The following is a 57,671-nucleotide window of genomic DNA, read 5'->3' on the forward strand; positions in this document are numbered from 1 at the left end:
GCCCGCCGAGCCCGCGCCGCCCGCGGAGCCGAAACCGCCCGCCGAGCCCGCCGCGCCGGTCATCGAGGAGATCGCCCCGCCCGAAGGCCGGCTGGAGCGGCTGCGCGGACGGTTGGCCAAGTCGCAGAGCACGCTCGGTCGCAGCATGCTCGGCCTGCTCGGCGGCGGTGACCTCGACGAGGACTCCTGGGAGGCGATCGAGGACACCCTGCTGATCGCGGACCTCGGTCCCGTGGTCACCGAATCGATCGTGACCGCCCTGCGGTCGCGGATGGCCGCCGCGCGTGTGCGCACCGAAGCCGACGCCCGCGCGGTGCTGCGCGAGGTGCTCATCGAGCAACTGCAACCCGACCTGGACCGCTCGATCAAGGCGCTGCCGCACGCAGACAAGCCGTCGGTGCTGCTGGTCGTCGGGGTGAACGGCACCGGAAAGACCACGACGGTCGGCAAGCTCGCGCGGGTTCTGGTCGCCGATGGCCGCCGGGTCGTGCTCGGCGCGGCGGACACCTTCCGCGCCGCCGCGGCCGATCAGCTGCAGACGTGGGCGTCGCGGGTCGGTGCGCAGGTGGTGCGCGGGCCCGAGGGCGCCGATCCCGCGTCGGTGGCGTTCGACGCCGTCGACGTGGGCATCGAGTCCGGCGCCGACGTCGTGGTCATCGACACCGCGGGACGGCTGCACACCAAGACCGGTCTGATGGACGAACTCGGCAAGGTCAAACGGGTGGTGAGCCGCCGCGCCCAGGTCGACGAGGTGCTCCTGGTGCTCGACGCCACAGTCGGGCAGAACGGGCTGCCGCAGGCCCGGGTGTTCGCCGAAGTCGTCGACATCACCGGGGTGGTGCTGACCAAGCTCGACGGCACCGCCAAGGGCGGGATCGTGTTCCGCGTCCAGCAGGAACTGGGTGTCCCGGTCAAGCTCGTCGGCCTGGGCGAGGGCCCCGACGACCTCGCGCCGTTCGAGCCCGCCGCCTTCGTCGACGCGCTGCTGGGCTGAGCCGCCGGACCGCACCGGTCCACCGCAACGCCCGCCGCCCACGGCGAAACATGAGCGTAACGATGTCCGCGGACGCGTTCACATCGACGAAACGCACACGCATCACCGGTGAAACGCCGGGCGCAGAGTCTCTTCGGGAGGACCGATCTCTATCGGCCCACGTCCCAAGGAGGTTCACACAAAGTGCTTCTAGCCTTACCAGACGACGCGTTCGCGCCTTTCGGCCCCGGGGGCTTGAGTTCCGGCGATACCGCATGGGTGCTCACGGCCGCTGCGCTGGTGTTGTTCATGACACCGGGCCTGGCGTTCTTCTACGGCGGCCTGTCCCGCCAGAAGTCCGTTCTCAACATGATGATGATGTCGTTCGGCTCCATCGGCGTCGTCAGCGTCATCTACGTGCTGTGGGGCTACTCGATGTCGTTCGCCTCCGCGCACACCGGCCAATCCGACATCCTGGGCATCTTCGACAATCCGTTCGCGCTGTTCGGGCTGAGCCCCCTCCTGGAGACCAAAGAGGTCGGCGCCGACACCCTTTTCGTGCTCGGCGGCTTCGGCACGGTGCCCGCGATCGTCTGGGCGGGCTTCCAGCTGACGTTCGCGGTGATCACCGTCGCCCTGATCAGCGGCGCGATGGCCGAACGGATGAAGTTCGCGACCTGGCTGGTGTTCGGTGCGATCTGGGTGACGGTGGTGTACTTCCCCCTGTCCCACATGGTTTGGGGCGGTGGGCTGCTGTCGGGCGCCGAAAACAGCATTGCGTCATGGATGTTCGGCTACGACGCGGAAGCCGGCGCGGCCACCGTGGCGCCCATCGACTTCGCCGGCGGCACCGTCGTCCACATCAACGCCGGTATGGCCGCGCTGGTGCTGGCCATCCTGGTGGGCAAACGAAACGGCTTCGGCAGGATGGCCTACCGGCCGCACAACATCCCGTTCGTGATGCTCGGCGCGGCGATCCTGTGGTTCGGGTGGTTCGGCTTCAACGTGGGATCCGAGGGCGCGGCCGACATGATCGCCGGCCAGGTCTGGGTCAACACCACCGCTGCGACGGCGGCGGCGATGCTGGGCTGGTTGGTGGTCGAACGCATCCGCGACGGTAAACCGACCAGCGTGGGTGCGGCATCGGGGATCGTCGCCGGCCTGGTCGCGATCACCCCGGCCTGCGGTGCGTTGTCTCCGATCGGCTCGCTGATCCTCGGCGCGATCGCCGGTGCGCTTTCATCGCTGGCCGTGAGCCTGAAGTACAAGTTCGGTTACGACGACTCGCTCGACGTCGTCGGAGTTCACCTCGTCGCCGGCCTCTGGGGCACCATCGGCATCGGCCTCCTGGCCACCGAAACGGGCCTGTTCTACGGCGGCGGTATCAAACAACTGGTGGTGCAGGCTGTTATCGCATCGGCCGCAGTGGTGTTCACTGGGATCATGACCGCGATCATCGCGTTCATCGTCAAGCCGATGGGGTGGCGGGTGAGCCTCGAGAACGAGGAAACTGGTATCGATGAGACCGAACACGCTGAAACGGCTTACGAGCTCGCCTGAGCGGCGACAATTTCATCGGAAGGGAACAACTACATGAAGCTGATCACGGCGATCGTCAAGCCGTTCACGCTCGAAGACGTCAAGACGGGGCTCGAACAGACGGGAATTCTCGGAATGACCGTCAGCGAGGTCCAGGGCTATGGGCGCCAGAAGGGTCACACCGAGGTGTACCGCGGCGCCGAGTACTCCGTCGATTTCGTACCGAAGGTGCGGGTGGAGGTCGTGGTCGAGGACTCGGCAGTCGACAAGGTGGTCGACGTCATCGTGCAGGCCGCCCGCACCGGAAAGATCGGGGACGGCAAGGTGTGGGTCAGCCCCGTGGACACCGTGGTGCGGGTGCGCACCGGCGAGCGGGGAGCCGACGCCCTTTGAGCCGCATCTGAACTCGAGAGGTCGTCGTCCGGCCCCGCACCGTGAGCATCGATTTGGTTGAGGCCGGGAGAGGACACCGATGACAGAGCAGACACCCGATCCCGTCTCCGGCGCCCCCCGATGGGCAGCGCCGGAGGCGGGATCTGCTCGTCCGGCCACCGATCTCGCCGCCGCGAGTGAACAGCTGCTCTCCGGAGCGACGCACCAACTGGACTCGGCCGCGCTGCGTGAGGCGCTGCTGGAGCTGCACGAATTCTGGTTCACCACAAAGGCCAACGAGATCGGCATCACACCAGACAGCGGCTTCGCGATCGTCGCGACAGGCGGGCTGGGCCGCGGTGAGCTGGTGCCCTACTCCGACCTGGACCTGACACTGCTGCATGACGACCTACCCGCCGACGTCGTCGGCAAGGTCGCCGAACTGCTGTGGTATCCGTTGTGGGACGCCAACATTCGTATCGACCACAGCGTGCGCACGGTGCCCGAGGCCTTGCGGGTCGCAGGCACGGACATCTCGGCAGGCCTGGCGATGCTGGAAGCACGCCCTATCGCAGGCAACGCCGATCTGGCGTCGGCACTGATCAGCGGCGCCCGCCGCCAGTGGCGTACCGGCATCGCCTCGCGGTTCGACGAACTCGTCGAGCACAGCAAGGCGCGGTGGCAGCGCAGCGGTGAGATCGCGCACCGCGCCGAACCGGATCTCAAGTGCGGTCGCGGCGGCCTTCGCGATGTGCAACTGCTCAACGCGCTGGCCATCGCGCAACTGGCTGACGTCTATCCCAGCCGGTCGTCGGCGTCGCCGAGCACGACGCTGGGCGAGGCGCACCTGGCGCTGCTCAACGTCCGCACCGAACTGCACCGGGCGGCCGGACGCGGACGCCAGGTGCTGCTGGCCCAGCATGCCGACGAGATCGGCGCCGCACTGCAGATCGGTGACCGATTCGACTTGGCGCGCATGCTTTGCGATGCCGCACGCACCATCAGTTTCTACGTCGAGGCCGGGTTGCGCACCGCGGCCAACGCGTTGCCGCGCCGCGGTCTGGCCGCGTTCCGCAGGCCCATGCGCCGTCCCCTCGACGAAGGGGTCGTCGAGTTCGCCGGTGAGGTGATCCTGGCCCGCGACGCCCGGCCGCAGCGCGACCCGGGACTGGTGCTGCGGGTCGCGGCGGCGTCGGCCACCACCGGCCTGCCGATGGCGGCCTCCACGCTCGGCCGGCTGGCCGAGACCGCGCCGGAGTTACGTGCGCCGTGGCCGCGCCAGGCCCTCAAGGACCTGCTGGTGATGCTGGCCGCGGGACCGGCCACCGTGACCACCATCGAGGCGCTGGACCGAACCGGCTTGTGGGGCAGGCTGTTTCCGGAGTGGGGCGCGGTGCGTGATCTTCCGCCGCGCGACGTCGTGCACATCTGGACGGTGGACCGTCACCTCGTCGAGACCGTGGCGCGGGCGAGCGCGTTGACCACCCGGGTGTCCCGTCCCGACCTGCTGGTCCTCGGCGCGCTGTGCCACGACATCGGCAAGGGCCGCGGCGGTGACCACAGCATCATCGGCGCCGAGCTGGCCGTCCAGATCGGCACCCGGCTGGGCCTGTGGCCTTCTGACGTCGAGACCCTGTCGAAGATGGTGCGCTACCACCTGTTGCTCGCGCACACGGCGACGCGGCGAGATCTGCAGGATCCGAAGGTGATCGCCTCGGTGGTCGACGCGCTCGACGGCGACTCCGTGCTGCTGGAACTGTTACATGTGCTCGCCGAGGCGGACTCCCTGGCCACCGGGCCCGGCGTGTGGGGCGACTGGAAGGCCTCGCTGATCGGCGACCTGGTGCGGCGGTGCCGCCTGGTGATGGCCGGACAGCCGCTGCCGCAGCCGGACCCCATTGACCCGCATCATCTTTCGCTGGCCGCAGACGACGGTGTGCATGTCGAGCTGGTGCCGGGGGACAGCCCGCAGATCTACCACGTCACGATGATCGCCCCCGACCGGCGGGGCCTGCTGTCCAAGGCGGCCGGGGTGTTGGCGTTGAACTCGTTGCGGGTGCACTCGGCGTCGGTCAACGGCCTGTCGGGCTCGGCGATCAACACCTTCGTCGTCTCCCCGCATTTCGGTTCGCCGCCGTCGGCGGAGTTGTTGCGCCAGCAGTTCGTGCTCGCGCTCGACGGCGATCTGGACGTCCTGGAATCGCTGGACCGCCGCGAGAGCGATGCCGCGCAACACGGCACCGCCCGCGCCGGGCAGACACCGGCGGGGGTGCCGATCAACCACGTCGTGGCCCCGCCGAGGATCCTGTGGTCCGACGGTGCCGCGCCCGGCGAGCAGGTGGTGCAGGTCCGCAGCATCGACCGCGCGGGCCTGTTGGCACGGCTGACCGCGGTGTTCGAGCGTGACGGTGTCGACATCGCGTGGGCCAAGGTCACCACGCTGGGGTCATCGGTGATCGACGTCTTCGGCATCACCGGCGGCGCCGGGACCCGCGCCGACATCGAGCGTGACCTGTTCGCGGTGCTGCCCGCACCGCCCGCCCGGCCGGCGAAGCAGGTCGCCGACGCCGGCTAATCCGGTGGCCCGCCGACGTCGGGGTGAAGGTAGGCCGGTCCCGGCAACTCCAGGCGGCGCATCGCCAGCCCGGTCAGCGCCTCGAAAATCGCGCGTCGGGCGTTCATCGTCGTGGTGTAGCCGGGATCGAGGTGCGGCGCCACCTCGACGACTTCCATTCCGACGACCGGGGTTTCGTGGCAGATCCGCCGAATCGCCGGCAGCAGTTCGCGCTTGGTCAGGCCGGGCGGCTCAGGGTGCCCGTGCCGGGGGCGAACGCGGGATCCAGCACGTCGATGTCCAGCGACAGGTACAGGTACTCCGGTCCGTCCAAGGCCTCGCTGATGGCCTGCTCGAGCACGGTGTGAAACCCGCGCCGGTCGATCTCGGCCATGAAGTGTGTGCGCAGCCCGTTCTCCCGCATCCACTCGAACAACGCGTCGTCGGGCGCCACCGCACTGCGCAGGCCGATCTGGATGAAGTTGCGGCCCGGGATGTGCTCGTCGTCGATCAGCCGACGGATCGGCTCCATCGAGTTCTCGATGCTCAACGGGTCCACGGGCGCGTCGCCGTAGTCGACGACCGTGAGCACCTCGAACGGGTGCACGCGGGTGCTGTCGTTGACGAGCATCCGCGGCGAGTGGGCCAGCACCCGTTCGTCGGCGCGGATCCTGCGCGGGCCGAACGCGGCGCCGCGATGGCCCATCGACATGTCGACCGGCGCGCCGAGCACGGCCACATCGACGGCCCCGGCGCGCAGATCGTCCTGGTTGAGGCACAGCGGCAGACCGAACAGGGTGGCGATGCCCGCGTAGGCGGGGGTGAACTGGTAGCGCTGGAGGTTGATGGGACCCGGTTCGCGATGCGGGTCGCTTGAGCGGTCGAGGGGCGCCCTCCAGGCCTCTCCCGACAGATCCATGACATTTCTCCCATGCAGGTGCCGGTGGGTCCAGCAGAACCTACGTGACAACGCCCGAAGTGTCTCGTATTCGCCGCCGCCGGCGAGGCGGGCTCCGATGGGGTCCGTGGATGCCAAGTAGTCTTGGCCTCGTGTTTGAATCCTTGTCCGACCGGTTGACCGGCGCCCTGACGGGGCTGCGCGGCAAAGGCCGGCTGACCGAAGCCGATATCGACGCGACGGCCCGCGAGATCCGGCTGGCGCTGCTGGAAGCCGACGTGTCGCTGCCCGTCGTGCGCGACTTCGTGGCCCGCATCAAGGAGCGCGCCAAGGGCGCGGAGGTGTCGGCCGCGCTGAACCCCGCCCAGCAGGTCGTCAAGATCGTCAACGAGGAGCTCATCGCCATCCTCGGCGGCGAGACCCGCCAGCTGGCGTTCGCCAAGACCCCGCCCACCGTGATCATGCTCGCGGGCCTGCAGGGCTCGGGTAAGACCACGTTGGCGGGCAAGCTCGCCAAATGGCTCAGCGACCAGGGGCATACGCCGCTTCTGGTGGCGTGTGACCTGCAGCGTCCCGGCGCGGTCACCCAGCTGCAGATCGTCGGCGAACGCGCGGGCGTGCAGGTGTTCGCGCCGCATCCGGGCGTGGGACCCGACGGCGAGGCGGACGCCGCGCCCGGCGATCCGGTCGCCGTCGCCGCCGCCGGCGTGGAAGAAGCCAAAGCCAAGCACTTCGACGTCGTCATCGTCGACACCGCGGGCCGGCTGGGCGTCGATGACGAGCTGATGAGCCAGGCCGCGGCGATCCGCGACGCCATCGAACCCGACGAAGTGATCTTCGTCCTCGACGCGATGATCGGCCAGGACGCCGTCACCACGGCCGAGGCGTTCCGGGAGGGCGTCGGCTTCACCGGCGTGGTGCTGACCAAGCTCGACGGCGACGCCCGCGGTGGCGCGGCGCTCTCGGTGCGCGAGATCACCGGCGTCCCGATCCTGTTCGCGTCCGCAGGCGAGAAGCTCGAGGACTTCGACGTCTTCCACCCCGACCGGATGGCCAGCCGCATCCTCGGGATGGGCGACGTGCTCACGCTGATCGAGCAGGCCGAGCAGGTCTTCGACGCGCAGAAGGCCGAGGAGGCCGCCCAGAAGATCGGCAGCGGCGAACTGACGCTGGAGGACTTCCTCGAGCAGATGCTGGCGATCCGCAAGATGGGCCCCATCGGCAACCTGCTGGGCATGCTGCCCGGCGCCGGGCAGATGAAGGACGCGCTGGCGGCCGTCGACGACAAGCAACTGGACCGGCTGCAGGCCATCATCCGCGGCATGACCCCCGAGGAGCGCGCGGACCCGAAGATCATCAACGGATCGCGGCGGCTGCGCATCGCCAAGGGGTCCGGCGTGACCGTCGGCGAGGTCAACCAGCTCGTCGAGCGGTTCTTCGAGGCCCGCAAGATGATGTCGCAGATGGCCGGTCAGATGGGTATGCCGTTCGGCCGCAAGAGTTCCCGCAAAGGCAAGAAGGGCAAGAAGGGCAAGAAGGGCGGCAGGGGGCCGACGCCGCCGAAGGCGCGCAATCCGCTCGGCGCGGGAATGCCCGGGCTGCCGGCGGGCTTCCCGGATCTGTCCGACATGCCCAAAGGCCTCGATGAGCTGCCGCCCGGGCTGGCCGACATCGACCTGTCGAAGCTGAAGTTCCCGAAGAATTGACCCGCCTGCATCTGCGCGGGCGCGGGCTGCCCGACGACGAGCCGGTCGAGTGGTGGATCGTCGATGGACTGCTGAGCGCCGAGCCCGTCGCCGATGCCACCACGGTGTTCGACGGCGGCTGGATCCTGCCCGGCCTTGTCGACGCGCACTGCCACGTCGGCCTCGGGGACCACGGCGCGCTCGACAACCTCGACGACTGCATCGCGCAGGCCGCAGTCGAACGTGACGTCGGTGCGCTGTTGTTGCGTGACTGCGGCTCGCCCATCGACACCCGCCCCCTCGCCGAGCACGGCGACCTGCCGGAGATCATCCGCGCAGGCCGTCACCTGGCCCGGCCCAAGCGCTATCAGCGCGGGTTCGCGATCGAACTCGACGACGAGTCCGCGCTGCCCGAGGCGGTGGCCCAGGAAGCCCGGTTCGGCGACGGTTGGGTGAAGCTGGTCGGCGACTGGATCGACCGCGACGTCGGCGACCTGGCGCCGCTGTGGTCCGACGAGGTGCTCAAGGCCGCCATCGACGCCGCCCACGCCAACGGCGCGCGCGTCACCGCGCACGTGTTCAGCGAGGACGCGCTGCCCGGGCTGATCAAGGCCGGCATCGACTGCATCGAACACGGCACCGGGCTGACCGACGACACCATCGAGTTGATGGTCGAGCACGGCACCGCGCTGGTGCCGACGCTGATCAACGTCGAGAACTTCCCCGGCATCGCCCAGGGCGCCGCCAAGTACCCCGCCTATGCCCAGCACATGCGCGACCTCTACGAGCGGTGCCCGCAGCGAATCGCCGCCACGCGCGAGGCGGGCGTGCCGATCTACGCGGGCACCGACGCGGGCAGCATGGTCGCCCACGGCCGCATCGCCGACGAGATCGACGCGCTCAAGGGCATCGGGATGAGCCCGACGCAGGCGCTGGGCGCGGCCTGCTGGGACGCCCGTGAGTGGCTGGGCCGGCCGAGCCTGCAGCACGGCGCCCCGGCGGACCTGGTGTGCTTCCGCGAGGACCCGCGCACCGGCGCGGCCGTCGTCAACAACCCCGATCTGGTGATGCTGCGCGGGGTCACCTTCTAGCGCGAGCAGACGCGAAAACCCCTATTTCCGCGCCGTTTTGGGGGTGTATGCGTCTGCTCGCCGGGGGAGACGCTCACCGGGGCTGGGTGAAGCCCCAGTCCAACAGCTTGATCGCCTGCCCGTAGAGGTCACCGCTGCCGTACAGCTGGGCCACCACCAGCCGGCGCCCGTTGCGTTCTGCCGCACCGACATACGTCTTGCGGGCCAGGTTGGTGTAGCCGGTCTTGCCGACCAGCGTGCCGGGATAGCGCTTGAGCAGCTCGTTCTGGTTGACGATGGTCTTGGGCCCGTTGTCGGTCGGGAACAGCGACGACGGCTGGCGCACGATCGCGGCGAACACCGGATACCGCAACGCGGCACGGTAGATGACGGCCAGATCGTTGGCGGTGGTGACCGATTCCATGCCGGGCCCGTCCAACCCCGACGGCGAGGAGGCGCGGGTGGTGCGCGCGCCCAGCGCCGCGGCCTTGGCGTTCATCCGCGCGACCGCGACACGGTAGCCGCCGAGCCCGTCGGCCAACGTGTTGGCGGCGTCGTTGCCCGACACCAGCATCAGGCCGTCGAGCAGCTGGCGCACGGTGTACGCCCGGCCGGCTTTGACCCCGGCACACGAACATTCCACGTCGGCCGCGGCCTGAGAAGCGCGGATCACCGCGTTGAGCGGAAGGTGGTCGAGCACCACCATCGCCAGCAACGCCTTGATGGTGCTGGCCGGCGGGTGCGGTTCATAGGGGTTGCGGGAGGCCAGAATTCGGCCGCTGTCGAGGTCGGCAAGCAACCACGCCTGCGCCGGCCCGTCAGGCAGGGTGACGGCGCCAGACGGTCCGACACCGGGCTGTGCGAACGCCGGGCCCGCGACACCCACCGCTGCCGACAGCGCAATGGCCAACGCGGCCAGCAGCTTTCGCATGGCCGCCGAGCGTATTCACCGTGGTCGCCAACGCGATCTCGACTGTGTTGCGATTCGGCAACTTTCGCGAGCAGACGCATACACCCCCAAAACACCGCCGAAATGGGGGTGTTCGCGTCTGCTCGCCGGCTGATTTCGTGCCCGCGCCGGGAAGGTCGGGTTACAGGTAGCCGATGCCGGCGTTCGGATCGAGCGCGAAGCCCCAGTCGAACAGGCTGGCCGCCTGGTCCCAGTAGGTGGGCTGCCCGGGCTTGTCCATGCCGAACATCAACGCCACCACCAGCCGGCGGCCGTTGCGTTCGGCGGCGCCGACGAACGTCTTGCGGGCGATGTCGGTGTAGCCGGTCTTGCCGCCGATCGTGCCGGGATAGCGCTCGAGGAGCTCGTCCTGGTTGACCAGCACCTTGTCACCGGCCTTGGTCGGGAACACGGCGGTCGGCTGGCGGGTGATCTGGGCGAACACCGGGTTGGCCATCGCGGCGCGGAAGATGACCGCGAGGTCGTGCGGTGAGGACCACATCGCGATGCCGGGACCGTCCAGCCCCGACGGCGAACCGGCGTTGGTGCCGTACGCGCCCAGCAGCGCGGCCTTGGCGTTCATCTTCGTCACGGCCACGTCGTGGCCGCCGAGCATGGTGGCCAGCGTGTTCGCGGCGTCATTGCCCGACACCAGCAGCAGCGCCTCGAGAAGCTGGCGGGTGGTGTAGACCATGCCCGGGGTCACGCCCGCGCAGTTGCATTCGACCTTGGTGTCGGCCTCGTTGGCGACGACGGTGGCGTCCAGCGGCAGCTCGTCGAGCACCGTCAGAGCCAGCAGCACCTTGATGGTGCTGGCGGGGGCGTACTGACCGAACTCGTCCCTGGCGGCCAGCACGGCACCGCTGTCCATGTCGGCGACGAGCCAGGCTTGGGCCGGGCCCTCGGGGGTGGGCACCGAACCCGCGGGTTGCTCGACGCTCATCGGCGCGGCCGTCGCCGCCGCGGACTGTCCGAGCAGCAGGCACAGGGCGGCCGTCACGACGATCACCAGCCTTCGCATGGGCGGCAGCTTAGTCGTGTTGAATCGACACATGCTGAGCCTGGGCGAGATTTCGGATCGGTTGGAAATTCAGCAGCTGCTGATCGACTACTCGACGGCCATCGACCAACGAAAATTCGACGACCTCGACCGGGTGTTCACCCCCGATGCCTATATCGACTATCGGGCGATGGGCGGTATCGACGGCCACTATCCGCAAGTCAAGGTATGGCTGACCGAGGTGCTGCCGAACTTTCCCGCCTACGCGCACCTGCTGGGCAACTTCGACGTCCGCATCACCGGTGACACCGCGTCGTCGCGGACCCTGTGCTTCAACCCGATGGTGATGGGCGGGGAACAGAACCAGGTGCTGTTCTGCGGGCTCTGGTACGACGACGAGTTCGTCCGCACCCCCGAGGGTTGGCGGATGAGCCGTCGGGTCGAGACCAAGTGCTTCGACAAGCTGGTGTGACGCCATGACCGAGGAGCGGGTCAAGACGATCGAGCGCGCGCTCGGCATCACCGACCTGGCCGAGCTCAAGTCGGCGGTGCGCGCGTTGACACCCGCCGAGGTCGTCGAGGTGCTCGAGCGCCAGGACAGCACCGACCGCGCCGTGCTGTACCGGTTGCTGGGCAAGGACCAGGCGCTTCGGGTGTTCGAGGCGCTGGACCCCAGCCTGCAGAGCGACCTCGTGAGCGCACTGCAGCACGACGACGTCGCCGCCTTGTTCGCCGGCATGGAACCCGACGACCGGGTGGAACTGCTCGACGAGCTGCCCGCGTCGGTGGCCCGGCGGCTGATGCGGGGGCTACCCGCCCGTGAGCGCGAGATCACCGCGGAGATCCTCGGATATCCGCCGGGATCGATCGGCAGGCGGATGAGCCCGGAGTTCGTCGCCCTGCGCGCGAATCTGACCGCGGGCCAAGCACTGTCGGTAGTCACGCAGCGGCTGGCCGACGCCGAGACCGTCTACACGCTGCCGGTCACCGACGACCACCGGGTCGTGGTGGGCGTCGTCAGCCTGCGCGACCTGATGAGCGCCGCACCCGACACCCCGATCCGCGACATGATGCAGGACGCGCACGTGGTGCGGGCCACCGACGACGCCGAGGAGGCCGCGCGCCGGTGCGCCATCCTCAAAGTGCTTGCGCTTCCGGTGGTGGACAGCGAGTCGCGCCTGGTCGGCATCCTCACCGTGGACGACGCGCTGCGCATCCTGGAGACGGCCGAAACCGAGGACCAGGCCCGGATGAGCGGCACCGAGCCACTGCGGCGGCCCTACCTCGCCAGCCCGGTGAGCGCCCTGGTCCGCTCGAGGGTGGTCTGGCTGCTGGTGCTGGCGATCGGCGCGACGCTCACCGTGCAGGTGCTCGAGGTCTTCGAGGCCACCCTGAGCCAGGTGGTGGCGCTTGCCCTGTTCGTGCCGTTGCTCATCGGAACCGGAGGCAACACCGGCAACCAAGCCGCCACCACGGTGACGCGGGCGCTGGCGCTGGGCGACGTCGGGACCCGAGACCTCGCCAAGGTGGCGGCGCGCGAGTTCAAGGTCGGCTTCTCGCTCGGGTTGCTGCTCGGTTCCGTGGCGTTTGTGGCGACCACCGCGGTCTACGACCGCCAGCTGGGCACAGTGATCGGGCTGACGCTGCTGGCCGTGTGCACGATGGCCGCCACCGTCGGCGGCGTCATGCCGTTGCTGGCCCGCGCCGTGCGCGCCGATCCCGCGGTGTTCTCGAACCCCTTCATCACCACGTTCGTCGACGCCACCGGTCTGATGATGTACTTCCTGATCGCGCGGGCCGTTCTGGGCATCTGACCGGATTTCCGCTGGATGGCCCGGTTCTGGCACAATGGTCGGCTGTCCGCCCACGACTACGGCTGTGCGGCGGTCACACACGTAAGGCAAAACCGGACCGGGGCAGTCCCGCCCCGGTCGCTGAATTGCCGGCGTGGCAATCACAGGAGAAGTCGCTCAACCATGGCTGTCAAGATCAAGCTGACCCGGCTTGGCAAGATCCGCACCCCCCAGTACCGCATCGCCGTCGCCGACGCGCGCACCCGCCGTGACGGCCGCGCGATCGAGATCATCGGCCGGTACCACCCGAAAGAAGACCCCAGCCTCATCGAGATCGATTCGGAGCGCGCGCAGTACTGGCTCAGCGTCGGCGCCCAGCCCACCGAACCGGTGCTGGCGCTGCTGAAGATCACCGGTGACTGGCAGAAGTTCAAGGGCCTGCCCGGCGCTGAGGGCACGTTGAAGGTCAAGGAGCCCAAGCCCAGCAAGCTCGACCTGTTCAACGCCGCGCTCGCCGAGGCCGAGGGCGGCTCGCCGGCCGAGGCCACCCAGCCCAAGAAGAAGAAGGCGCCCGCCAAGAAGGCGGCGGAGAAGGCGACCGAGGAGTCGGCCAAGAAGGGCGTCGAAGCCGAGGCCACCGCTGACCCGTCGGGCGCCAAGGACGCATCCGAGGCGGCGGCCGAGGGTGCCGACGCGACCGCGGCCGGCGCCGCGGAGGGTGCCGCCTCGGGCGAGTCCGCGCCGGCTGAGAGCTGAGGACGGCTGTGAGCTCAGTTGTCGTCGACGCCGTCGAGCACCTCGTTCGCGGAATCGTGGACAACCCCGACGATGTCCGGGTCGACATGGTGACCAGCCGCCGGGGCCGCACCGTCGAGGTCCACGTCCATCCTGACGACCTCGGCAAGGTCATCGGCCGCGGCGGTCGCACCGCGACCGCGCTGCGCACCCTGGTCGCCGGGATCGGCGGTCGAGGCATCCGCGTCGACGTGGTGGACACCGACCAGTAGAGACCGGTAGAGGTCGCATGGACCTGGTGGTCGGGCGGGTGGTCAAGGCCCACGGAGTCACCGGCGAACTCGTCGTCGAAGTCCGCACCGACGAACCCGACGAGCGGTTCGCTGCCGGGGCCACGCTGCGCGGGCGGTCCGCCAAAGGCGCATCCGAACGGCAATACGTGATCGAATCCGTGCGCCCGCACGGCAACCGGTTGCTGGTCCGGCTCGCCGGGGTGGTCGACCGCGACGGCGCGGAGGCGTTGCGGGGCACCGTGTTCGTCGTCGACTCGGCCGATCTGCCGCCCATCGAGGACCCCGACGAGTTCTACGACCATCAACTCGAAGGGCTGCAGGTCCGCACGGTCGACGGCGTCGAGGTCGGCACCGTCGCCGAGGTGTTGCACACCGCCGCGGGCGAACTGCTCGCGGTGCGGTCCGGTGACCGGGAGGTGTTGGTGCCGTTCGTGAGCGCCATCGTCACGAACGTGTCGCTGGCCGACGGCGTGGTCGAGATCGACCCGCCGGAGGGTCTGCTGGAGCTGAGCTGATGCGCATAGACGTGGTGACGATCTTTCCCGACTACCTCGACCCGCTGCGGCAGTCCTTGCCGGGCAAGGCGATCGAGGCCGGCATCGTCGAGCTCGTCGTGCACGATCTGCGGCGCTGGACCCACGACGTGCACCGCTCCGTCGACGACGCGCCGTACGGCGGCGGGCCCGGCATGGTGATGAAGGCGCCGGTGTGGGGCGAGGCGCTGGACGAGATCTGTACCGAGGAAACGCTTCTGGTCGTGCCGACCCCCGCAGGCCGGCTGTTCACCCAGCGCGACGCCCAACAGTGGAGCACCGAGAAGCACCTGGTGTTCGCCTGCGGGCGCTACGAGGGCATCGACCAACGCGTCGTCGAGGACGCGGCCCGGCGGATGCGCGTCGAGGAGGTGTCGATCGGCGACTACGTGCTGCCGGGTGGCGAGTCGGCGGCGCTCGTGATGATCGAGAGCATCGTCCGCCTGCTGCCCGAGGTTCTGGGCAATCCCGCGTCCCATCAAGACGATTCGCATTCGCATGGCTTGCTGGAAGGGCCCAGCTACACCCGGCCGCCCAGCTGGCGCGGCCTGGACGTGCCGGAGGTGCTGCTGTCGGGTGATCACGCCAAGATCGCGGCGTGGCGTCGCGAACAGAGCCTGAAACGCACGCGTGAGCGCCGCCCGGACCTGCTGGATTGACCGGCGAGCTGGGGCCCACCGCGCAGCGAGCAGACGCGAAAACCCCCTGAAGAGGCCGAAATTGGGGGTTTTCACGTCTGCTCGGCGGACCCGGCTCGGCGGAGAAGCCGAACTCAGATCCGCCCGCCGGGGAACATCGTCTTGACGACCTGGGTGATGGTGTCGCGCGCGGTGACGTCGTCGGTGGGTTGCATGGAGCCGATCGCCATCACATACCGATGATTGGGCCCGATCACACCGCTCGACAGGTGCACCCAGTTGCCGCCGTTCCAGCAGCAGAACCAGCCCTGCTTGACCGCGACCGGCTCGGCGTAGAGCCCGTCGGGGATGCCGAACCGCTGCGGGTACACCCCGCCGGGCACCGTGCCGTCGGGTGCGGTCGGGGTGCTCGCCGCCAGGTCGGACAGGATGATGTCGGCCTGCTCGGGCGGCAACCCGCCGGCACCGGAAAGCAGCATGTCGTAGTAGCGGACCAGGTCGGACGTCGTGCTCAGCGTGTTGAACCAGCGCCCGTTGTACGGCGCGGTCGTGGCGCCCAGGCCGTAGCGCGCCTTGATGCGCCCGATGATGTCGCTGCCCCCACTGCGGTTCCAGAACACCTCGGCCGCGCTGTCGTCGGAGGCCCGCAGCATGAAGTCGAGTGCCTTGCGGTCGTCGGGGGACAGTTGCGTCTTGCCCTCGGCCACCTGCAGCAGCAGGTCGTCGGCGATGAACACCTTGACCACCGACGCCATCGGCATCGCCATCGCGTTCCCGTTGGACACGACCTGCCCGCTGTTGCGATCCAGCACGGTGACGGTGATCTGGGCGCCGGCGGCCTCGGCGTCCGCGGTGGCCTGCTGGGTCCGGGCCTCCAGGCCCTCGAACGCGGCGGAGGGCGGGGCTTCCGGCAGCGGCGCCATCCTGCCCTGCGGCGCGACGACGACGACGGGCGGTTCCGCGGGCGGCGGCGGTGTGCCGTGCACCTTGGCCTCGCACCCGCCGGTGAGCACCGCAACTGTGGTCACAGCGATGGTCATGACCAGCTTCGACGGCACTGCTCGCATCGCTCTCCCTCGTACCCCGCGGGCGCGGCTCACGCCCTGCACAGCGCCATACCCTGTGTCATACAGCCTAACCTTTCGGCCACCCGGTATCGGGGTCGATACCTCCGCGTCGTGCGTCCCTGGCCACCGCGTTCACCGGATTTCAGAGTTTCGGCGGGTATCTGGCACAATTGAGCAGTTGTCTGCGCAGTTGCAGGAGATCACTGGCTCCGCCCACTGCGAGATGCACCCCATACGTCCGATCCATCGGCTCGGCCACGCGTCGCAACGGCGACGGCGGCGCCGGTAGCCCAACAGCAAGGAAGTGTCACCGATGAACACGCTGGACTTCGTCGATCAGGCGTCGCTTCGCGACGACGTCCCGGACTTCGGCCCCGGCGACACCGTCAATGTCCATGTGAAGGTCATCGAGGGCTCCAAGGAGCGCATCCAGGTCTTCAAGGGTGTCGTGCTGCGCCGCCAGGGCGGCGGCATCCGTGAGACGTTCACCGTGCGCAAGGAGAGCTACGGCGTAGGCGTGGAGCGCACCTTTCCGGTGCACTCGCCGAACATCGACCACATCGACGTCGTCACCCGCGGCGACGTCCGTCGCGCCAAGCTCTACTACCTGCGTGAACTGCGCGGCAAGAAGGCCAAGATCAAAGAGAAGCGCTGACTTCTGCCGGTTACGTCCGCACGGAGCCTGATCCTTGGAACGCTCGCAGCGCGGTGCCGAACAGCGCGCTGGCTACGCTGATGCGGTGACCGGACCGACAGCGCCAGACGATTCGTCGCCCCAGCCCGAACTCGAGGACACCACTTCCGAATCCGAGTCGGATACCGAAAAGCCCGAGAAGAAGCACGGAGCGCTGCGGGAATTCGCGATCCTCGTCTCGATCGCACTGGTGCTCTACTACGTGATGCTGACGTTCGTCGCGCGGCCGTACCTGATCCCGTCGGAGTCGATGGAACCCACGCTGCACGGCTGCGCGGGCTGCACCGGCGACCGCATCATGGTGGACAAACTGACCTACCGGTTCACCCAACCCGAACCCGGCGACGTCGTGGTGTTCAAGGGCCCGCCGAACTGGAACGTCGGCTACAAGTCGATTCGGTCGGACAACACCGCGGTGCGGTGGGTGCAGAATGCGTTGTCCGTCATCGGGTTCGTTCCGCCGGACGAGAACGACCTCGTCAAGCGCATCATCGCCGTGGGCGGGCAGACCGTGCAGTGCCGCGAGAGCACCGGACTCACCGTCGACGACAAACCGCTCGACGAACCGTATCTGGACCGGGAGACGATGAACGTGCCCGATCCGAACTTCTACAAGTGCCTCGGCCCTGAGTTCGGCCCGGTGACGGTGCCCGAGGGCCGGGTGTGGGTGATGGGCGACAACCGCACGCATTCGGCCGACTCGCGGGCCCACTGCACCAACACGCCCGCCGACGCGCAGCGTGGAATCCTGTGCACCGGAGATCCGATGGCGGGCACCGTGCCGGTGGACAATGTGATCGGGAAGGCGCGTTTCATCGCCTGGCCGCCATCGCGTTGGGGTGGCGTGGGCAGCGTGAACCCCCAGACCTGAACCCAGACGCAGTAGGAGAGTTACTGTTGCCGCCGACATGGCCTCCGCGAACGGTGATCCGGAAGTCCTCGGGCCTGCGTACGTTGGAATCCGCCCTGTACCGCAGCGGCCTGGGGCCGGTGGCCGGTGTCGACGAGGTCGGGCGCGGCGCCTGCGCGGGACCGCTCGTCGTCGCCGCATGCGTGCTCGGCCCGAACCGCCGGGAGAGCCTGGCGGCCCTCGATGACTCCAAGAAGCTCAACGCGAGGGAACGCGAACGGCTCTTTCCGTTGATCTGCCGGTACGCGCTGGCTTACCACGTGGTGTTCATCCCGTCGGTCGAGGTCGATCGTCGCGGCGTGCATGTCGCCAACATCGAGGGCATGCGCCGCGCGGTGGCGGGACTGTCGATGCGACCCGGCTATGTGCTTTCCGACGGGTTCCGGGTGCCCGGCCTGCCGATGCCGTCGCTGCCGGTGGTGGGCGGGGACGCGGCCGCGGCCTGCATCGCCGCGGCCAGTGTGCTGGCCAAGGTCAGCCGCGACCGGCTGATGGTCGAGATGGAAGCCGAGCATCCCGGCTACGGCTTCGCCGAGCACAAGGGCTACAGCACCCCGGCGCACAGCGCCGCGCTGACCGAACTCGGGCCGTGCGCCCAGCACCGCCACTCGTTCATCAACGTGCGCCGGGTGGCCACCAAGACGGGGATCAAGGTGGTCACGGAGCTGATCACCGGCGCGCCGGCCGGGAACGGCGAGGATATCGACGACGGGGATGAACCGGAGCAGAGCGCCGAAGTCGGGTAATGGGAGAATTGAGCAGATACCGGTTGTGCGACGAGCGGACATGCCGGTGGGACCGATATGAAGGACAGCTGAGCTGATGAGTGCCGAAGATCTCGAGAAGTACGAAACCGAGATGGAGCTCTCGCTCTACCGCGAATACAAGGACATCGTCGGCCAGTTCAGTTACGTCGTGGAGACCGAGCGCCGGTTCTATCTGGCCAACAGTGTGGAAGTGGTGCCGCGCAACTCCGACGGTGAGGTCTACTTCGAGCTGCGCCTGGCCGACGCCTGGGTGTGGGACATGTACCGGCCGGCACGCTTCGTCAAGCAGGTCCGGGTGATCACCTTCAAAGACGTCAACATCGAAGAGGTGGAGAAGCCCGAACTGCGGCTGCCCGAGTAACCGCGCAGCCACGTGTCGCGAAATTGACACCGACGCAAGCCTTGTCGGCGTGCGGCGGGATCCACAACTTCTACGCGAAAGATCGCGATTTTCGACATCGGCGGATGCTGTCCGGCGATCATAGGGGGCGGATCGTGTGCAGTGGGAAGGTCCTTCTCGGGCCGTCCGGCACGCCCTCCATCTGACGATGACCTAACGTTTGCTCCGTGTGGGTGGCTTACGCGCGCCCTGAGGCATGTCGGACATGGGTCGACGAGACGTTTCATCCGCAAGACAGAAAACCGCAATCTGTCTTGTCATGGTTGTATACCTGCATCGAATCGAGCGAAAAGACTGTACAGCAAACACCGCAGATGGTACGAACAGCTTGTCGGGGCTGATCACCGAGGCAGGGCGCGCTGTCGACCGAAGAAGACGTTGACCCAAAGATATGTTCCGGCGTAAAGTGCTGCACCGTCGTCGAACGCGCGATGGGGGTGCGACCCGCTTGTCGAACCGAACGCCGTGGCGCTACCTGATGCGTCCCTGGTGCGGAGGCGATCGATGACACGAACGCTGCTGCGTCCACTGGTTGGTTTGGTAGCCATCGTCGTGGCCGCGGTGGTAGTTGTGTTGGCGGCGAACCTCTTCCGCGGCGGCTTCACTGATTCCGTCCCCGTCACGGTGCTCACCCAGCGAGCCGGCCTGGTGATGAACCCCGACGCCAAGGTCAAGGTCCGCGGTGTGCAGGTGGGCACGGTCGCGGCGATCGAAGAGCTGCCGGGCGAAGCGGCGGCCATTCACCTGGACATGGATCCTTCGCGGTTGGAGGCGATACCCGCCAACGCGCTCGTCGATATCGCGTCGCCGACGGTGTTCGGCGCCAAGCAGGTGCAGTTCGTCTTTCCCGATGACCCGTCCGAGGAGTCGCTGCAGGCCGGTCAGGTCGTCGACGCACGTCACGTCATGGTCGAGGTCAACTCCGTATTCGAGCAGCTGACCTCGGTGTTGTCGCAAGTCGAGCCCGCCAAGCTCAACGCCACCCTGGCTGCGATCGCCACGGCGGTCAGCGGCCGCGGTGAGAAGTTCGGCCAGATGCTCTCGGACCTGGACGCCTATCTGGCCGGTCTCGAAGGAAGCCTGCCTGCACTTCGGGCCGACCTGCAGGCCGCACCCGGCGTGCTGCGGGCCTATGCCGATGCGACGCCCGAGTTCGTCACGATCGCCGAGAACGCCACGCGGATCAGCGACTCGATCGTCGAGGAGCAGTCGAACCTGGACGCGGCGTTGGTGAGCGTGACCGGCCTGGCGGACATCGGAAATCAGGTGCTGGGCGAGAACCGCAACGCGCTCACCGACGTCCTTCGTCTGCTGGTGCCGACCACCGACCTGTTCAACGAGTACAACCAGGCGCTGTGGTGCGGGCTTGCCGGAATGGTGGAGGCAACACACCGACCCCCGTTGAAGCAACCCGGCGTGGTGGTGCTGGCCGGGTTCCTGTGGGGCCAGGAGCGCTACCGCTATCCGCAGGACCTGCCCAAGGCCGGGGCGGAGGGCGGTCCCCAGTGCACCGGGCTGCCGAAGCCGCCGTTTGAAGCGGTCCCACCGTACGTCGTCGCCGACACCGGGACCAATCCCTGGCGACGGACCTATCCGGGGGTGGTGCTCAACTCCGACCTGATCAAGCAGATCATGTTCGGCGACACCGAGATCTCCGGGCCGCCCCGCAACACCGCCCAGATCGGCCAACCCGGATGATGCGATCGTTTCGTCCTACGCTCGTCAAGTTCGGGATCTTCGCGGTGGTGATGAGCCTGCTCACCGCGTCGTTGTTCTTCATCTTCGGCCAGTATCAAACCGGTTCGCGGAAGGGATATTCGGCGGTGTTCGCCGACGTCTCCCGGCTCGAGCCGGGAGAGTCGGTGCGGGTCGCAGGCATGCGGGTCGGCACGGTGAACAGCGTTGAGCTACAACGAGACAAATCGGTGGTTGTCACCTTCGAGACGGATCCCGACGTGGCGATGACCACCTCGACCAAGGCGGCGGTGCGCTATCTCAACCTGGTCGGCGACCGCTATCTGGAGTTGATCGAGGGGTCCGGAGGCGCTCCGCTGCCGCCCGGCGGCCAGATCTCCAAGGACCGAACTCAGTCCGCGCTGGATCTGGACCTGCTCCTCGGCGGGCTCAAACCCGTTCTGCGCGGACTCAACCCACAGGATGTCAACGCACTGTCGGCTTCCATCATCGAGATCTTTCAGGGCCAGGAGAACACGCTGCAGTCGCTGTTCTCCGGCACGTCGGGCTTCACCGCGGCGTTGGCCGAGCACAACGAGACCATCCAGGCGCTGATCGACAACCTTCGCACGCTGCTGGCCACCCTGACCAAGGAGGGCGACAAGTTCTCCGACACGATCGGACAACTCGAAGCTCTGGTCACCCAGCTTGCCGCCGAACGCGATCCGATCGGTAGGGCCATCGAAGCGCTGAACAACGGCACGGCATCGGTCGCCGACCTGATGGCCGAAACACGTGCGCCGCTGGCAGGCACGGTCGACGAACTGAGCACGCTGGCCACCCACCTCGACGCTGAGAAGGACCGGCTCGACACCAGCCTGCAGAAGGCCCCGGAGAACTACCGCAAGCTGGTGCGCACCGGTTCCTACGGCAGCTTCTTCAACTACTACATCTGCGAGCTGAAGTGGCGGGTGACCGATCTGCAGGGTCGGACCGCGGTCTTCCCGTGGCTCAAACAGGAGAACGGGAGGTGCACCGAGCCCTGATGCGCAAATATCGAGGCGCACATCTGATTCGGGCGGGCTTTCTGGGCGCCGTCCTGATCGTCCTCGTCGTCGCCGTCGGCCTCGCGCCCGAACGGCTGGTGTCCTGGGCGACCTCGATCAGGTATCAGGCGCAGTTCGCCGACGCCGGCGGCCTCACGCCCGGCAACGAAGTGACGATCTCGGGGATGAAGGTCGGCACCGTCTCCGGCGTTGCGCTGCACGGACGCAATGCCGTGGTGACCTTCACCGTCGACGGAACCGTGCCGCTCGGGTCGGCCACCACCGCGCACGTGCGCACCGGCACCCTGTTGGGCGAGCGCGTCCTGACCCTGGAGTCCGACGGCGATGGAACGATGAAGCCGATGGACGTCATTCCGGTGTCGCGCACGGCGTCGCCCTACTCGCTGACCGAAGCCGTCAGCGAGCTGACCACCAACACCGCGGGCACCGACACCGCCGCGTTGAACCAGTCGCTGGACACCCTGTCGGCGACACTGAACCAGGTTGCGCCACAACTAGGTCCGACCTTCGACGGAGTGACGCGGTTGTCACGGGCGATCAATGAACGCGACGACACGCTGGGCGACCTGCTCGCGAACGGCGCCGACGTCACACGGATCCTCTCGGACCGCAGCGCGCAGGTGAACTCGCTGATTCTCAACGCCAACGACCTGGTGGCGGTGCTGTCGGAGCGCCGGCGCGCCATCGTCGAGCTGCTGGCGCACACCTCGGCACTGTCGAAGCAGATGACCGGCCTGATCCGCGAAAACGAACAGGAGCTCGCGCCCACGCTGGACAAACTCAACGGCGTCACCTCGATTCTGGAGAAGAACCGCGACAACATCGCGAAAGCCCTTCCCGGGCTGGCGAAGTTCCAGATCACCCTTGGTGAGACCATCGGCAACGGACCGTACTACCAGGCCTATATCCCCAACATCATGTTCGGCCAGCTGCTGCAGCCGTGGCTGGACTACGCGTTCGGGTTCCGGCGAGGGGTCGACGCAGGACAGCCGCCCGACAACGTCGGTCCGCGCGCAGAGCTTCCTTTCCCGTACAACGGCATTCCGCAACCCTGGGAGCAGTGGGGGGAGCCACCGCGATGATCCGCGGCCGTGGTGTGCGAATGGGCCTGGTGGTGACGCTGGCCGCGCTGCTCGTGTGCGGATCGGGCGTCCTCATCGCGCACAACCTGTTTCGGCCCACCGTGATCATCGCCCACTTCACCACCGCCACCGCGATCTATCCCGGTGACGAGGTCCGCATCGCCGGCGTGAAGGTGGGCTCCATCGAATCGATCGAGCCGATCGGAACGCAGGCGAAGATGACGCTTTCCGTCCGACACGGCATCACGGTGCCGGCCGACGCCAAAGCGGTCATCGTCGCCCAGAACCTCGTCTCGGCGCGCTACGTCCAACTCACACCCGCATACGAGTCGGGGCCGGCCATGCGAGACGGGGCAGTGATTCCCGTCGAGCGCACGGCGGTGCCGGTGGAGTGGAACGAGGTCAAAGAGCAACTGATGCGGTTGGCAACGGAATTGGGGCCCGGCGGCGACGCCGGAAATGCGACGGGTTCGGTCGGCGGGTTCATCGACAGCGCGGCCGCGGCCATGGACGGCAACGGCGAGAAGCTGCGCCGCGCACTCGAGCAACTGTCGGGGGTGGGCCGGATCCTCGCCGAGGGCGGCGGCAACATCGTCGACACGATCACCAATCTGCAGACCTTCGTCACCGCGCTGCGCGACAGCAACGACCAGATCGTGCGGTTTCAGAACGGGTTCGCCACGCTGACCAGCGTCGTCAACGACAGCAGGTCGGAACTGGATGCGGCGCTGAAGAACCTGTCCGAGGTCGTCGGCGAGACAACACGATTCGTGCACGACACCCGGGACAAGACGTCGGAGCAGATTCAGCGGCTGGCCAACGTCGTGCAGAACCTCGCCGAGCACCGCATGGGGCTGGAGAACGTGCTGCACATCGCCCCGCACTCGATCGCCAACACAGTCAACATGTTCGACCCGCGTACCGGAGCGGCCAGCGGAGTGTTCGTGCTGAACAACATGGCCAATCCGGACTGGTTCATCTGCGGAATGATCGGGGCGCTCCAAAACGTCACCGCCCCGACGACCTCCAAACTCTGCTCGCAGTACCTGGGTCCCGGGTTACGCCTGGCGAACTTCAACAACCTGCCGTTTCCGTTCAGCTTCCTGTTGGGCGCCAACCCGCCGCCGTACATGCTGCGCTACAGCGAGCCGGGCCTGATGCCCGGGGCCGGCGGACCCCCGCCGGGGCCGTCGGAGCCCCCACCGGCCGTCTCGGCGTACACCGGCGCCGGCGATGTACCGCCACCGCCCGGCTACGGCCTGCCCGCGGCGGGGCCCACGCCGCCTTCCGGGCCGCCGACACTGCACGACATGCTGTTGCCGGCCGAGCTGTCACCGGGTCAGGACGCGGCGCCACCGTCGCCGTCGCCGCCGAACGACGGGACCCCGCCATGATCGGTGTGCGCGCGGCGCGGCAGACGTTGGCCGTCGGTCTGACCGTGGTGTTGACCGCCACCGGATGCGCGTTCGACGGGGTCAACTCGCTGCCATTGCCCGGGGCCGTTGGGCGCGGCCCCGATGCACACGTGTACCACCTCGAGCTGGCCAACATCGGGACACTGGAATCCAATTCACCGGTGATGATCGACGACGTCGTCGTCGGCAGCGTCGGCAGGATGACGTTGCACGGCTGGCATGTCGACCTCGAGGTGTCGGTGCAGCCGGATGTCGTGGTGCCCGCCAACGCGGTGGCGACCGTGGGACAGACCAGCCTGTTGGGATCGATGCACGTGGCGCTGGATCCGCCGGCGGGCGTAGCCCCGAGCGGCCGCTTGTCACCCGGTGCGACAATCGGTTTGAACGATTCCTCGACATATCCGTCGACCGAACGGACACTGTCCGCGCTCGCCGCCGTGGTCAATGGTGGCGGTCTCGGCCAGATCGGTGACATCATCAGCAATTTCAACGCCGCCCTATCGGGCCGGCGCGACGTGGTACGCGATCTCATCACCCGGCTCGACACGTTCGTCGGCACCCTGTACGAGCAGCGCGACGACATCATCGCGACCATCCACGAGATGAACCGGTTCGCCGAGCGGCTCGGCGGTCAGCAAGAGGTGCTCACCCTGGCGCTGAACAGGATTCCGCCGGCGCTGGACGTCCTGCTCACCGAACGGGAGAGGTTCACCACGGCGCTACAGCGGTTGGGGGAGTTCAGCGACACGGTCACCGGGCTGGTCAACGACACGCAGGCCGATCTGGTGAGGAACCTGCAGAACCTCGAGCCGACATTGCGTGCGTTGGCCGACGTCGGCCCAGAGATCGACAGCGCGCTGGCCTACCTCCCGACGTTCCCGCTGACGCAGAATCTCATCGACCGCGGTGTCCGCGGCGATTACATGAACCTGTTCGTGACAGTCGATCTCACCAACGCGCGGATCAAGCGGGGTCTGCTCCTCGGAACTCGGCTCGGTCAGGACCGGGCCTCACTGGTTCCCGCGCCGGGCGACCCCGGCTACGACGCCTACTACACGAAGTTCCCGTTGGGTGTCGGCACCTCACCGCCGTTCGGCCCGATTCCGAACGCCCCTCCGGCGCCGTGGGAACCCGGGGGCGGTGGCTGATGCTGTCGCGGATGGTGCGGATTCAGTTGGTGATCTTCACGATCGCCTCGATCATCGGTGTCCTGGTGATGGCGTTCGGCTACCTGCAGGCACCGACGCTGCTCGGCGTCGGGCGGCTCACCGTGAAGCTGGAACTTCCCGCTTCGGGCGGCCTGTACCGCTTCGCCAACGTGACCTACCGGGGCGTCCAGATCGGCAAGGTGACGGCGATGGACGTGTCGCGAAGCCGTGCCACCGCGACCCTCTCGCTGGACACCTCACCGAAGATCCCCGCCGATCTGGTGGCCGAGGTGCGCAGCGTGTCCGCGGTCGGTGAGCAGTACGTCGAGCTGCTGCCGCGCACCGACTCGCCGCCGTACCTACAGGACGGTTCGGTCATCAGCATGGCCGACACCAAGGTTCCGCAGCAGGTCAGCCCGATGCTCGATCAGGTCAGCGCCCTGCTCGACAGTGTCCCGAAAGACAGCTTGAGCAAGCTGATCGACGAATCGTTCACCGCGTTCGGCGAGACCGGCTACGAAATGGGCTCGCTGGTCGACTCCTCGTCGAAGATCTCAGGCGATCTCAACTCCGTGGCCCAGCGGTCGGCCACGCTGGTCGACGATACGCGGCCCCTGCTGAATTCCCAGGCGCAGACCACCGACGCGTTGGAGGTGTGGGCGCGGAGCCTGGCGGGCATCACCGGCCAGGTGGTGACCGACGACCCGCAGATACGCACGCTGCTTGAGGAGGGACCCGGTGCGGCCTCCGAGGTCTCGCAGCTGCTCGACCAGATCAAGCCGACCCTGCCGGTGCTGCTGGCCAACCTCACGACCTTCGGCCAGGTAGCGGTGACCTATCGGCCGTCGCTGGAACAGGTTCTGGTGTTGTTACCGCCGTTCGTGGCCAACACGTTGGCCTCGGCGCCGGAGAACAACCCCACGGGGATCCCGTTGGGTGACTTTCGGATTCAGATCGCCGATCCGAACCCGTGCACGGTGGGGTTCCTGCCGCCGTCGTCGTGGCGCAGCCCCGAAGACACCACCACGATCGACACTCCGGACGGCGTCTACTGCAAGCTCCCGCAGGACTCGCCGGTCGTGGTCAGGGGAGCACGCAACGCACCGTGTATGGGGGTGCCGGGAAAGCGCGCCCCCACGGTGGAGATCTGCTACGGCGACGAGCCCTATCGACCACTGGCCATGCGAGAGCACACCCTTGGACCGGCTCCGATCGATCCGAACCTGATCGCCCAGGGTGTCCCGCCCGACAACCGGGTGACCATCAACGACAACATCTACGCCCCGATCGAGGGCACCCCGCCACCGCAGGACTCACCGCCCGCAGCCGCCACCCCGGTGACGCCGAACTCCTTCGGCGCCAAGGCTGCTGCCCCCAGCCCGTCGGTGGCGATCGCACACTACGACCCACAGACCGGCCAGTTCTCCACCCCCGATGGCGCCGTCGGCCGCCAGACCGACCTCGTCGACCCCCCGAAGAGCTGGCAGGACCTGCTGTATCAAGGAGGCCGATGATGGAGCATCGCGCGGTCATCGTCGCTGCGATGGCGATCGCGATCGGGGCGGCGTGCACCGCACCGCCCGCCGGCGCGGCCGACGAGATCGCGATCAACGGCACCTACGCCGCGTTCTCCGACGGCCGCTTGGCCAGGACCAACGACTCCCGCCACGACGAGAAGAGCGTGCACCAGACATGGACCATCACGTCCACTTGCACCACCTACCAGGACTGCACCGGACGGGTCGTCAGCGACCACGGCTGGAGCGGCGAGCTGGTCTACCTGAGCGGGCGTTGGAAGGTCAGCCACACCATCGAGAACTGGGAGCCGTGCTTCGACGGCACCGCGTACCCGGGAACGCAGACCTTCACGTTCTGGGTCGGCTATCCCGCGGTTCCCGGTCAGTACGTGGGCTGGGACAGAACCGAAGGACCAAGCGGTGCTTGTGGTTTCAACAAGGTCCTCGACATCGAGATGCCGTTCACGCTCACCCGCGTGGATTGAACGCGTGCTGCGGGATCGTCAACGGCAGGTCGACCGAACTGAGCAATCCCGGTGGGGCCTCCACGACGTACGGCACCGCGTTGACCACCCGCATCGCGGTGGCGACCATGGCCCCGGCGCCGGAGGTCATGTGTTCGATGGCGGCCTTCTTGCGGTCACGGATCGTGGGCGTGAGCGTGCACTCGATATCCGGTTGGCCGGTGATCACCACCCGGTACGACAGGTCACCGTGGCCCTGCGGCCAGTCGGGCGCCACGTCGGGCGCGAGCCGGGTGACATGTTCGATCACGATCGCTTCCACCCCGTCGACCACGCCGATGGCCTGCATCCGCAGCGCGCCGCAGGTGCCCGCCTCGACGGTGCCCATCGCGACTTCGAGCGTGCGATCGGTCACCCGTCGATCGAACTTCTCCCGCACTTCGGTCACCTCGACGCCGAGCGCTTCGGCCATCATGCGGATCTGTCCCTGCCACTCGCCGGCGATCGCGCCGGGGATGGCGATCCACGGGTCGTAGTCCAGGGGCCGGCCGAATCCCATTGCGTCGCTCATGATGTCGGTCACGCCGTAGTCGTCGTACAGCGCGATCTCGTTGGCGTAGATCTTCTCGATCTGACTCGACTGCGTCGACAATACGAGCGGCAGGTAGTCGGCGGCAAACCCCGGTTCGATGCCCGACGCGTACAGCGACACCTGGCCGTCCTTTGCCGCGGTCGTGAGCTGGTCGCGCCACTCGGCGGGTTCGTATGCATGCGGGTTGACCAGACGGGTGGTGCTCGTCGTCACGACGTTGATGCCTGCGCTGAGCAGTTTGACGTAGTCCGGGATCGCCAGCGCGTCCCGCTCGGGTCCGCTGGCCGCGTAGATGACGCAGTCGGGCGCCAGCGCGATCAACGCATCGGCATCGGTGGTGGCTTTGACCCCGATCGGATCCCCGTTGGTCAGTTCGCCCGCGTCCTTGCCGTCCTTGTCAGGGGAGTGCACCCACACGCCGACGAGGTCCAGATTCGGGCGCCGGCCGAGGGCGCGGATGGCGATCGCGCCGATGCCACCCGTCGACCACACCACCACGCGGTACGTACCGTCTGCCATCACCCCTCCTTGTGGGAGCGCCCAGATGCGTCGGTACGACTATAACGATCGAGAATAGTATCCACTATTATTTCGCGGGAGAGAACAAAATTTAGGTTATAGTCGGGCGGCGTGCCCTCCCGGACGCGAGCTCGATGGCCACCGCGGCGACATTCCGATCGCCTGGCCCGACGTCGAACGCGTCGTGACCGCGTACGAACGCCGATGAACGACAGGAGGACTCGTGAGCTCACCGCTGCGAATCGTGGTCTGGTCGACCGGGGGTGTGGGGTCGATCGCGATCGACGCGATCCGGCGCAGACCCGACCTGGAACTCGTCGGCGTGTGGGTGCACTCCGAAGAGAAGATCGGCAGAGACGCCGGGGAGTTGGCCGGCGGTAGCCCGGTCGGGGTGGCGGCGACCAACGACGCCGACGCGCTCATCGCCTTGGCGCCCGACTGCGTGGTGTACGCCGCAAGCGGGCCGGAACGCGATGCCGGTGCCGTGCCGGACTACCTCAAGTTGCTCGAAGCCGGGATCAACGTCGTATCGACGACGTCGACGACGCTGGTCTATCCGCCCGCGTATTATTCGCCGGAATGGCGCGATCAGCTGGAGAAGGCGGCCACGGCGGGCAACGCCTCCCTTTACGCCTCCGGCATCTTTCCCGGGTTCGGCTCTGACCAGCTGGCGCTGCTCCTCGCGACCCAGTCGAAGACGATCCGATGCCTCAAGGTCAGCGAGATCGCGCTCAACGACCACTATCCGGTGGCCGACATCATGATGAACGGCATGGGCTTCGGCCATCCGCTCGACTTCGAACCGCTGCTGAAGACGCCGGGCTTCATCGAAATGGCTTGGCGGGCCCCGATTCACCTGATGGCGGCAGGCCTCGGCGTCGAGGTCGAGGAGGTCCGCGGCACCCTGGACCGGCGCCTGACGGACAGGGACATCGAGGTCGCCTTCGGCACGATCGAGGCCGGGACGTGCGGTGCGGTGAGCACCCGCGCCGCGGGTGTGGTCAACGGCCGGGAAGCCATTGTGGTCGAGCACATCATCCGGATGGCGCGCGACGTGGCGCCGGATTGGCCGGCATCCGAGTTCGACGCCACCTACCGCGTCGACATCGACGGGGATCCCGACATCCACTGCGCGATGAATGTCGGCGCGGCCGAGGGGCACGGCGCGGGTCATGCCGCGATGACCGCAACCGCGATGCGGGTGGTCAACGCCATCCCCTATGTGGTCGATGCTCCCGCCGGCCTGCTGAGCTCCTTGGATCTGCCGAACACGTTGCCGCGACACGTGTTCGGCTGACCAGCGAAAAAGTCTTAGGTGTTCCGAGATGAGTTTTCAATCTTTCGTCACTGATCTGACGACAACCAGAGGGAGCAACAAATGACCGGCGCGAGCACCGTCGATCTGTACTACGATCCGTTCGACTTCGCCATCGACGACGATCCGTACCCGGTCTGGAGGCGGATGCGCGAAGAGGCGCCGCTCTATTACAACGAGAAGTACAACTTCTACGCGCTGAGCCGCTACGACGACGTCGCGCAGGGACTTCACGACTGGGACACCTACCGATCGGGCAAGGGCACCACGCTAGACGTCATCATGAGTGGAGTCGAGGTGCCGCCGGGGGTGATCCTGTTCGAGGACCCGCCACTTCACGACCTTCACCGCCGCGTGTTGTCGAGGGTGTTCACGCCGCGGCGGATGGAGGCCGTCGAGCCGCTGACCCGCCAATTCTGTGTCCGTGCGCTCGATTCGCTGGCCGGGTCTTCGCGGTTCGACGTCATCGGCGATTTCGGAGCGCTGATCCCGATGCGGACCATCGGTTACCTGCTGGGCATTCCCGAGGAGGGCCAGCAGCAGATCCGCGACAACACCGACGCGTCGATCGGGCTGAAAGAGGGCGGTTTTCGGGCGGTGTCGGAAGCCACGTTCGAGAATGCCTACCAGTTGTTCGCCGACTACATCGAATGGCGCGCTGAACACCCGTCGGACGACTTGATGACACAGCTGCTCAACGCCGAGGTCGAGGAGAACGGCGAGCTGCGGCCCCTGACACGAATCGAGGTGCTGACCTACACCAGCATGATCGCCGGTGCCGGTAACGAGACCACCACCCGGCTGATCGGTTTCATCGCGCAGCTGCTCGCCGAGCATCCCGATCAGCGACGCGAACTCGTCGACGACCTCTCGTTGCTTCCCCGCGCGATCGAGGAGGTGCTGCGCTATCAGGCGCCGTCACCGGTGCAGGCGCGATATGTCGCCCGCGACACCGAAAGTCACGGCCAGAAGATTCCCGAGGGTTCGGTGATGTTGTTGCTCAACGGCTCTGCCAACCGCGACGAGCGGCGCTACCCGAACGGCGAGAGCTTCGACATCCATCGCACCGGATCGCATCTGTCGTTCGGACAGGGTCTGCACTTCTGCCTGGGGTCGTCGCTGGCGCGGATGCAGGCCAGGGTCGCCCTCGAGGAGATGCTGAAACGGTGGCCCGAGTGGGACGTCGACTATGAGGACGCCGCGATGGCGCACACCGCGAGCGTCCGGGGCTGGGGCAAGTTGCCGGTCGTCGTCGGCTAGCGCGCGATGACGCCACGCAGAAGTGTGTCGCGGACGTGGATCTGGGATGCGCGGGTGCCGAGATCGTGCAGGAGGTTCTCCGGGATCCAGGAGAGGCCGATGACGATGCGCGCCAGCATCTCGTTCGACGGGGCGTCGATCGTTATCTCACCCGACTTGATGCCTTCGGTGAGCAGAGCTTTCATCTGCCGGACGCGCTTGGTGAACAACCAGGCGATGTTCGGGGTGTCGGGCGGCGACTGTCGCATCCACGCGAGCTGAATCCTGAACTCGTCGCCGAAATGGGCGAGGGCGTTGGTGTGGATCCAGCTCAACCCGTCGAGCTTCTCGATGGTCGACGCATCGGAGTTCAGCACGCTGGTCCATCCCACTTCGGCCACCTTCTCGCCGAACGACTGCATGATCGAGGCCAGCAATTCCTCCTTCGAGCCGATCAGCCGGTACACCGTTCCGGTGCCCAGGCCGGCCGCCGAGGCGATATCGCGGATCGTGGTGACTTCGTAGCCTTTTCGGCCGAACTCCGCACGGGCGACCGCGCGGACATGCGCGGCCTTGTCGTTGGGCGCGGCCTCGCTCTCCTCGATCCACGACTTCACGGCGTTGTCGGCGGCGATGAACGCGGCGGACCGATCGAGTTCGGCGTCGCTCGGCGGTACCGTGGCCAGGCCCTCCAGCAGGATTCGGCACAGCGTGGCCGCGACCTTGTCCGCGCCCGCACTGTGCCGGATGACATCGAGCCCGACCTGGCGCATGGACTGAACGATCCGGTCGGCCAGGATGGGCAGGTCGACGTCTGGCCGCAGGTACCCGCTCCACCGGGCGGCGCGCAGCGTCTGCACCATCGCCTCGAGGATCTTCGCCGGACGCTGTTGGGCCAGCGCGGCCAGTTCCGGGTTCGAGGTGGGGGTCTCGTAGAACGTCATCTGCAGCGCCGCGCTGTGCGTCACCGCACACTGCGCGATCGCCGCGCCCAGCTCCACGATCCGGTCGAAGGCCGACAGCGGGGTCGGGTCGTCGAGCCGGTTGAGGGCCTGCTCGGCGATTCGATCGAGATCGTCGTGGTAACGCCGGAGCAGCTCGACGAGGATGGCTTCCTTGGACTCGAAGTGGTGATAGAGGCTGCCGGGCAGAATGCCTGCGGCGTCCGCGATCTCCTGCAACGAGGTGCGCAGACCCGACGTGGCGATCAACGACGCGGCGGTCTGCAGGATCTCGGTCCGCCGGGTGCCGTCGTCGTAGGAGTGGCCTGCATGCGCCGCGAGGTCGGTCTTCGCGCGAGGACGCCCCACAACACCTCCAACCTCAACTCCCGTGCACCGGTTTGGTCGGCCTGACCCAAAGTTTGGTCAAGGTTACCAGAACGGGTCTACCGCATGGCGTCGCGCAATCCGGAAATGCGCCGGTAGACGGGCTGCCCGACATCGTCACGACCCGGTGGGCGCCCGCGAGACGGTCAGCGGACGATCGTATGAGGCGTCGGTGTGATCGTGGGCGACGGTCAGGATGCCGGCCAACAAACCCATGGTCTCGTCGGTGATCAGTGAGGTCGACTCCGTGTGCCACTCGACGATGCACACGCGTGCCGCTATCGCCCACCGATTGTGCCGTCGCTCCAGACGGTCGACATAGCGGCCGCCGTTGACGGTCAGGTGGTTCTGCGGTTCGCGGTCCGTTCCGACTAACAGGTAGTAAGTTTCGGCGTGCGCCTGATCGCCCGCGATATCGGCGGTGTGGTTCAACAGGTAATGCTGGTAGCGAGTCTGGGTCCGGTGATAGGCGAACGCCCAGTCGATGAACTCATCGACAGGCCCGACGAAGCCGATGTGTTCGTCGATCGCGTCGTCGTGGTAGGCGGAGCGCACCAGCTCGCGGTCGCGACGGTCCATCCCTCGCGCGTAGCGCTGCATGCAGTCGAGGATGTCCGCGCGGTCGCAGAGCTCTTGCAGTCGTGCGTTCACAGCGAGGGCCCCTCCCACGTGTCCACGGCCACCACCTCCGTGATGGGTCGTCGCTCCGCCGGGCGGAACGTGACGCCCGGTCGCAGCCGTCCGACCGGTAACAGGCAGCCCTGCACGTAACTGTCGGGAATTCGCAGCAGATCTCGCACCGCCTTCTCGTGGGTCAGGTGCAGCGTCGTCACGCACGTCCCGTAGCCGCGGCTGTGCAGGGCGAGCGCGAAATTCCACACAGCGGGAAAGATCGAGCCGTACAGCGTCGCCTGATAGAACGATTCGTCCCCGTCAACGCGGGGGAGATACGGTTCGTAGCAGGGGATTACGAGTAGCGGCACCCTTGCCATGTTCTGCACCAGCCACTCGGTGGACGACATGATCTTCCGGCCGGGCATATCGTCGGGCAGCAGGTCTGCGATCAGCTGACCCCCGACCCGTTGCAGGTAGGCGTCGCGGTAGAGCTCGGCGAGCCGGCGCCGCAGGTCCTCATCGGCGACCACGAGCCAGCGCCAACTCTGCTGGTTCGATCCGTTGGCGGCCTGCATCCCGATCCGTAGACAGTCCTTGACGACGCCGTGATCCACCGGCGCGTCGAGGTCCAGCGACCGTCGCGCCGACCGGGTGGACGTCAGGAGCCGATCGATGTCCATGGCGCTCCTCACGCTCGTTGCTACGCGCCGACGATAATGTGGAACAGATTTTTGGTCAACGGGGTGAACGTGTTCTCTCGTCCAAAGAGTGACGTCAGCCGGGGACGCCGAGACGCCGGCTGACCTCGAACACTTCCTCGTAGATCGAGCCGGGAATCGTGAACGGCTGTGTGCCCGTCACTTCCGCAATGTGGGCGGCGATGTCCTCGGCCGTCGGATCACTGTCCCGCGGAGCGAGCCAACCCTCGCTGAGGCCGACGAACACCCGGGCGAACCGGCCCGCGCACGCCGAGAAGTTCTGGTGGCTGAAGTCGCAGGCCCGGCTGGCCAGGAACACCACGATCGGGGCCACGAGTTCGGGGCGAATCGCCGCGAAGAACCCGTTTTCTGTGAGGGCCCGAGAATCGCCGAGGGTCTCCGTCACCATCCGGGAGAGCCCGAACGGCAGCACGGTATTGGCGCGAATCCCGTGCGGTTCACCCTCGAGCGCAATCACATTCGACAAGCCGACGATGCCGGCCTTGGCCGCGGCGTAATGCGCCTCGAGGTGCTGACCGAACATTGCCGCCGAGGAGGCGATGAACACGAACCGGCCGTACCCCTGCGCCTTCATCACCTGGTAGGCGGGCTGGGCGAGATGGAAGGCACCGTCCAGGTGAACTGACAGCATCCGACGCCAGTCTTCGGGCGTCAGCTCATCGAACGGGATCGAGTTGAAGATTCCGGCGTTGCTGATCACCGCATCCACCCGGCCGAAGGCGTCAACTGCGCTGCGCACGATCGCCTCGCCGCCCGCGGGGTGGTCGACCGAGTCATATGACGCGACGGCCGCACCTCCCGCGGTGACGATCTCGTCGACGACCCGGTCGGCGACCGCGGTGTCCTCACCGTCGCCGCCCATGCTTCCGCCGAGATCGTTGACTACGACAGACGCACCGCGCCTTGCCAACTCGAGCGCGTAGACCCGGCCGAGGCCTCGTCCCGCGCCCGTCACCACGGCGACTTGGCCGGTGAAGTCGATCATCGTCATCGTCCCTCCGGTCATTGACTGCGGTGCTGCCGGACTTTACGTTGGAACAGATATTTGGTCAACGAGCGAGGTGGCGTGGACGAGAGCCCAGTCAGCGATGACGCCGACGGCCCCAAGCGGCTGGCGTTGCTCGCGTCCGCGCTCGCCGGCCGCACGGTAGCGGTCGCGCCGGCAGCGCCGGGTGAGGCGGCGTGGACCGACGGCGTCACCGTATACATCGACCCGACCGCCGGCGCGCCCGCCCAACTCGAGGCGGTCACCGTGCAGGCGTCGCTGTTGGCCAGCGGCGGACTGGAGCCCGAGGTCATACGCAAGCTCGTTCGCCGTCCTGCGCTCGCCCGGCGGTACCTCGCGGTCGAAGGACAGCGGGCGCTGTCGGCGAACGACGACCTGCTGCCTCACGGTGTCCGCTCGCTGGTCGACTTCGACATGGCGACAAAAACCGATTCCGCGGCCGCATCGCTGAAGCTGGCCGGAGCACGGCGCGACATCGGCGATCCGCCCGCGGGTTTCGGGATGATCCGGGCGAAGAACCTGTTGGCGGCGCGGGCTTCTGCCACCCAGGTGGCTGCGCCAGGTGGTCACGTCCCGCGTCGCGAGCAGCACAAGGCACTGGCCGACCTCGACGAGGGCGACGAAGGCGCCGACGGCGAAGACGTGATCGATCCGTTCAGCAGTCCTGTCGGCGGGGGCGGCGCGCTCGGCAAGCTGCTGCAGCGCATGACGCGCAGCGTGCGCAAACTCTCCGATGGCGGCACACCGGGGGCAGACACCCCTACCCATCGCTCCCGCAAGGGTATTCGCGGAGCCGGGGCGGTGACCTCCACCGCGGCCGGTGCGGCGGACGCCGACGGCGTTCAGGCCTCCGCGGACAAGGGGCGCAAGTATCCCGAGTGGGACGTCGGCCGACGGTGCTACCGGCCGGACTGGTGCACGGTGCAGGAGATCGACCCCCCGATCGAGGAGGGGCCGGTGCCGGCCCGGCCTGATGTCCACGCACTGAGGCGGCCGCTGACCCGGCTCGGCATCGGGCTGGACCGATGCCACCGTCAGACCCAGGGCGACGACATCGACATCGACGCCGCGGTAGAGGCGCGGGTGGAGACGCTGGCGGGATCGACGCCCGACGAGGCCGTCTATCTGGACAGCCTGCGCAGGCGCCGTGATCTGGCCGTGCTCGTCCTGCTCGACGTATCCGGTTCCTCAGGGGAGGCGGGAACTTTCGGGCAGACCGTGCACGAGCAGCAGCGCGCGGCCGCGGCCGCGCTCACGATCGCGCTACACGAGCTCGGAGATCGGGTGGCGCTGTACGCATTCCAGTCACATGGGCGCTCGGCGGTGAACCTGGTGCCGGTGAAGCGGTTTGACGACACCCTTGACGCGATGGTGATGCGACGCCTGGGCAGTCTCAAGCCGGGCGCCTACTCACGCCTCGGTGCGGCCATCCGCCACGGCACCGCGGTGATCACGGAGAAGGCGGGCACCTCGCGCCGCCTGCTGGTCGTGCTCTCCGACGGGTTGGCCTACGACCACGGCTACGAACGGATCTACGGGGCCGCCGACGCGCGCCGCGCACTGAGCGAGGCTCGGCGGGACGGTATCGGCTGCCTGTGCCTGACCGTCGGCGCCGCCACCCACTCCGGTGAACTGGCCAGGGTGTTCGGCAGCGCCGCACACGCGTCCATCCCCAAACCCGCGCAGTTGGCCGACGTCATCGGTCCGTTGTTCCGCGCGGCGTTGCGCACGGCCGACCTGCGTCGGCGTGTCAACAACGGCAAAAGGTTGAACCAAACATCTGTTCCGCGTTAGGGTCCCGTAAGACCCGAGTGAGAGCGAAGGGAAGCATGCAGGTGAAGCCCCCGCGCCCGTACTACGTGCCCGTCGCCAACGAGGAGCAGGTGTTCAAGGCGGCCTACAAGCAGGGGCTCTCGATTGCGCTCAAGGGACCGACCGGATGCGGTAAGACCCGCTTCGTCGAGGCGATGGCGCACGACCTGAACCGGCCACTGGTCACCGTCTCCTGCCACGACGACCTGACCACCGCCGACCTCGTCGGGCGGTTCCTGCTGCACGGCGGCGACACCGAGTGGGTCGACGGGCCGCTGACCCGCGCCGTACGCGAAGGGGCGATCTGCTATCTGGACGAGGTCGTCGAGGCCCGGCAGGACACCACCGTGGTGCTGCATCCGCTGGCGGATCACCGTAGGCAACTGCCGATCGAACGGCTGGGCGTCACGCTGGACGCGGCGCCGGGCTTCTGCCTGGTCGTCTCATACAACCCGGGATATCAGAGCGTGCTCAAGGATCTCAAAGACTCGACGCGCCAACGGATGGTCGCGATCGAATTCGGCTTCCCGACACCCGACGTCGAGGAGAAGATCATCGCCAACGAGGCGGCGATCGACCACGATCGCGCCGCCGAGCTGGTGCGGCTCGGTCAGGCGATCCGGCGGCTGGAGACGGGGGGACTGCGTGAAGTCGCCTCGACGCGGGTGCTGATCGCGGCGGGCCGGCTGATCGCCGAAGGGCTGAGCCCGCGGGAGGCGGCACGGGCTGCGATCGCGGGCCCGCTCACCGACGACTCGACGGTGACCCGCGGCCTGCTCGAGATGATCGACGTCTACCTGTACGACGCGTCGCCAGACGATTGACCCTGCCAGCCGCGCTCGCTAGGGTCTGAACAAATATTAGGTTTAATCCGGCCGACGGAGGTTGCATGTCCTACGAGAGCACCGCAGAACCGATCAAGTTCGGGTATCTCATGGATTTCAAGCTGCCCGACCTGTATCCGCAGGAGATGAAGGAAGACCTGTCCAACCCCTTCGCGCTGGTTTTCGCCGAAGCCTTCGAGAACGGAGAGATCGACCGACCCATCGAGATCATCTACCGGGAGGTCGAGGGCCTTCCGAAGGGTTCGGTCAAGGCGGTCATCGACGCGTACGGCGAGCTCGTCGACGAGGGGTGTCTCGCGGTGTTCGGCCCGCACATCACCGACAACTGCGTGCCGACCCGCGAGGCCATCGAGGAACGGTTCCGGGTGCCCGCCCTCAGCGTCACCGGCAGTGACGCCTGGCTGGGGGAGTGGACCTTCGCGTTCCCGCAGGGATCGCTGACCGACGAACCGATCTTCTGGGCGGATTTGTTGGCCAAGGGCGGGCACACCGAGGTGGGCGTCCTCATGGAGCAGTCGCTGATCGGCGAGACCTATCTGGAGAACTTTCGAAACGCCTGCCGCCGCAAGGGAATCCGGATCGTTGCCGAGGCTGCGATCGCGCAGACGGCCCAGGATGTCACCGAGGCGGTGCAGACCCTGCACGAAGCCAAGGCGCAGGCGGTGGTGCACGCCGGCTTCGGATTCGGCATCGTGTTCGTCAACCCCGCACTGGAGGCGCTCGGCTGGGATCCGCCGCGCTTCACCAGCACGGCGTTCCAGAACGCGTGGATCAACCCGATCATGTGGAACGCGTTCATGGGATGGACGGGTGTGGACCAGTACGACGAGGGCAACCCCGTCGGCCAGCGGTTCCTCGACAAGTATCAGGAGAAGTTCGGCCGCCGCCCGCAATACTGTGTCCCGGTGGTGAACCGCGACGTCGCCACCGCACTGCTGCGTGCGTGCACCGACGCCCACCCGCTGAGCCCACGAGGCCTCAAGGAAGCCCTCGAACGCGTCAAGATGATGCCGGCCGCCGCCGGGGCGCCGGGCACCCGAGTCTCGTTCGGCAACTGGACGCGCCGCGCCTGGATGGGTGCCGGCTATCTGGTCGCCAGAAAGCTGGACGCCGACGGCGTCAATTCTCATCTCGTCGATCGCTTTGGTGAGGAGTAACCCGTGACCACCGATACGCCCGAAGCCGACCGCACTGCGCCGGCCGTAGGAGAGCCGGCGAAACGTTCTTGGCTCGGGCCCACGATCTCGGTGGCGGCACTTGTCGCCGTCGCCGTGTTCTTCGGCGTCAACGCCCGCAAGGGACCGGGGTCCCCGCGGATCGCCAACCCGGAGGTCGAGGGAGCGCCACGGCCGGTCGAGGTGCTTTTCGGGTGGAGCACGTCGACGTGGGTGGTGATCCTCGAGGCGTTCACGATCGTCACGATGGCCGTCATCATCACCTTGTGGGTGGTGCACTGGCGGCGCAATCCGCACAATCCCACGCTGCTGATGGCGCTGGTCACCTCGTTGATCGTGTGGCAAGACCCGCTGATGAACTGGTCACCGTTCGCGGTGTACAACCCCGAACTTGCACACCTGCCCGAGGACTGGCCGCTGGTGTCCGTGTCGCCGACGGTGGAACCGTTCGTGGTCCTCGGTTATGTGATGTTCTACCTCGGGCCGTACTTTCCCGCCATCTGGATTCTGCGAAAGCTCCAGGCGCGCAGGCCCGTTGATTCGTTTGTGTGGCGTCATCCGCTGATCAGCCTGGCGGCCATCATCTTCCCGATCGGCGTGATCGTGGACGCGGCGCTCGAGATCACCCTGGTGCGCACGGGCATGTACATCTATTCGCAGGTGCCTCCGTGGGCGTCGGTGTTCACCGGGCAGCCCCATCAGTTCCCGCTGATCTGGGAAGTGGTGGCGGTGACGTTCGTGATGATCCCCGCCGGTGTGCTGCTCTACCGCGACGACACCGGTAAATCCGTCGCCGAGAAACTCGCTCAGCGCGCCCGCATCTTCGCCTCCAGGCCGCGGCTCGGCACCTTCGTCGTGATGTTCGTGATCATCAACGTCGCCTACCTCTGCTACGGCGGCCTGTTCGCGATCGTGAAGGCGACGAAGATCTCCACCTCGGTGGCCTGCCCGTGGCCCTATCCGGAAGTGAAGGTCTATGACCCGCAAGGCTTCTACGAAGAGAACGGTCAGGTGGGCCCGTACTCCGTCGGGATCATGTCGACCTGGATGAGCGGACAACTCGACGGAAGGCCGGACGTGGAACTGGGCGCCAAGAGCGACCGCTGCGCACCGGAAAACGCCAATGGGTGATGCGCGCAGCGTGGTCATCACCGGCGCCTCCCGAGGGCTGGGGCTGGCGTCCGCTTCGCACCTGTACCGCAAGGGCTGGCGCGTCGTCGCGGCCATGCGTTCCGTCGACGCCGGTATGCAGCGCCTGCGTGCGGTCACGGGTGCGTCGCCGGACGATACGAACCTGATCGGCGTCACCCTCGATCTCACCGACGCAGCATCGATCACGGCCGCGGCGAAGGAGATCGAGGAGGCCGTCGGCGCACCGTATGCGGTTGTGCACAACGCGGGGATCTCGGCGGCAGGCATGGTGGAGGAGACGCCGGTCAGTCTGTGGGAGCAGATGTTCGCGACCAACATCTTCGGCCCCGTCGCGCTCACCAAGGCGCTGCTGCCGACCATGCGTGAGGCGGGACGCGGCCGCATCGTGCTGGTGTCGAGCCAGGGTGGTGTGCGCGGAATGCCGGCCACTGCGCCGTATTCGGCGGTGAAGGGCGCGCTGGAACGCTGGGGCGAGTCGATGGCCGCGGAGGTCGCGCCGTTCGGCATCGGCGTCACAATCCTGGTGACCGGAACCTACGACACCGAGATCATCACCGATGCGGGCACCACCGACTGCCGAGATCTGAATGGCCCCTACGCGCCGCACCACAGCACGATGGACAAGCGTGGCCGGGCCGCGATGCGACTGGCCGCTCGATCGCCCGAGAAGTTCGCGGCGGGCCTGGCAAGGGCGTTGGACAGCTCGAAGCCGTTCGCCAAGAGGCCGGTGGGCCCCGATGCGCGAATGTTGTTGATCGCCAACCGCGTATTCCCCTCCGCGGGGTTGCACCAGATGATCCGGCTGATGATGGGCATCCCGCGGTTCGGCGCGCTACGAGGAAGCAGAAATCATGGCTGACGTTCGCTTCGAAACCAAGATGATGATCGACGGCAAGCTCGTCGACGGCGAGGCAGGCACCTTCACCAACATCAACCCGGCGACGGAGGAAATGCTCGGCGAGGTGGCCGATGCCTCCAAGGCCGACATGCACCGGGCCATCGACGCCGCCCGCCGTGCCTTCGACGAGACCGACTGGTCGACCAATCATGCTTTCCGCCAACGCTGTCTGCTGCAGCTGCAGGAGGCGCTCGAGGCCGAACAGGAAGACCTGCGAGAGGAACTCATCCTCGAAGTGGGGTGTCCGCGCGCCATCACGCACGGACCACAACTCGACGCGCCGTTGTCGGACGCGCTGCGCTACCCGGCACAGCTGATCGACGAATATCCCTGGGAGACGTCGCTGGGCGATGCGCTGGTGTCGGTCACCGGGGTGAACACCACCCGCAAAGTCTGGCGCGAGCCCGTAGGGGTGGTCGGGGCGATCGTGCCGTGGAATTTCCCGTTCGAGGTCACCATCCAGAAGATCGGCCAGGCCCTGGGCACCGGAAACACCGTCGTACTCAAACCGGCGCCCAACACCCCGTACAACGCGACCCGGCTGGGCCGGCTCATCGCGGAGAACACCGACATCCCACCCGGCGTGGTGAACGTCGTCACCGCGTCGGATCACTTCGTCGGTGAAGAGCTGACGTTGTCGCCGAAGGTGGACCTGATCTCGTTCACCGGGTCCACCGTCGTCGGGAAACGGATCATGGAAAAGGGCGCCGCGACGATGAAGCGGCTGTTTCTCGAACTCGGCGGCAAGTCAGCGACCATCGTGCTCGAGGATGCGGACTTCGCGGTGGGATGCATGATGGGTATCGCACCGTGCATGCACGCGGGCCAGGGCTGTGCCAACCCCACCCGGCTGCTGCTGCCGCGTTCGCGTTACGACGAAGGCGTCGAGATCCTCAAGGGCATCTACGAAGGCGTGGCGCCCGGCGATCCGCAGGACCCGGCGACCCTGTGCGGTCCGGTGATCTCCGACAAGCAACGCAGCCGCATCCGCGGGTACATCCACAAGGGCGTCGAGGAAGGCGCGACGCTGCTGGTCGGCGGTGCCGATGCGCCCGACGGCATGGACAAGGGCTTCTTCGTCAAGCCAACGCTTTTCACCGATGTGGACAACTCGATGACGATCGCGCAGGAGGAGATCTTCGGACCAGTGCTGGCGGTGATCCCCTTCGACGACGAGGACGACGCGGTACGCATCGCCAACGACAGCCAGTACGGCCTGGCCGGCAACGTGATGGCGGGAACGCTGGATCGTGCTCTATCGGTGGCCAAACGGCTTCGGGCCGGCTTCATCGGTTTGAACGGCACCGCCGGTTACGGCGCCGACACCCCGTTCGGTGGATACAAGGCCAGCGGCATCGGGCGCCAGAACGGGGTCGCCGGGTTCGACCAGTACACCGAGATCAAATCCGTCGCGTATCCGGCCGGCTGAGGAGGAACCCCTTGCAACAGCTTTTCGATGACCTCGAGGACTTCGGCGAGTTCGACGATTTCGTATCGGGCGATGTGCGCGACCCCTATACCGAACTCGCCAGGCTGCGACGGGAGGAGCCGATACAGAAGATCGAGATCCCGGGCATACCAGGGCAAGAGGGCAAGCCCATCGTCATGGTGCACCGCTACGAGGAAGCCCAGCAGGTGCTGCGGGACAACGAGACCTTCTCCTCGTCGATCATCATCCAGGCGTTCGGCGACGTGTTCGGTAAGCACGTGATGCTCGGGATGGACGAGCCCGAACACGGCAGGCACCGCGCGTTGGTGGCAAAGGCGTTCTCGCAGAAGGCGTTGGCGCGCTGGGAAGACACGCTGGTGACCCCGATCGGCAATTCGCTGATCGACCGGTTCGCCGACCGCGGTAGCGTCGATCTGGTCAAGGAGTTCAACTTCCCCTATCCCACGCTGATCATCGCGGGGCTGCTCGGGTTGCCTCAAGAGGACTACGCGCAGTTCCAGAAGTGGTCCATCTCGTTGTTGTCGTTCACCGTCAACCCCGAGCGCGGCCGCGAAGCCTCCCAAGCGCTCGCCGAGTACTTCACGCCCATCCTCGCCGCGCGTCGTGACGACCCCCGAGACGATCTGATCACCGGGCTGGCGGCGGCCGAGATCGACGGGGAGAAGCTCTCCGACGAGGAGATCTTCTCGTTCCTGAGGCTGCTTCTGCCCGCCGGGGTCGAAACCACCTATCGGGCCCTGGGAAACCTGCTGTACGGGTTGCTCACCAATCCCGAACAGCTGCAGGCTCTTCGCGACGACCGATCGTTGATTCCGCAGGCGATCGAGGAGGCGGTGCGCTGGGAGCCGCCGCTGATCATGATCACGCGGGTAGCCAGCCGGGACACCGAGCTCGGCGGCGTCCACATCCCGGAGGGCTCCTCGGTGATGCCGGTGCTGGGAGCTGCCAACCGGCAAGAGGAACGTTTCCCGAACCCCGATCAGTTCGATGTCTTACGTGAGGCCAAGGCGAACATCGGCTGGGGCTACGGCGTACACGTCTGCCTGGGTATGCATCTGGCGCGGCTGGAGATGCGGGTCGCGCTGAACCTACTGCTGGACCGCCTGCCGAACCTGCGCCTGGACCCCGCGGCCGACGACCCCTACATCCGTGGCCAGGTGTTCCGATCCCCGACGTCGGTGCCCATCGTCTTCGACGGAAACCCTTCCCCTGACGAGCAGTCGTGAAAACCCCCTATACAGGACATTGTCGGGGGTTTTCACGTCTGCTCGCGTCAGTAATCAGGAGATGTGAATGACCGAGCTGCGCTTCGACGACAAGGTGGTCGTCATCACCGGAGCGGGTCGGGGGATCGGCCGCTGCCACGCACTGCTGTTGGCCGACAAGGGTGCCCGCGTCGTCGTCGCCGACAACGGCGCCGAGATCGACGGAAGTGCGAGCCCGTCACGACCGGCCGACACCGTGGTCGGCGAGATCTCGCAGGCCGGCGGCCAGGCGGTGGCGTGCTGCGCATCGGTCGCCGACGAAGACGGGGCCAAGTCGATCATCGATGCCGCCCTCGACGCCTTCGGTCGGATCGACGCGGTGATCAACAACGCCGGGGTGCACGACCCCGGCCTGTTCGAGACACTGTCGACCGAGCGGATCCGCGCGATGCTCGACGTGCACTTCTTCGGAACACTGTTCGTATCGAAAGCGGCATGGCCCCACCTGATCAGGGCCGGACACGGCCGGATCGTCAACACGATCTCGGAGGCGATGCTCGGCGGCATCCCGGAACTGACCAGCTACGGGTCCGCCAAGGGCGCGGTGTGGGGTCTCACCCGTAACCTGGCGACCGAAGGCATGGCCCACGGCATCGGGGTGAATGCGATCGCCCCGCGAGCCTACACGCGCATGTCGGCGTCGCAGGGACAGCAACTCGCCGAACTGTTCGCCATGCCCGACGACGTCATGGCCGAGATCAACGCCAGCATGCCACCCGAACTATGCGCTCCCGCAGCGGTTTTCCTCGCCCACGAGTCCTGTGCGTTGAACGGGGAGGTTCTGATGACCGGGATGGGCGGTGTGTCGCGCCTCGCCGTCGTCCGCACCCAGGGCATCACGAAGTCGCCGCTGACCGTCGAAGACATCGCGGACAACCTCGACCAGATCATGAACGTCAACGATGCCTACATCACCGAAGCAACCAGGAGTGTCCTGTGACCGATTTCGAGACCGTCGACTTCTTCACCGACGAGTCGCTGATCCCCGATCCCTATCCCTACTTCGACCACCTCCGATCGAAGTGCCCGGTAACCACTGCCACCCCGTTCAACGTGCTGGCCGTCACCGGTTACGAGGAGGCACTGGCGGTCTACAAGGACCCGGCCTTCTCGTCGTGCATCTCGGTCGCCGGACCGTTCTCCGGCATGCCGATCGGGCCGGGGGACTCCGATGACGTCACCGAGCTGATCGAGCAGCATCGCGGGGCGGTGCCGATGGCCGAACACATCACGTCGCAGGATCCGCCGCTGCACACCCGCACCCGGGGGCTGTTGAACAAGCTCATCACCCCCAAGCGGCTGAAGGAAAACGAAGACTTCATGTGGCGGTTGGCCGACCAGCAGCTCGACACCTTCCTCGACAAGGGCGGCTGCGAGTTTTTGGCCGCATACGCCAAGCCGTTCTCGCTTCTGGTCATCGCCGACCTGCTCGGCATACCGCCGGAGGACCATGACGAGCTCAAAGAGGTGTTCGCGCTGGAGACGGTCGGCGAACTCGGCAAAGACGCGCCGACGTCGTACAACCCGCTGGAATGGCTCAACGAGAAGTTCTACTCCTACCTCGAGGACCGTAGGCGTTCGCCGCGCCAGGATGTGCTGACCGAACTGGCGCAAGCCAAGCACGAGGACGGGTCGACGCCCGAGATCGAAGACGTCATGAACCTGTCGACGTTCCTGTTCGCGGCCGGAACCGAGACCACGACGAAGCTGGTCAGCTCGGCCGTCCGGTTCATTGCCGACAACCCGGGTTTCGAGCAGCAACTGCGCGACGACCGCGGCAAGATCCCCGCCTTCCTCGAGGAGACACTGCGGATGGAAAGCCCGGTCAAGTCGCACTTCCGGATGGCGCGCACCACGACGAAGATCGGCGAAGTCGAGGTGCCGGCGGGCACCACCGTCATGCTCCTTCCCGGCGCCTGTAACCGCGACGCGCGAAAATTCGCGGAGCCCAACGAGTTCCGTCCCGACCGGCCGAATGTGCGTGAGCAGATCGCGTTCGTCCGTGGCGCGCATTCCTGTCCGGGCGCGCCGTTGGCGCGCGCCGAAGGGCGGATCTCGCTGAACCGGATCCTCGACCGGATGAGAGACCTCACGATCTCCACCGAACACCACGGCCCGCCGGGCAACCGCGACTTCACCTTCGAGCCGACGTTCATCATGCGCGGGCTCAGCGAACTGCACATCACGTTCACACCGGTTGGGTAAGCCTGCTCGGCAGAAGAAAGGGAGTACGAGAATGACCGGAAAGCTCGCCGGGAAGGTCGCTTTCATCACGGGTGCGGCGCGCGGCCAGGGCCGCGCCCACGCGGTCGCGATGGCCAAGGAGGGCGCAGACATCATCGCGGTCGACATCTGCCGCGACATTCCGTCCAACCCGTATCCGTTGGCCACACCCGAGGACCTCGCCGAGACGGAGCGGGCGATCAAGGAACTCGGCAGGCGCGTCGTCGCGCGGGTGGCCGACGTGCGCGAGCGCCACGAGCTGCGTGAGGCCATCGAGGTGGGCGTGGCCGATCTCGGCAAGGTCGACATCGTGGTCGCCAACGCCGGCATCCTGCCGATGGCGATGGGCAATCCGGATCCGATGGGGTTCGTCGACGCCTCCGATGTCGATCTGGTGGGGGTGATGAACACGGTCGCGGTGGCGATTCCGCATCTGCCCGAAGGCGCGTCGATCATCGTCACCGGATCGACCGCAGGCATGATCCGCGGCACCACCACCAGCCCCGACATGGGTCCCGGCGGCGCCGGATACGGATGGAGCAAGCGCATCGTGATGGAGTACGTCGACGAGATGTGTCTTCACCTGGCGCCGAGGATGATTCGCGTCAACGCCATCCACCCGACCAACTGCAACACCCACCTGTTGCAAAACGAGGGCATGTACGGCGTGTTCCGCCCCGATCTGAAGGCCGAGGGCAAGACACCGACCCGCGAGGACGCCGAACCGCTGTTCACCCTCTTCCAGGCGATGCCGATCCCGTACATCGAGCCGGAGGACATGGCCAACCTCGGGGTGTTCCTGGCCAGCGACGACAGCCGCTACATCACCGGGCAGCACATCCGCGTCGATGCCGGTTCACTGCTCAAGTGGCCCAACGGACCCGGCGGCTAAGGCCGGTGCAGGAACCCGTGCAGGATCGCCTGGACGAGTTCGTTGACGATCGCCTCGCGCGGTGGTGGCCGGTTGCCGAAGAAGGTCGACCGTAACGCCACCATGCCGACGATCATCGCCACGGTTGAATGGGCGGGCAGATCCGGCTGGCCCGAACGCATTCCGCGTAGCTGCATACCCTCGGCGCTGATCTGACCGAGCAGGGTCAGAGCCCTCCGGATGTCGGCGATGCCCGCGCTTTCGATCTCGTCGTCGCTGAGCCCGTCCGAGGCGACCAGCGTCAGCAACAGGCCCTGATGTTCGACCAGCACGTCGTAGAGCTGGCCGACGAACTGTCGCGTCAGTTCCTCTTCGGTGGTCTTGTCGGGAATGACGGCCTGCCAGGTCTTGCCGAACTCGTCGACGAAGTCGGTGAACGGCAGCACCAGCGCTTCCCGGAACAGGCCGGCCTTCGAGCCGAAATGGCGGAACAGCAGGTACTCGGTGACGCCTGCGGCTTCGGCGATTTCGCGGGTGGTCGTCGTGCGGTAGTCGCGGCGGGCGAACAGCTCACGGGCGGCGTCGAGAAGGAGCCGACGTGCCTCGCCACGGGGGCGCCGGGCCGCCTGACCCGTCGTCGCGGTGGTGGACTGCTTTCTGGCCGAACGCCGCTGGGACACGGATTCTCACTTTCTGGACCGCGCGGAAAAGCGGCTGACCACATAAACGATAGCGTCCTTGACCAAACCAGAGTAATAGTGTCCACTATTACGCATGGGTCAACTCATCATGCTCGGAACGCTGTTCGGGCTGATCGTCTTGATTTTCGGCCTGGTGATCTACCTCGATCCCGAAGCGCGTCGTGGCGACGCGAACGAGAAGCGGCGATGACCACCGAGCTGACGCCGGCGCTCATCGCCGGTCTGTCGTTCGCCTACATCGGCGGGGTCCTGTTTCTCGCCTACGGGGTGTTCTTGAGCATCCGGCGTGGCCGTCTGCACCCGCTGTTGCTGGTCTCCATCTCCGCGATCTCGTTCTCCTGGATCGAGGCACCCTACGACTGGGCGGTGTATGCCCAGTTCCCGCCCGCGCTGCCCCGGATGCCGTCATGGTGGCCGCTGAACATGACGTGGGGCGGCGGACTGCCGTCCGCCGTGCCCATCGGGTACATCGCATACTTCGTGCTGCCCGCGGTGATCGGCGCGGCGCTCGGTGGGCGCATCGCCCGCCGGTTCGGCTGGCGCGCGCCGCAGACGCTGTTGGTGGTGGGCCTGGGCGTCGGGTTCTGCTGGGCGCTGTTCTTCAACGGCTTCTTCGGCCCCCGGTTCGGCGTCTTCTACTACGGCTACATCATTCCCGGGCTCGGGCTGTTCGAGGGCAGCAAGTTTCAGTACCCGCTCTATGACGCGCTCGCGATGGGTGTGCAGATGATGGTGTTCACCTACCTGCTCGGCCGGATCGACTCCGAGGGCCGCAATGTCATCGACATGTTGTCGGACAAGATCTCCAAGACCCGGGTCCGATCAACGATTGTGTCGATCATCGCCGCCATCCTGGTCGGGCACGCGGTTTACGGCGCCGTCTTCGCACCCCACCTCGTGACGAAGCTGGCCGGGTACGTGACCTCGGGACCGTCGGAACAGCTGTTCCCGGGTGTCCCGAACCAACCCAGATAGCCTAGGGCACAGTCGCATTCGCTCAGGATCGAAGCGACACGTCGAAGTCGCCGTCGTCGCATTGACGTTCGACGCCGTTGACTGCCTAGTGCACCTTCGAGTCAGAGAGCCTGATATTTGGCTTGGCAACGGGTTGCTCTGAAGCTGCCATAGCCCCACATTGGGGCAACGGTCACCGTAATGTGCATAGGCGGACCTTATCGTTCGCGAGAGGAGGGTCCCATGAGAATCTCCTGGCGTCGCCTACCTGTGGCAGTTGTTTCGGCGGCGTTGCCCGCAATCGTCGTCGCCGGCGCACCCAGCGCATACGCGGACTGCACAGGTGCAGGCGCCGCCACCGTGTGCGCGCAGGGGACAGTACGCGGCGGCGGCCCCGACGCCCCGCAGGCGGGCCCGGTCTATCCCGGCTACTGCGCCGACCCCTGGTACTGCAGCGACGACTGGGGCATCGATGTGATCATCGATCCCAACCCGCCCCGTCCTCCCATCGACATCGGACGCCCGGGCCGTCCCGGCCAGCGCTGAGCCGAGTCCCGTTCATTTCGAGTAAGGAGCTACAAGTGTTCTCTCGCAGTGTCTTTGGTGTCGGCGTCATCACCAGCGCAGTACTTTTCGGCGCCACCGCAACCGCTGCCGCCGATCCGCCGAACTGCACGGCCGCTGACCTTGCCGGGGTCATGGCCGGCGTCTCCGCGGCCACGTCGTCGTATCTGTTCACCCATCCGGACGTCAATGCGTTCTTCACCGGGCTCAAAGGTAAGCCGAGGGATCAGATGGCCACGGAGATCAGGGCGTATCTGGACGCAAATCCACAGGTGCGAGATGAGCTTCGGGCCGTCAGGCAGGCCGCATCCGACTTCCGGGCCCGCTGCGACGCACCGTTGCCTGACATGCCGATGGGTTAGCGGCCGGAAACTGACACACTGAACGGGTGCGCACTACACCGAAGTGTTGGCTGACCGACATGGACGGGGTCCTGGTCCGTGAAGAGCACGCGTTACCCGGCGCCGCGGAGTTCCTGCAGCGGCTGTTGGAACGCGAGCGGCGGTTCCTGGTCCTGACGAACAACTCGATCTTCACGCCGCGTGACCTGTCGGCGCGCCTGTTGCGCTCGGGGCTGTCGGTACCCGAGGACGCGATCTGGACGTCGGCGCTGGCCACCGCGACGTTCCTCAACGACCAGATGGCAGGCGGATCGGCCTACGTCATCGGCGAAGCCGGGCTGACGACCGCGCTGCACGAGGTGGGCTACACCCTCACCGACATCAAGCCGGACTTCGTGGTGCTCGGCGAGACCAGGACGTACTCGTTCACCGCCATCACGAAGGCCATCCGGCTGATCCTGGGTGGCGCGCGATTCATCGCCACCAACCCCGACGTCACCGGCCCGTCGGCCGAAGGACCGCTGCCTGCCACTGGTTCCGTGGCGGCGATGATCACCAAGGCCACCGGGCGCGAACCCTACTTCGTCGGCAAGCCCAACCCGATGATGTTCCGCAGCGCGCTGAACCGCATCGAAGCGCACTCCGAAAACACCGTGATGGTCGGTGACCGGATGGACACCGACGTCGTCGCCGGCATCGAGGCCGGACTGGAGACCATCCTGGTGCTCACCGGCTCCACGGCACCCGACGACATCGAGCGCTACCCGTTCCGTCCGAGCCGGGTGCTGCCGTCGATCGCCGAGGCCGTCGAGCTGGTCTGACAGGCGTGATGCGCTGATGACCGCCGAACGCGTCGACGAGCACTTCACCGCGGCCATCTCCGCGCTCACCGAGACCGGTTCGCGGCGTGGGGCCGACGACCCGGTGAGTGCGGATTCGGCGCTGACGGTCCGGGATTGCCTGCGGCTCTTCGACGCCCAACTCGGCAGCCGGCATCTGGATCTCGCGGCGCGCTGGTTGCGCGCAAGGGGCAGCGGCTATTACACGATCGGCTCGTCCGGGCACGAGGGCAACTGCGCGGTGGCCGCGGCGCTGCGGCCCACCGATCCCGCGCTGCTGCACTATCGTTCGGGCGGTTTCTTTCTGGCCAGGGCCGCGCAGGTGGGCGGCAGCGACCCGCTGCGGGATGTGCTGCTGGGGCTGGTCGCCGCCGCCGACGACCCGATCGCCGGTGGCCGTCACAAAGTGTTCGGCCGTCACGACCTCAACATCATTCCGCAGACCTCCACGATCGCGTCGCATCTGCCGCGCGCGGTCGGGGTCGCGTTCTCGGTCGCGCGCGCCCGCAAACTGGGCGTCGTCAGCCCGTGGTCTCAGGACGCGGTCACGGTGTGCAGTTTCGGTGACGCATCGGTGAACCACTCGACCGCCGTCGGCGCGATCAACGCGGCGCTGCACGCGGCGTATCAGGGTGTGCCGATGCCGCTGCTGCTGGTGTGCGAGGACAACGGGTTGGGCATCAGCGTCGAGACGCCGCGCGACTGGATCGCGCGAACGTACCGAAACCGCGACGGGCTGGCCTATTTCGACGCCGACGGCACCGATGTGGTGGCGACGTTCGAGGCGAGCGTGGCCGCCGCGGCGTGGGTGCGCCGGCGCCGGCGGCCGGCCTTCCTGCACCTGCGCATGGTTCGGTTGATGGGCCACGCCGGATCCGATTACGAGGCGGCATACCGGCGGCCCGACGAGATCGCCGCCGACCTCGCGCGGGATCCGCTGCTGTGCACCGCGAAACTGTTGATCCGCGCCGGCGCGTCGACACCCGATGAGGTGCTGCGGCGTTATGAGGCGATGCGCTCCACCGTGACCGCCCTCGCCGAACAGGCCGCGCGGGCGTCGCGGCTGGACAGCGCGCACGCGGTGATATCGCCGTTGCGGGAGAGCATGCGGGAGGCGCTGTGCGCGACGCCCGCGTCGTTGGTGGCTTCGGTGAGATCCGGTGATCCGGGCGCACCGGTCACCGTCGCGCAGGCGATAAACCAAGCGTTACACGACGTCTTGTCCCGCTACCCGCAGGCGATGGTCTTCGGCGAAGACGTCGCGCGTAAAGGCGGCGTCTACGGTGTGACCCGGGGTCTGCTGGGCAAGACCAGTTCGGCGCGTGTCTTCGACACGCTGCTGGACGAGCAGTCGATTCTGGGCCTCGCGCTCGGTGCCGGGGTGAGCGGCCTGTTGCCGATTCCCGAAATCCAATACCTGGCTTACCTTCACAATGCGGCGGACCAGATCCGCGGTGAAGGCGCCACATTGCAGTTCTTCTCCAACCGTCAGTACCGCAATCCAATGGTGGTCCGGGTGCCGGGCTACGGATACCAGAAAGGGTTCGGCGGTCATTTCCACAACGACAATTCGGTTGCCGCGCTGCGGGACATCCCGGGAATCGTCATCGCCTCACCGTCCCGGCCCGATGATGCCGCGGCCATGCTGCACACCTGCACGGCGGCTGCGGACGCCTCCGGAGTGGTGTGCGTCTTCCTGGAACCCATTGCGCTGTACCACACTCGGGACCTCTACGACGACGGCGACGGGCTGTGGCTGGCGCCGTACCCGGCGGCCGGCGTGCCCATCGGGCGCGCGCGAACCTACGGAAGCGGCGCCGACCTGACCATCCTGACCTTCGCCAACGGTGTGCGGATGAGCCTGCGAGTGGCACGCAAGCTGGAGGCGGCGGGCATCGGTGTCCGCGTGGTGGACTTGCGCTGGCTGGCGCCGCTGCCGGTCGAGGACATGCTCCGTGAGGCGACGGCCACCGGGCGGGTGCTGATCGTCGACGAGACGCGCCGAACCGGGGGAGTCGGCGAAGGGGTGCTGGCAGAGCTGCTCGCGAACGGCTATGCCGGCGCCGCGAACCGGGTGGCCGCCGAGGACAGCTTCATTCCGCTGGGCGACGCCGCGCAGACGGTGCTGGTCTCCGAGGACGCCGTCGAGGCGGCCGTCGTCACGATGGTCCGCGGTACGCCGTGATACTCACGCCTTGATAACTTAGCCGGATGACCGGCACAGCTGATCCTGCCCGGCCGCTGGCCGGGGTGCGCATCGTCGAGATCTCCAGCTTTGTCGCCGTGCCGCTGGCCGGGATGACACTGGCCCAGCTCGGCGCCGAGGTGGTCAGGGTCGATCCGATCGGCGGCGCGGCCGACTATCGCCGGTGGCCGGTCACCGCCGACGGCGAGAGCATCTACTGGGCGGGGCTGAACAAGGGCAAGCGGTCATTGGCCGCCGACATGCGCTCGCCGGAGGGTCAGCAGCTGGTGCAGCGGCTGATCGCCGACAGCGGCGTGCTGTTGACGAATGTCGCGGGTCGGGAATGGCATTCGTATGACACGCTGGCGGCTCTTCGCCCCGATCTGATCCACGTGGAGGTGTCGGGCCGCGCCGACGGCGGCACCGGCGTCGACTACACCGTCAACGCCGGCATTGGGTTCCCGCTGGTCACCGGTCCGGCCGAGCTGGCAACGCCGGTCAACCACGTGCTGCCGGCGTGGGACGTCTCATGCGGGATCTATGCGGCGCTCGCCGTCGTCACCGCGCTGCGCCACCGCGACGCGACCGGTCAGGGCCAGCGGGTCGCCATTCCGCTGGAGAACGTCGCGCTGGCGACCGCGGGCAACCTCGGCTTCTTCACCGAGGTCATGGTCAACGGCACCAGCCGCGAGCGGATCGGCAACTCGGTGTACGGCCAGTACGGCCAGGACTTCACCAGCAGCGACGGGGTGTCCTTCATGGTGGTCGCACTCACCGCACGCCACTTCCGCGATCTGGCCGAGCTGACGGGTACCACGAAAGCCGTTGCGGCGCTGGCTGATACCTTGGGTGCCGACTTCAGCGACGAAGGGCAGCGGTTCGAGCACCGCGACGCGCTCAGCGGCCTGTTCGGTGAGTGGTTCGCGGCGCACACCGCTGACGAGATCACCGCGGCGCTCTCGGGGTCGTCGGTGCTGTGGGATCGCTACCGAAGCTTCGCCGAGGCCGTCACCGAGGAAAAGGTGACCGCGAACCCGTTGTTCAGGCCGCTGGATCAACCGCGCATCGGCGAATACCTGGCGCCGGGGCTGCCGATCTCGATCGGCGGCGAGTACCCACCCGCGGTCGCCGCGCCTGCGCTGGGCGACGACACCACATCGGTGCTCACCGAGTGGCTGGGCCTGAGCGGTGATGAGGTGTCCCGGCTCGTCGAATCCGGCACGGTGACAACGGGACACGCCAAGTGAGCAAACTTGTGGAGTTGCTCGACCTGCGGCCGGGTCAGGGCACGGACTCGTGGATCGGTCCGGCCAGCGGGCCGGCGGGCAAGCGGGCATACGGAGGGCAGTTCGTCGCGCAGAGCCTGGCGGCGGCCGTCCGCACCGTCGACGCGGACCGACTGCCCACCAACCTGCATCTGCAGTTCCTGCGCGGCGGCGAAGCCGGCGATGACGTCGAGTACTGCGTCACACGGGTGTTCGACGGCCGCACCGCGTCGGCGCGCCGGGTCGACTCTTTTCAGGGGGACCGGTTGTTGACGACGGCGACGGTGTCGTTCGCGACGGAACTGCCGGGGCCGCAACACGGCCGTCGGTCTCGCCTGCCGCAGGACCCCGACGGCCTGCCGCAGACGGGGCCCGCCGGGCCCGCGCCGTCGATGCCGCTGGACGAACTCGACATCAGGATCGCCGACTCCGGGGCGGGTGACGAGTTCGTGCGGCGATTCTGGTGGCGCGCAACGGTTCCGTTGCCGGAGGACCCGCTGCTGCACACGGTGCTGGCGGTGTACGTCTGCGATGTGTACATGATCGACCCGGCGCTACAGGTGCACGGCCACTCGATGCGGGCACGCACCCACCGCAGCGGCACGACGGATTCGTCGATCTGGTTTCATCGGCCGGTTCGTGCCGACGAGTGGAACCTGCTCGAGACGGTCTCACCGGCGGCCGCGCGCGGACGTGGTGTCGTCACCGGAAGCCTGATCCGCGCCGACGGCGTCATCGCGGCGACGTTGGCTCAGGAGGGCCTGATCGCCGATCGCGCCTAACCCGCGCCCGGGTGCCCAGCCCCTAGCCCGCGCGCGGACCTAGCGGGTGCCGAGATCGACGTCGTGGCGCGATCTACTCGCACCTTGTCGCCCAAGTGTCCCTTTGGGCAACGAGGCGCGGTTGCGCAGCAGCGTCAACAGATACGTGAGCAGCACGCCGACCGCCAGCGACGCGACCACGCCGACCGCCGGGTGGCCGGGGAACAACGGGTACACCTGGTAGTGCACCAGATACGTGTACAGCGAGGCCTCCGCGAGGATTCCCGCGACCGTCGTCAGCGCGACCGGGCAGCGGATCGTCGGCAGCCAGATGAGCAACACCAACCCGCCCAGCACCATCGCCTCGCGCAGCGTGTTCCCGAAATACCCGTGCAGCGCCACGGCCAGCACCGCGGTCACCGCGGCGCGTTGCACCGTCGTCGACGCCTTCGCCGCGGCCCAGCCGATCGCGAAGAACCAGAACGTCAGCATCGTGAACCACGCCTCGCGGCCAAGGCCCACGCCGAGCACGTCGTAGCGCAGCGCCAGCCCGACCACCAGGAACCCGACCGCCACGGCGAACGGTCGTTGCCGCTCCAGCCGGTCCAGTCCGGGCAGCCAGAACAACAACAGCAGGGCGACCAGCGTCCACACCAGCACCTCGACGAACCACAGCCGCCCGGCGGTCATGCTGTCGTGGGGACCGAGAATCTTGTTGGCCAGCAGCAGGTTCGTCCACGTGTAGTGGTCGCTCAGCAGCAGCACGACAGCCACCCAGAGCACCGACGGCACCGCAATCCAGCCGATGGTGTTGCGCAGGTGCCGGATCCGTTCGGTGCGTGGCACCGACGTCATGCAGAACCGGCCGAAGTTGTAGCCCGCGACCCCCAGCAGCACGTGCGCGCCGCCCCACAACTCGAAGAGCTCGGCGTGTGAGCCGACGATGAGCACGATCGCCAGCGCCCGCAACACGACGCTGGTCTCCAGCGTCGACGCCCACCATCGCCGTCGGGCCGTGACGGGGCGGGCCATGGTCTCCAGATCGCGCAGCGGAAGCTGATGCCAGTCGGTGGGAAGGTGCCCTAGCAGCCGCTCGAGACGCACCGACATCGCGACATAGGACAGCGAGTTGCCGCCGAGGTCGACGAAAGTGGCATCCGGATCGATACCGGCCGGATCCTGCTGCAGCACATCGGCGAAAAGCTCACGCAGGTCGTCGGTTCCCGGCTGTCCGGTACCGCGCACCAGCCGTCGCACCGTGTCATAGTCGGGCTTGCCCGACGGCAACAGCGGCAACTCGTCGACGCGCACCGCCCGTACCGAGCAGGTGGGCACCCCGGCGGCGTCGGCGACGGCGCGCTGCACGTCGTGTGCGTCGTGTCGGCCCGCCGCCGCGACGACGAGGTGCTCGTCGTCGCACGTGCAGAACGTCGTCATACCGCGTGCGCGCAGCGTCGATTCGAGCCGCTGCAGATCGATGCGCAGACCGTAGACCTTGACGAAACGGCTGGTGCGGCCGATCACCTCGTAGAGGCCGTCGGGTGCGCGCCGGGCGACATCGCCGGTGTGCAGCGTGTCGACGCTCTTGCCCAGTGACAGATCCTCGGGCCCTCGCGCGTACCCCATCATGACGTTGTCGCCGCGGTACACGAGCTCGCCGACGTTTTCTTCTGGCCAGTCGTCGAGGGGTTCCAGGGCCAACGAGCCTCCGGGTATCGGTCGTCCGATCGCGGCCGGCCGGGACAGCGCCAGCTGCGGAGGGAGGTAGGCCATTCGGGCTGTCGCCTCGGTCGCGCCGTACATGACGAACAGTTCCCAGCCGCGCCGCTGCGCCAGCTCGCCGAACCGCTTCACCCGGTCGGGCGCCATCTTTCCGCCCGCCTGGGTGACGTAGCGAAGGCTCGGCAGTTCCATGGCGTCGAAGCCGATGCGTTCGAGCAGCTCGAAGGTGTACGGAACCCCCGCGAACGAGGTGCCGCCGCACCGGCGGAAGAGGTCCCAGAACTGCTCGTCCACCACGGAGCGGTCGGTGAGGATCAGCGCGGCGCCGCGCAGCAGATGGCTGTGGATCACCGAAAGCCCGTAACAGTACGACATCGGCAGTGTGGTTGCGGCCCGGTCGGTTTCGCTGATGTGAAGGTACTCGGCGATGGCGGTCGCATTGGAGATCAGGTTGGTGTGCGACAGCCGGACCAGTTTGGGGGATCCGGTGCTTCCGGATGTGGAAAGCAGCAGCGCGAGATCATCGTGCAGGTGGTGGCGCGATGCCCTGCGCCGGCGGTGGACCTCGCCGGCTACGACGACCACGTCGGGTTCGTAGGTCTGCACCATGGTCGAGTGATCGCGCCCGGCGGGAACGGGGAGTACCACATGCCCACCGGCCAGGGCCGCGAGGTAATGCACCAAAGTCTCGATGTCGTTTCGGGTTTCGAGCAACACGAGGCGACGGGTATCGCCGATCTCAGGTGCCGCTTCGGCGACCCGATCGGCGAGCTGCGCATAGGTCAGCCGCTGCGTGTCGGTGAGCACCGCGACGCGGTCGCCGTGGCCGCGCAGGAAATCGACGAGCCGGCACGTCACAGCACGATCCCCTCGCCGGTGACCGCGATGTGCACCTTGGCGTCGACCGGGGGAGCGTTGAGGCTGTCCTGACGCACGACGACCGGTTCCGCGTCGCCCGCGGGGTCGATCGTCAGCAGCACATCGTGGCCCAGGAACTCGGAGGCGATCACGGTGCCGACACTGCGGAACTGCTCAGCGTCCGAAACCCCCGTCACCACAAGCTGTTCCGGGCGTAGCAGCAACGTCGCCGGGCCGTCGTCGGCCCGCACCGGAACCCGCCCGAGCGCACACTCGGCGACGCCGGCGCTGACCGTGCACGGCAGCGAGATGCAATCACCCAGAAACGCCGCGGTGAAGTGGTCCGCGGGTTGGCGATACACCTGCTGCGGCGGACCGACCTGGGTGAACCTGCCGTCGCGCATCACGGCGATCTGGTCGGCGATCGACAGCGCCTCCTCCTGGTCATGCGTCACCAGCAGGGTCGTCACCCCGGCGTCGGCGAGCAGCTGTGCCACCGCCTTGCGCGTGGATGCGCGCAACCCGGTGTCCAACGAGCTGAACGGCTCATCGAGCAGCATCAACGCCGGCTCGCGCGCCAACGCCCGCGCCAGCGCCACCCGCTGCTGCTGGCCGCCGGACAGCTCATGCGGGCGTCGGGTCGCGTAGGAGGCGTCCAGCGAGACCGTCTGCAGCAGCTCGGCGACCCGGGCACGCGCCCGGGCGCGGCCCAGCCTGCGCGACAGTCCGTACGCGATGTTCTGCCCGACGGTCAGATGAGGAAACAGCGCGCCGTCCTGGGCGACATAGCCGACCGCCCGGCGATGCGGCGGCACCGAGCGCTGCGGGCTTGCGACTTGGCGGCCCCCGATGCTGATCGTGCCCGCGTCGGGTTGCTCGAATCCGGCGATGAGCCGCAGCAGCGTGGTCTTTCCGCAGCCCGAGGGCCCGACGACGGCGGTGGTGGAACCGGTCTGCACCACGAGGTCGATATGGTCCAGCACGGTGTGGCCGTTGAATGACTTTGCCAACCCGTGGATTTCAACAGTGGCGGTCACAGCGCGGCCGCCTTCGCCGACTGCCGCAGCAGGATGAGCGTCACCGGTATCGCCAGCACCACCAACACCAGCGCGTACGGCGCGGCGGCCGCGTAGTCCAACTCAGACGACAACGACCAGAACCGCATCGACAGCGTGTTCGTGCCCGTCGGCGCGAGCAGAAGCGTAGCGGTCAGTTCGGTG

Annotated in this window: 54 protein-coding genes and 1 pseudogene (1 of these 55 running past the window's edge); 42 read left to right on the forward strand and 13 right to left on the reverse strand. The window is 67.3% G+C overall.

The genetic code is table 11. The annotated features are described in order from the left end of the window. The 4 genes from ftsY to MELE44368_RS04190 all read left to right on the forward strand — a co-directional run. The coding region (gene ftsY, locus MELE44368_RS04175; protein WP_128107344.1) for a signal recognition particle-docking protein FtsY at window positions 1-994 on the forward strand (994 nt) is incomplete at its 5' end. 183 nt (window positions 995-1,177) lie between these two features. Next, complete coding sequence (locus MELE44368_RS04180; RefSeq protein WP_128107345.1) at window positions 1,178-2,533, forward strand: ammonium transporter; 1,356 nt, start codon at window positions 1,178-1,180, stop codon at window positions 2,531-2,533. A gap of 33 nt (window positions 2,534-2,566) precedes the next feature. After that, window positions 2,567-2,905 carry a P-II family nitrogen regulator gene (locus MELE44368_RS04185; RefSeq protein ID WP_018600748.1) on the forward strand — a complete coding sequence of 113 codons (339 nt, stop codon included), beginning with the start codon at window positions 2,567-2,569 and terminating at the stop codon, window positions 2,903-2,905. Window positions 2,906-2,984: 79 nt separating this feature from the next. Next, window positions 2,985-5,459, forward strand: a complete 2,475-nt coding sequence (locus MELE44368_RS04190; RefSeq protein ID WP_128107346.1) for a [protein-PII] uridylyltransferase — start codon at window positions 2,985-2,987, stop codon at window positions 5,457-5,459. Here MELE44368_RS04190 and MELE44368_RS04195 read toward each other — a convergent pair. Beyond that, window positions 5,456-6,357: pseudogene (locus MELE44368_RS04195) on the reverse strand (arginase family protein). The gene MELE44368_RS04190 and the pseudogene MELE44368_RS04195 sit on opposite strands and share 4 nt — an antisense overlap. A gap of 131 nt (window positions 6,358-6,488) precedes the next feature. On the opposite strand from MELE44368_RS04195, the gene ffh reads away from it, so the two are divergent. Then, a complete protein-coding gene (gene ffh, locus MELE44368_RS04200) occupies window positions 6,489-8,042 on the forward strand; it encodes a signal recognition particle protein (RefSeq protein WP_128107347.1) in 1,554 nt (517 codons plus the stop codon). Then, window positions 8,039-9,112, forward strand: a complete 1,074-nt coding sequence (locus MELE44368_RS04205; protein ID WP_128107348.1) for an amidohydrolase family protein — start codon at window positions 8,039-8,041, stop codon at window positions 9,110-9,112. Before ffh ends, MELE44368_RS04205 begins: the two co-directional genes overlap by 4 nt. Before the next feature lie 73 nt (window positions 9,113-9,185). Here the strand turns inward: MELE44368_RS04205 and MELE44368_RS04210 are convergent, their stop codons facing one another. Together MELE44368_RS04210 and MELE44368_RS04215 are read right to left on the reverse strand one after the other, a co-directional pair. Beyond that, entirely contained in the window at window positions 9,186-10,022 is an 837-nt protein-coding gene (locus tag MELE44368_RS04210; protein WP_128107349.1) for a D-alanyl-D-alanine carboxypeptidase family protein, read from the reverse strand. Between the two features lie 160 nt (window positions 10,023-10,182). Beyond that, window positions 10,183-11,061 (reverse strand): D-alanyl-D-alanine carboxypeptidase family protein, encoded by an 879-nt coding sequence (locus tag MELE44368_RS04215; RefSeq protein ID WP_128107350.1) that lies wholly within the window; start codon window positions 11,059-11,061, stop codon window positions 10,183-10,185. A gap of 31 nt (window positions 11,062-11,092) precedes the next feature. Between MELE44368_RS04215 and MELE44368_RS04220 the strand changes: the two genes are divergently transcribed. The 6 genes from MELE44368_RS04220 (at window position 11,093) to trmD (ending at window position 15,053) form a co-directional block, all read left to right on the forward strand. After that, on the forward strand, window positions 11,093-11,512 hold the full coding sequence (locus MELE44368_RS04220; RefSeq protein ID WP_128107351.1) for a nuclear transport factor 2 family protein: 420 nt from the start codon (window positions 11,093-11,095) through the stop codon (window positions 11,510-11,512). A gap of 4 nt (window positions 11,513-11,516) precedes the next feature. Further along, the gene (gene mgtE, locus MELE44368_RS04225) at window positions 11,517-12,854 is read left to right on the forward strand and encodes a magnesium transporter (protein WP_128107352.1); all 1,338 of its coding nucleotides are present in this window, start codon (window positions 11,517-11,519) and stop codon (window positions 12,852-12,854) included. Window positions 12,855-13,016: 162 nt separating this feature from the next. Next, window positions 13,017-13,589, forward strand: a complete 573-nt coding sequence (gene rpsP, locus MELE44368_RS04230; RefSeq protein WP_128107353.1) for a 30S ribosomal protein S16 — start codon at window positions 13,017-13,019, stop codon at window positions 13,587-13,589. A gap of 8 nt (window positions 13,590-13,597) precedes the next feature. Next, window positions 13,598-13,840 carry an RNA-binding protein gene (locus tag MELE44368_RS04235; protein ID WP_003881089.1) on the forward strand — a complete coding sequence of 81 codons (243 nt, stop codon included), beginning with the start codon at window positions 13,598-13,600 and terminating at the stop codon, window positions 13,838-13,840. Window positions 13,841-13,857: 17 nt separating this feature from the next. Next, complete coding sequence (gene rimM, locus MELE44368_RS04240) at window positions 13,858-14,376, forward strand: ribosome maturation factor RimM (protein ID WP_128107354.1); 519 nt, start codon at window positions 13,858-13,860, stop codon at window positions 14,374-14,376. Further along, window positions 14,376-15,053, forward strand: a complete 678-nt coding sequence (gene trmD, locus MELE44368_RS04245) for a tRNA (guanosine(37)-N1)-methyltransferase TrmD (protein ID WP_128107355.1) — start codon at window positions 14,376-14,378, stop codon at window positions 15,051-15,053. The genes rimM and trmD overlap by 1 nt, the downstream gene beginning before the upstream one ends. 113 nt (window positions 15,054-15,166) lie before the next feature. On the opposite strand, the gene MELE44368_RS04250 is transcribed toward trmD, so the two are convergent. Then, window positions 15,167-16,099 (reverse strand): serine hydrolase, encoded by a 933-nt coding sequence (locus MELE44368_RS04250; RefSeq protein ID WP_128107356.1) that lies wholly within the window; start codon window positions 16,097-16,099, stop codon window positions 15,167-15,169. Between the two features lie 313 nt (window positions 16,100-16,412). On the opposite strand from MELE44368_RS04250, the gene rplS reads away from it, so the two are divergent. The 11 genes from rplS to MELE44368_RS04305 all read left to right on the forward strand — a co-directional run bounded on the left by rplS (window position 16,413) and on the right by MELE44368_RS04305 (window position 27,258). After that, the gene (gene rplS / locus MELE44368_RS04255) at window positions 16,413-16,754 is read left to right on the forward strand and encodes a 50S ribosomal protein L19 (protein ID WP_046752062.1); all 342 of its coding nucleotides are present in this window, start codon (window positions 16,413-16,415) and stop codon (window positions 16,752-16,754) included. An 85-nt stretch (window positions 16,755-16,839) separates the two neighbouring features. Next, entirely contained in the window at window positions 16,840-17,664 is an 825-nt protein-coding gene (gene lepB / locus MELE44368_RS04260; RefSeq protein WP_128107357.1) for a signal peptidase I, read from the forward strand. Between the two features lie 26 nt (window positions 17,665-17,690). Beyond that, window positions 17,691-18,449 carry a ribonuclease HII gene (locus MELE44368_RS04265; RefSeq protein WP_206613681.1) on the forward strand — a complete coding sequence of 253 codons (759 nt, stop codon included), beginning with the start codon at window positions 17,691-17,693 and terminating at the stop codon, window positions 18,447-18,449. 76 nt (window positions 18,450-18,525) lie between these two features. Then, window positions 18,526-18,831, forward strand: coding sequence for a DUF2469 domain-containing protein (locus MELE44368_RS04270; RefSeq protein WP_128107358.1), 306 nt, complete (start codon window positions 18,526-18,528; stop codon window positions 18,829-18,831). A 543-nt stretch (window positions 18,832-19,374) separates the two neighbouring features. After that, window positions 19,375-20,568 (forward strand): MCE family protein, encoded by a 1,194-nt coding sequence (locus MELE44368_RS04275; protein ID WP_128107359.1) that lies wholly within the window; start codon window positions 19,375-19,377, stop codon window positions 20,566-20,568. Next, window positions 20,568-21,590, forward strand: coding sequence for an MCE family protein (locus MELE44368_RS04280; RefSeq protein ID WP_409366097.1), 1,023 nt, complete (start codon window positions 20,568-20,570; stop codon window positions 21,588-21,590). Before MELE44368_RS04275 ends, MELE44368_RS04280 begins: the two co-directional genes overlap by 1 nt. After that, entirely contained in the window at window positions 21,590-22,693 is a 1,104-nt protein-coding gene (locus tag MELE44368_RS04285; RefSeq protein ID WP_128107361.1) for an MCE family protein, read from the forward strand. Before MELE44368_RS04280 ends, MELE44368_RS04285 begins: the two co-directional genes overlap by 1 nt. Continuing rightward, complete coding sequence (locus tag MELE44368_RS04290; protein ID WP_128107475.1) at window positions 22,690-24,087, forward strand: MCE family protein; 1,398 nt, start codon at window positions 22,690-22,692, stop codon at window positions 24,085-24,087. Before MELE44368_RS04285 ends, MELE44368_RS04290 begins: the two co-directional genes overlap by 4 nt. Further along, complete coding sequence (locus MELE44368_RS04295; protein ID WP_128107362.1) at window positions 24,084-25,256, forward strand: MCE family protein; 1,173 nt, start codon at window positions 24,084-24,086, stop codon at window positions 25,254-25,256. Before MELE44368_RS04290 ends, MELE44368_RS04295 begins: the two co-directional genes overlap by 4 nt. After that, on the forward strand, window positions 25,256-26,770 hold the full coding sequence (locus MELE44368_RS04300) for an MCE family protein (RefSeq protein ID WP_128107476.1): 1,515 nt from the start codon (window positions 25,256-25,258) through the stop codon (window positions 26,768-26,770). Before MELE44368_RS04295 ends, MELE44368_RS04300 begins: the two co-directional genes overlap by 1 nt. Then, entirely contained in the window at window positions 26,770-27,258 is a 489-nt protein-coding gene (locus MELE44368_RS04305; protein ID WP_128107477.1) for an Rv2253/PknI dimerization domain-containing protein, read from the forward strand. The genes MELE44368_RS04300 and MELE44368_RS04305 overlap by 1 nt, the downstream gene beginning before the upstream one ends. Here the strand turns inward: MELE44368_RS04305 and MELE44368_RS04310 are convergent. Then, window positions 27,242-28,348, reverse strand: a complete 1,107-nt coding sequence (locus tag MELE44368_RS04310) for an NAD(P)H-dependent amine dehydrogenase family protein (protein WP_128107363.1) — start codon at window positions 28,346-28,348, stop codon at window positions 27,242-27,244. The two genes, MELE44368_RS04305 and MELE44368_RS04310, sit on opposite strands and share 17 nt — an antisense overlap. 223 nt (window positions 28,349-28,571) lie before the next feature. Between MELE44368_RS04310 and MELE44368_RS04315 the strand changes: the two genes are divergently transcribed. Next, window positions 28,572-29,645, forward strand: a complete 1,074-nt coding sequence (locus MELE44368_RS04315; protein WP_128107364.1) for an NAD(P)H-dependent amine dehydrogenase family protein — start codon at window positions 28,572-28,574, stop codon at window positions 29,643-29,645. Between the two features lie 81 nt (window positions 29,646-29,726). Further along, the gene (locus MELE44368_RS04320; RefSeq protein WP_128107365.1) at window positions 29,727-30,923 is read left to right on the forward strand and encodes a cytochrome P450; all 1,197 of its coding nucleotides are present in this window, start codon (window positions 29,727-29,729) and stop codon (window positions 30,921-30,923) included. Here MELE44368_RS04320 and MELE44368_RS04325 read toward each other — a convergent pair. The 4 genes from MELE44368_RS04325 to MELE44368_RS04340 all read right to left on the reverse strand — a co-directional run bounded on the left by MELE44368_RS04325 (window position 30,920) and on the right by MELE44368_RS04340 (window position 34,549). Continuing rightward, window positions 30,920-32,212, reverse strand: coding sequence for a TetR/AcrR family transcriptional regulator (locus MELE44368_RS04325; RefSeq protein WP_128107366.1), 1,293 nt, complete (start codon window positions 32,210-32,212; stop codon window positions 30,920-30,922). The two genes, MELE44368_RS04320 and MELE44368_RS04325, sit on opposite strands and share 4 nt — an antisense overlap. A gap of 135 nt (window positions 32,213-32,347) precedes the next feature. Next, entirely contained in the window at window positions 32,348-32,881 is a 534-nt protein-coding gene (locus tag MELE44368_RS04330) for a nuclear transport factor 2 family protein (RefSeq protein WP_241566478.1), read from the reverse strand. Further along, window positions 32,878-33,525: a nitroreductase family protein gene (locus MELE44368_RS04335; protein WP_128107367.1), complete on the reverse strand. Its 648-nt coding sequence runs from the start codon at window positions 33,523-33,525 to the stop codon at window positions 32,878-32,880. Before MELE44368_RS04335 ends, MELE44368_RS04330 begins: the two co-directional genes overlap by 4 nt. 94 nt (window positions 33,526-33,619) lie before the next feature. Further along, window positions 33,620-34,549: an SDR family NAD(P)-dependent oxidoreductase gene (locus MELE44368_RS04340; RefSeq protein WP_128107479.1), complete on the reverse strand. Its 930-nt coding sequence runs from the start codon at window positions 34,547-34,549 to the stop codon at window positions 33,620-33,622. An 81-nt stretch (window positions 34,550-34,630) separates the two neighbouring features. Between MELE44368_RS04340 and MELE44368_RS04345 the strand changes: the two genes are divergently transcribed. The 10 genes from MELE44368_RS04345 (at window position 34,631) to MELE44368_RS04390 (ending at window position 46,282) form a co-directional block, all read left to right on the forward strand. Then, window positions 34,631-36,364 carry a nitric oxide reductase activation protein NorD gene (locus MELE44368_RS04345; protein ID WP_128107368.1) on the forward strand — a complete coding sequence of 578 codons (1,734 nt, stop codon included), beginning with the start codon at window positions 34,631-34,633 and terminating at the stop codon, window positions 36,362-36,364. A 35-nt stretch (window positions 36,365-36,399) separates the two neighbouring features. Beyond that, entirely contained in the window at window positions 36,400-37,206 is an 807-nt protein-coding gene (locus tag MELE44368_RS04350) for a CbbQ/NirQ/NorQ/GpvN family protein (RefSeq protein WP_128107369.1), read from the forward strand. Window positions 37,207-37,271: 65 nt separating this feature from the next. Further along, a complete protein-coding gene (locus MELE44368_RS04355) occupies window positions 37,272-38,384 on the forward strand; it encodes an ABC transporter substrate-binding protein (RefSeq protein WP_128107370.1) in 1,113 nt (370 codons plus the stop codon). Between the two features lie 3 nt (window positions 38,385-38,387). Beyond that, window positions 38,388-39,533, forward strand: a complete 1,146-nt coding sequence (locus MELE44368_RS04360) for a spirocyclase AveC family protein (protein WP_128107371.1) — start codon at window positions 38,388-38,390, stop codon at window positions 39,531-39,533. Continuing rightward, window positions 39,526-40,413 (forward strand): SDR family oxidoreductase, encoded by an 888-nt coding sequence (locus MELE44368_RS04365; RefSeq protein WP_128107372.1) that lies wholly within the window; start codon window positions 39,526-39,528, stop codon window positions 40,411-40,413. Before MELE44368_RS04360 ends, MELE44368_RS04365 begins: the two co-directional genes overlap by 8 nt. 19 nt (window positions 40,414-40,432) lie before the next feature. Further along, on the forward strand, window positions 40,433-41,881 hold the full coding sequence (locus tag MELE44368_RS04370) for an aldehyde dehydrogenase family protein (RefSeq protein ID WP_128107480.1): 1,449 nt from the start codon (window positions 40,433-40,435) through the stop codon (window positions 41,879-41,881). Between the two features lie 11 nt (window positions 41,882-41,892). Beyond that, window positions 41,893-43,128 carry a cytochrome P450 gene (locus tag MELE44368_RS04375; RefSeq protein ID WP_128107373.1) on the forward strand — a complete coding sequence of 412 codons (1,236 nt, stop codon included), beginning with the start codon at window positions 41,893-41,895 and terminating at the stop codon, window positions 43,126-43,128. A 67-nt stretch (window positions 43,129-43,195) separates the two neighbouring features. Then, window positions 43,196-44,107 carry an SDR family NAD(P)-dependent oxidoreductase gene (locus tag MELE44368_RS04380; protein WP_128107374.1) on the forward strand — a complete coding sequence of 304 codons (912 nt, stop codon included), beginning with the start codon at window positions 43,196-43,198 and terminating at the stop codon, window positions 44,105-44,107. Further along, window positions 44,104-45,372 (forward strand): cytochrome P450, encoded by a 1,269-nt coding sequence (locus MELE44368_RS04385; protein ID WP_128107375.1) that lies wholly within the window; start codon window positions 44,104-44,106, stop codon window positions 45,370-45,372. The genes MELE44368_RS04380 and MELE44368_RS04385 overlap by 4 nt, the downstream gene beginning before the upstream one ends. Before the next feature lie 31 nt (window positions 45,373-45,403). Then, window positions 45,404-46,282, forward strand: coding sequence for a mycofactocin-coupled SDR family oxidoreductase (locus MELE44368_RS04390; RefSeq protein WP_128107376.1), 879 nt, complete (start codon window positions 45,404-45,406; stop codon window positions 46,280-46,282). Here the strand turns inward: MELE44368_RS04390 and MELE44368_RS04395 are convergent. Then, complete coding sequence (locus MELE44368_RS04395) at window positions 46,279-46,941, reverse strand: TetR/AcrR family transcriptional regulator (RefSeq protein WP_128107377.1); 663 nt, start codon at window positions 46,939-46,941, stop codon at window positions 46,279-46,281. The two genes, MELE44368_RS04390 and MELE44368_RS04395, sit on opposite strands and share 4 nt — an antisense overlap. 207 nt (window positions 46,942-47,148) lie before the next feature. Here MELE44368_RS04395 and MELE44368_RS04400 point away from each other — a divergent pair, with 207 nt between their 5' ends. The 7 genes from MELE44368_RS04400 (at window position 47,149) to MELE44368_RS04430 (ending at window position 53,892) form a co-directional block, all read left to right on the forward strand. Then, window positions 47,149-47,937, forward strand: coding sequence for a spirocyclase AveC family protein (locus MELE44368_RS04400; protein WP_128107378.1), 789 nt, complete (start codon window positions 47,149-47,151; stop codon window positions 47,935-47,937). A gap of 222 nt (window positions 47,938-48,159) precedes the next feature. Further along, window positions 48,160-48,462 (forward strand): hypothetical protein, encoded by a 303-nt coding sequence (locus tag MELE44368_RS04405; protein WP_128107379.1) that lies wholly within the window; start codon window positions 48,160-48,162, stop codon window positions 48,460-48,462. A 35-nt stretch (window positions 48,463-48,497) separates the two neighbouring features. Continuing rightward, entirely contained in the window at window positions 48,498-48,842 is a 345-nt protein-coding gene (locus MELE44368_RS04410; RefSeq protein WP_128107380.1) for a heme-binding protein, read from the forward strand. A 59-nt stretch (window positions 48,843-48,901) separates the two neighbouring features. Continuing rightward, window positions 48,902-49,642, forward strand: coding sequence for an HAD-IIA family hydrolase (locus tag MELE44368_RS04415; RefSeq protein WP_276051000.1), 741 nt, complete (start codon window positions 48,902-48,904; stop codon window positions 49,640-49,642). A gap of 16 nt (window positions 49,643-49,658) precedes the next feature. After that, the gene (locus tag MELE44368_RS04420; protein WP_128107382.1) at window positions 49,659-51,845 is read left to right on the forward strand and encodes a thiamine pyrophosphate-dependent enzyme; all 2,187 of its coding nucleotides are present in this window, start codon (window positions 49,659-49,661) and stop codon (window positions 51,843-51,845) included. A 26-nt stretch (window positions 51,846-51,871) separates the two neighbouring features. Beyond that, complete coding sequence (locus tag MELE44368_RS04425) at window positions 51,872-53,092, forward strand: CoA transferase (RefSeq protein ID WP_128107383.1); 1,221 nt, start codon at window positions 51,872-51,874, stop codon at window positions 53,090-53,092. After that, a complete protein-coding gene (locus MELE44368_RS04430; RefSeq protein WP_128107384.1) occupies window positions 53,089-53,892 on the forward strand; it encodes an acyl-CoA thioesterase in 804 nt (267 codons plus the stop codon). The genes MELE44368_RS04425 and MELE44368_RS04430 overlap by 4 nt, the downstream gene beginning before the upstream one ends. A gap of 39 nt (window positions 53,893-53,931) precedes the next feature. On the opposite strand, the gene MELE44368_RS04435 is transcribed toward MELE44368_RS04430, so the two are convergent. The 3 genes in view from MELE44368_RS04435 to MELE44368_RS04445 are tightly spaced (each overlapping or abutting the next) and all read right to left on the reverse strand, a layout consistent with a single transcriptional unit that may run on beyond the window. After that, complete coding sequence (locus MELE44368_RS04435) at window positions 53,932-56,451, reverse strand: non-ribosomal peptide synthetase (RefSeq protein ID WP_128107385.1); 2,520 nt, start codon at window positions 56,449-56,451, stop codon at window positions 53,932-53,934. Then, window positions 56,448-57,488 carry an ABC transporter ATP-binding protein gene (locus MELE44368_RS04440; RefSeq protein WP_128107386.1) on the reverse strand — a complete coding sequence of 347 codons (1,041 nt, stop codon included), beginning with the start codon at window positions 57,486-57,488 and terminating at the stop codon, window positions 56,448-56,450. The genes MELE44368_RS04435 and MELE44368_RS04440 overlap by 4 nt, the downstream gene beginning before the upstream one ends. Beyond that, a protein-coding gene (locus tag MELE44368_RS04445) for an ABC transporter permease (RefSeq protein ID WP_128107387.1) crosses the window boundary here: on the reverse strand, window positions 57,485-57,671 show its final stretch. The gene runs 1,394 nt beyond the window's last position; only the last 187 of its 1,581 coding nucleotides appear in the window; the start codon falls outside the window, past its right edge — the gene reads right to left on this strand; its stop codon occupies window positions 57,485-57,487. Before MELE44368_RS04445 ends, MELE44368_RS04440 begins: the two co-directional genes overlap by 4 nt.

It is taken from the genome of Mycolicibacterium elephantis DSM 44368, assembly GCF_004014805.1.
Lineage (GTDB): Bacteria > Actinomycetota > Actinomycetes > Mycobacteriales > Mycobacteriaceae > Mycobacterium > Mycobacterium elephantis.

Coding starts and splice junctions, on each gene's coding strand:
- MELE44368_RS04185 (WP_018600748.1), top strand. CDS start 2,567: ATGAAGCTGATCACGGCGATCGTCAAGCCGTTCACGCTCGAAGACGTC.
- MELE44368_RS04190 (WP_128107346.1), top strand. CDS start 2,985: ATGACAGAGCAGACACCCGATCCCGTCTCCGGCGCCCCCCGATGGGCA.
- MELE44368_RS04210 (WP_128107349.1), bottom strand. CDS start 10,022: ATGCGAAAGCTGCTGGCCGCGTTGGCCATTGCGCTGTCGGCAGCGGTG.
- MELE44368_RS04215 (WP_128107350.1), bottom strand. CDS start 11,061: ATGCGAAGGCTGGTGATCGTCGTGACGGCCGCCCTGTGCCTGCTGCTC.
- MELE44368_RS04220 (WP_128107351.1), top strand. CDS start 11,093: ATGCTGAGCCTGGGCGAGATTTCGGATCGGTTGGAAATTCAGCAGCTG.
- mgtE (WP_128107352.1), top strand. CDS start 11,517: ATGACCGAGGAGCGGGTCAAGACGATCGAGCGCGCGCTCGGCATCACC.
- rpsP (WP_128107353.1), top strand. CDS start 13,017: ATGGCTGTCAAGATCAAGCTGACCCGGCTTGGCAAGATCCGCACCCCC.
- rimM (WP_128107354.1), top strand. CDS start 13,858: ATGGACCTGGTGGTCGGGCGGGTGGTCAAGGCCCACGGAGTCACCGGC.
- trmD (WP_128107355.1), top strand. CDS start 14,376: ATGCGCATAGACGTGGTGACGATCTTTCCCGACTACCTCGACCCGCTG.
- MELE44368_RS04250 (WP_128107356.1), bottom strand. CDS start 16,099: ATGCGAGCAGTGCCGTCGAAGCTGGTCATGACCATCGCTGTGACCACA.
- rplS (WP_046752062.1), top strand. CDS start 16,413: ATGAACACGCTGGACTTCGTCGATCAGGCGTCGCTTCGCGACGACGTC.
- MELE44368_RS04270 (WP_128107358.1), top strand. CDS start 18,526: ATGAGTGCCGAAGATCTCGAGAAGTACGAAACCGAGATGGAGCTCTCG.
- MELE44368_RS04275 (WP_128107359.1), top strand. CDS start 19,375: ATGACACGAACGCTGCTGCGTCCACTGGTTGGTTTGGTAGCCATCGTC.
- MELE44368_RS04280 (WP_409366097.1), top strand. CDS start 20,568: ATGCGATCGTTTCGTCCTACGCTCGTCAAGTTCGGGATCTTCGCGGTG.
- MELE44368_RS04285 (WP_128107361.1), top strand. CDS start 21,590: ATGCGCAAATATCGAGGCGCACATCTGATTCGGGCGGGCTTTCTGGGC.
- MELE44368_RS04290 (WP_128107475.1), top strand. CDS start 22,690: ATGATCCGCGGCCGTGGTGTGCGAATGGGCCTGGTGGTGACGCTGGCC.
- MELE44368_RS04295 (WP_128107362.1), top strand. CDS start 24,084: ATGATCGGTGTGCGCGCGGCGCGGCAGACGTTGGCCGTCGGTCTGACC.
- MELE44368_RS04300 (WP_128107476.1), top strand. CDS start 25,256: ATGCTGTCGCGGATGGTGCGGATTCAGTTGGTGATCTTCACGATCGCC.
- MELE44368_RS04305 (WP_128107477.1), top strand. CDS start 26,770: ATGGAGCATCGCGCGGTCATCGTCGCTGCGATGGCGATCGCGATCGGG.
- MELE44368_RS04310 (WP_128107363.1), bottom strand. CDS start 28,348: ATGGCAGACGGTACGTACCGCGTGGTGGTGTGGTCGACGGGTGGCATC.
- MELE44368_RS04320 (WP_128107365.1), top strand. CDS start 29,727: ATGACCGGCGCGAGCACCGTCGATCTGTACTACGATCCGTTCGACTTC.
- MELE44368_RS04335 (WP_128107367.1), bottom strand. CDS start 33,525: ATGGACATCGATCGGCTCCTGACGTCCACCCGGTCGGCGCGACGGTCG.
- MELE44368_RS04340 (WP_128107479.1), bottom strand. CDS start 34,549: ATGATCGACTTCACCGGCCAAGTCGCCGTGGTGACGGGCGCGGGACGA.
- MELE44368_RS04350 (WP_128107369.1), top strand. CDS start 36,400: ATGCAGGTGAAGCCCCCGCGCCCGTACTACGTGCCCGTCGCCAACGAG.
- MELE44368_RS04355 (WP_128107370.1), top strand. CDS start 37,272: ATGTCCTACGAGAGCACCGCAGAACCGATCAAGTTCGGGTATCTCATG.
- MELE44368_RS04365 (WP_128107372.1), top strand. CDS start 39,526: ATGGGTGATGCGCGCAGCGTGGTCATCACCGGCGCCTCCCGAGGGCTG.
- MELE44368_RS04370 (WP_128107480.1), top strand. CDS start 40,433: ATGATGATCGACGGCAAGCTCGTCGACGGCGAGGCAGGCACCTTCACC.
- MELE44368_RS04380 (WP_128107374.1), top strand. CDS start 43,196: ATGACCGAGCTGCGCTTCGACGACAAGGTGGTCGTCATCACCGGAGCG.
- MELE44368_RS04390 (WP_128107376.1), top strand. CDS start 45,404: ATGACCGGAAAGCTCGCCGGGAAGGTCGCTTTCATCACGGGTGCGGCG.
- MELE44368_RS04400 (WP_128107378.1), top strand. CDS start 47,149: ATGACCACCGAGCTGACGCCGGCGCTCATCGCCGGTCTGTCGTTCGCC.
- MELE44368_RS04405 (WP_128107379.1), top strand. CDS start 48,160: ATGAGAATCTCCTGGCGTCGCCTACCTGTGGCAGTTGTTTCGGCGGCG.
- MELE44368_RS04415 (WP_276051000.1), top strand. CDS start 48,902: ATGGACGGGGTCCTGGTCCGTGAAGAGCACGCGTTACCCGGCGCCGCG.
- MELE44368_RS04420 (WP_128107382.1), top strand. CDS start 49,659: ATGACCGCCGAACGCGTCGACGAGCACTTCACCGCGGCCATCTCCGCG.
- MELE44368_RS04425 (WP_128107383.1), top strand. CDS start 51,872: ATGACCGGCACAGCTGATCCTGCCCGGCCGCTGGCCGGGGTGCGCATC.